At 72.4% G+C, this 55,926-nt stretch carries 53 protein-coding genes and 1 pseudogene (1 of these 54 only partly in view); 24 read left to right on the top strand and 30 right to left on the bottom strand.

Going from position 1 to position 55,926, the window contains the following annotated elements:
* Positions 1-190: the final stretch of a hypothetical protein gene (locus ACFV8H_RS07450; RefSeq protein WP_380397300.1), read on the top strand. It extends 1,403 nt beyond the left edge of the window; 190 of the gene's 1,593 nt are visible here — the last part of the coding sequence; its start codon lies off the left edge, out of view; it ends in the stop codon at positions 188-190.
* A 66-nt stretch (positions 191-256) separates the two neighbouring features.
* On the opposite strand, the gene ACFV8H_RS07445 is transcribed toward ACFV8H_RS07450, so the two are convergent.
* The 7 genes from ACFV8H_RS07445 to ACFV8H_RS07415 form a co-directional block, all read right to left on the bottom strand.
* A complete protein-coding gene (locus tag ACFV8H_RS07445; protein WP_375882257.1) occupies positions 257-1,027 on the bottom strand; it encodes a succinate dehydrogenase iron-sulfur subunit in 771 nt (256 codons plus the stop codon).
* Positions 1,027-2,769 (bottom strand): succinate dehydrogenase flavoprotein subunit, encoded by a 1,743-nt coding sequence (gene sdhA, locus ACFV8H_RS07440; RefSeq protein WP_380397298.1) that lies wholly within the window; start codon positions 2,767-2,769, stop codon positions 1,027-1,029. Before sdhA ends, ACFV8H_RS07445 begins: the two co-directional genes overlap by 1 nt.
* 51 nt (positions 2,770-2,820) lie before the next feature.
* Positions 2,821-3,312 carry a succinate dehydrogenase, hydrophobic membrane anchor protein gene (gene sdhD / locus ACFV8H_RS07435; protein WP_380397297.1) on the bottom strand — a complete coding sequence of 164 codons (492 nt, stop codon included), beginning with the start codon at positions 3,310-3,312 and terminating at the stop codon, positions 2,821-2,823.
* An 8-nt stretch (positions 3,313-3,320) separates the two neighbouring features.
* Positions 3,321-3,701: a succinate dehydrogenase, cytochrome b556 subunit gene (gene sdhC / locus ACFV8H_RS07430; RefSeq protein WP_033332398.1), complete on the bottom strand. Its 381-nt coding sequence runs from the start codon at positions 3,699-3,701 to the stop codon at positions 3,321-3,323.
* A gap of 299 nt (positions 3,702-4,000) precedes the next feature.
* Positions 4,001-4,546 carry a 2-oxo-4-hydroxy-4-carboxy-5-ureidoimidazoline decarboxylase gene (locus ACFV8H_RS07425; RefSeq protein ID WP_380397420.1) on the bottom strand — a complete coding sequence of 182 codons (546 nt, stop codon included), beginning with the start codon at positions 4,544-4,546 and terminating at the stop codon, positions 4,001-4,003.
* A 224-nt stretch (positions 4,547-4,770) separates the two neighbouring features.
* Positions 4,771-6,420 (bottom strand): alpha/beta hydrolase, encoded by a 1,650-nt coding sequence (locus ACFV8H_RS07420; RefSeq protein WP_380397295.1) that lies wholly within the window; start codon positions 6,418-6,420, stop codon positions 4,771-4,773.
* Between the two features lie 76 nt (positions 6,421-6,496).
* Entirely contained in the window at positions 6,497-7,252 is a 756-nt protein-coding gene (locus tag ACFV8H_RS07415; protein WP_380397293.1) for an SDR family oxidoreductase, read from the bottom strand.
* Positions 7,253-7,587: 335 nt separating this feature from the next.
* On the opposite strand from ACFV8H_RS07415, the gene ACFV8H_RS07410 reads away from it, so the two are divergent.
* The 7 genes from ACFV8H_RS07410 to ACFV8H_RS07380 all read left to right on the top strand — a co-directional run bounded on the left by ACFV8H_RS07410 (position 7,588) and on the right by ACFV8H_RS07380 (position 16,268).
* Complete coding sequence (locus tag ACFV8H_RS07410) at positions 7,588-8,841, top strand: amidohydrolase (protein WP_380397291.1); 1,254 nt, start codon at positions 7,588-7,590, stop codon at positions 8,839-8,841.
* Positions 8,842-9,097: 256 nt separating this feature from the next.
* Complete coding sequence (locus ACFV8H_RS07405; RefSeq protein WP_375882277.1) at positions 9,098-10,153, top strand: BMP family protein; 1,056 nt, start codon at positions 9,098-9,100, stop codon at positions 10,151-10,153.
* A gap of 357 nt (positions 10,154-10,510) precedes the next feature.
* On the top strand, positions 10,511-12,037 hold the full coding sequence (locus ACFV8H_RS07400) for an ABC transporter ATP-binding protein (RefSeq protein WP_380397418.1): 1,527 nt from the start codon (positions 10,511-10,513) through the stop codon (positions 12,035-12,037).
* 3 nt (positions 12,038-12,040) lie between these two features.
* Entirely contained in the window at positions 12,041-13,195 is a 1,155-nt protein-coding gene (locus tag ACFV8H_RS07395) for an ABC transporter permease (RefSeq protein ID WP_380397289.1), read from the top strand.
* Positions 13,192-14,457 (top strand): ABC transporter permease, encoded by a 1,266-nt coding sequence (locus tag ACFV8H_RS07390; protein ID WP_375882286.1) that lies wholly within the window; start codon positions 13,192-13,194, stop codon positions 14,455-14,457. The genes ACFV8H_RS07395 and ACFV8H_RS07390 overlap by 4 nt, the downstream gene beginning before the upstream one ends.
* Complete coding sequence (locus ACFV8H_RS07385) at positions 14,454-14,846, top strand: cytidine deaminase (RefSeq protein ID WP_380397287.1); 393 nt, start codon at positions 14,454-14,456, stop codon at positions 14,844-14,846. Before ACFV8H_RS07390 ends, ACFV8H_RS07385 begins: the two co-directional genes overlap by 4 nt.
* Before the next feature lie 144 nt (positions 14,847-14,990).
* Positions 14,991-16,268: a thymidine phosphorylase gene (locus ACFV8H_RS07380; RefSeq protein WP_380397285.1), complete on the top strand. Its 1,278-nt coding sequence runs from the start codon at positions 14,991-14,993 to the stop codon at positions 16,266-16,268.
* A 50-nt stretch (positions 16,269-16,318) separates the two neighbouring features.
* Here ACFV8H_RS07380 and ACFV8H_RS07375 read toward each other — a convergent pair whose 3' ends face one another.
* Genes ACFV8H_RS07375 through ACFV8H_RS07365 form a run of 3 tightly spaced genes read right to left on the bottom strand, consistent with a single transcriptional unit; the run spans position 16,319 to position 18,624 of the window.
* Positions 16,319-16,993 (bottom strand): alpha/beta fold hydrolase, encoded by a 675-nt coding sequence (locus ACFV8H_RS07375; protein WP_380397283.1) that lies wholly within the window; start codon positions 16,991-16,993, stop codon positions 16,319-16,321.
* 42 nt (positions 16,994-17,035) lie between these two features.
* Positions 17,036-17,320 carry a hypothetical protein gene (locus tag ACFV8H_RS07370; RefSeq protein WP_380397281.1) on the bottom strand — a complete coding sequence of 95 codons (285 nt, stop codon included), beginning with the start codon at positions 17,318-17,320 and terminating at the stop codon, positions 17,036-17,038.
* A gap of 26 nt (positions 17,321-17,346) precedes the next feature.
* Positions 17,347-18,624 carry an MFS transporter gene (locus tag ACFV8H_RS07365; RefSeq protein ID WP_380397279.1) on the bottom strand — a complete coding sequence of 426 codons (1,278 nt, stop codon included), beginning with the start codon at positions 18,622-18,624 and terminating at the stop codon, positions 17,347-17,349.
* A gap of 92 nt (positions 18,625-18,716) precedes the next feature.
* Here ACFV8H_RS07365 and ACFV8H_RS07360 point away from each other — a divergent pair, with 92 nt between their 5' ends.
* The 3 genes from ACFV8H_RS07360 (at position 18,717) to ACFV8H_RS07350 (ending at position 21,570) form a co-directional block, all read left to right on the top strand.
* Entirely contained in the window at positions 18,717-19,685 is a 969-nt protein-coding gene (locus ACFV8H_RS07360) for a LysR family transcriptional regulator (RefSeq protein ID WP_380397277.1), read from the top strand.
* A 128-nt stretch (positions 19,686-19,813) separates the two neighbouring features.
* Positions 19,814-20,971 carry an adenosine deaminase gene (locus ACFV8H_RS07355; RefSeq protein WP_380397275.1) on the top strand — a complete coding sequence of 386 codons (1,158 nt, stop codon included), beginning with the start codon at positions 19,814-19,816 and terminating at the stop codon, positions 20,969-20,971.
* A 215-nt stretch (positions 20,972-21,186) separates the two neighbouring features.
* Positions 21,187-21,570: an ATP-binding protein gene (locus tag ACFV8H_RS07350; RefSeq protein WP_375882306.1), complete on the top strand. Its 384-nt coding sequence runs from the start codon at positions 21,187-21,189 to the stop codon at positions 21,568-21,570.
* An 86-nt stretch (positions 21,571-21,656) separates the two neighbouring features.
* Here the strand turns inward: ACFV8H_RS07350 and ACFV8H_RS07345 are convergent, their stop codons facing one another.
* On the bottom strand, positions 21,657-21,842 hold the full coding sequence (locus ACFV8H_RS07345) for a PspC domain-containing protein (protein WP_207813471.1): 186 nt from the start codon (positions 21,840-21,842) through the stop codon (positions 21,657-21,659).
* A gap of 371 nt (positions 21,843-22,213) precedes the next feature.
* Here ACFV8H_RS07345 and ACFV8H_RS07340 point away from each other — a divergent pair, with 371 nt between their 5' ends.
* A complete protein-coding gene (locus ACFV8H_RS07340; RefSeq protein ID WP_380397272.1) occupies positions 22,214-23,554 on the top strand; it encodes a hypothetical protein in 1,341 nt (446 codons plus the stop codon).
* Between the two features lie 72 nt (positions 23,555-23,626).
* Here the strand turns inward: ACFV8H_RS07340 and ACFV8H_RS07335 are convergent, their stop codons facing one another.
* A complete protein-coding gene (locus ACFV8H_RS07335) occupies positions 23,627-24,166 on the bottom strand; it encodes a hypothetical protein (RefSeq protein WP_375894670.1) in 540 nt (179 codons plus the stop codon).
* A 154-nt stretch (positions 24,167-24,320) separates the two neighbouring features.
* Between ACFV8H_RS07335 and ACFV8H_RS07330 the strand changes: the two genes are divergently transcribed.
* Complete coding sequence (locus ACFV8H_RS07330; protein WP_380397270.1) at positions 24,321-24,962, top strand: PhzF family phenazine biosynthesis protein; 642 nt, start codon at positions 24,321-24,323, stop codon at positions 24,960-24,962.
* Here ACFV8H_RS07330 and ACFV8H_RS07325 read toward each other — a convergent pair.
* The 4 genes from ACFV8H_RS07325 to ACFV8H_RS07310 form a co-directional block, all read right to left on the bottom strand.
* On the bottom strand, positions 24,959-25,576 hold the full coding sequence (locus ACFV8H_RS07325; protein WP_380397268.1) for a VanZ family protein: 618 nt from the start codon (positions 25,574-25,576) through the stop codon (positions 24,959-24,961). The genes ACFV8H_RS07330 and ACFV8H_RS07325 overlap by 4 nt on opposite strands.
* A gap of 141 nt (positions 25,577-25,717) precedes the next feature.
* Positions 25,718-26,032, bottom strand: coding sequence for a hypothetical protein (locus ACFV8H_RS07320; RefSeq protein ID WP_380397265.1), 315 nt, complete (start codon positions 26,030-26,032; stop codon positions 25,718-25,720).
* Positions 26,029-27,573: an ATP-binding protein gene (locus ACFV8H_RS07315; protein ID WP_375894681.1), complete on the bottom strand. Its 1,545-nt coding sequence runs from the start codon at positions 27,571-27,573 to the stop codon at positions 26,029-26,031. The genes ACFV8H_RS07320 and ACFV8H_RS07315 overlap by 4 nt, the downstream gene beginning before the upstream one ends.
* Positions 27,574-27,617: 44 nt before the next feature.
* A complete protein-coding gene (locus ACFV8H_RS07310) occupies positions 27,618-28,295 on the bottom strand; it encodes a response regulator transcription factor (protein WP_063349065.1) in 678 nt (225 codons plus the stop codon).
* Positions 28,296-28,575: 280 nt separating this feature from the next.
* On the opposite strand from ACFV8H_RS07310, the gene ACFV8H_RS07305 reads away from it, so the two are divergent.
* Positions 28,576-29,544 carry a SigE family RNA polymerase sigma factor gene (locus ACFV8H_RS07305; RefSeq protein WP_380397416.1) on the top strand — a complete coding sequence of 323 codons (969 nt, stop codon included), beginning with the start codon at positions 28,576-28,578 and terminating at the stop codon, positions 29,542-29,544.
* 194 nt (positions 29,545-29,738) lie between these two features.
* On the opposite strand, the gene ACFV8H_RS07300 is transcribed toward ACFV8H_RS07305, so the two are convergent.
* The 5 genes from ACFV8H_RS07300 to deoC form a co-directional block, all read right to left on the bottom strand.
* The gene (locus ACFV8H_RS07300) at positions 29,739-30,377 is read right to left on the bottom strand and encodes an ATP-binding protein (protein WP_380397264.1); all 639 of its coding nucleotides are present in this window, start codon (positions 30,375-30,377) and stop codon (positions 29,739-29,741) included.
* A gap of 99 nt (positions 30,378-30,476) precedes the next feature.
* Positions 30,477-30,884 (bottom strand): hypothetical protein, encoded by a 408-nt coding sequence (locus tag ACFV8H_RS07295; RefSeq protein WP_380397262.1) that lies wholly within the window; start codon positions 30,882-30,884, stop codon positions 30,477-30,479.
* A gap of 212 nt (positions 30,885-31,096) precedes the next feature.
* The gene (locus ACFV8H_RS07290; RefSeq protein ID WP_380397260.1) at positions 31,097-32,002 is read right to left on the bottom strand and encodes an aldehyde dehydrogenase family protein; all 906 of its coding nucleotides are present in this window, start codon (positions 32,000-32,002) and stop codon (positions 31,097-31,099) included.
* On the bottom strand, positions 31,995-33,476 hold the full coding sequence (locus ACFV8H_RS07285) for an aldehyde dehydrogenase family protein (RefSeq protein ID WP_380397259.1): 1,482 nt from the start codon (positions 33,474-33,476) through the stop codon (positions 31,995-31,997). The genes ACFV8H_RS07290 and ACFV8H_RS07285 overlap by 8 nt, the downstream gene beginning before the upstream one ends.
* Before the next feature lie 5 nt (positions 33,477-33,481).
* Positions 33,482-34,468 carry a deoxyribose-phosphate aldolase gene (gene deoC / locus ACFV8H_RS07280; RefSeq protein WP_375894692.1) on the bottom strand — a complete coding sequence of 329 codons (987 nt, stop codon included), beginning with the start codon at positions 34,466-34,468 and terminating at the stop codon, positions 33,482-33,484.
* Positions 34,469-34,647: 179 nt separating this feature from the next.
* Here deoC and ACFV8H_RS07275 point away from each other — a divergent pair, with 179 nt between their 5' ends.
* The 5 genes from ACFV8H_RS07275 (at position 34,648) to solA (ending at position 39,461) form a co-directional block, all read left to right on the top strand.
* On the top strand, positions 34,648-35,328 hold the full coding sequence (locus tag ACFV8H_RS07275) for a PH domain-containing protein (protein ID WP_380397257.1): 681 nt from the start codon (positions 34,648-34,650) through the stop codon (positions 35,326-35,328).
* A 232-nt stretch (positions 35,329-35,560) separates the two neighbouring features.
* Positions 35,561-36,418 (top strand): pyrroline-5-carboxylate reductase, encoded by an 858-nt coding sequence (proC, locus tag ACFV8H_RS07270; RefSeq protein WP_380397255.1) that lies wholly within the window; start codon positions 35,561-35,563, stop codon positions 36,416-36,418.
* An 82-nt stretch (positions 36,419-36,500) separates the two neighbouring features.
* Complete coding sequence (locus tag ACFV8H_RS07265; RefSeq protein ID WP_380397254.1) at positions 36,501-37,367, top strand: methyltransferase; 867 nt, start codon at positions 36,501-36,503, stop codon at positions 37,365-37,367.
* Positions 37,360-38,304 (top strand): EamA family transporter, encoded by a 945-nt coding sequence (locus ACFV8H_RS07260; protein WP_380397252.1) that lies wholly within the window; start codon positions 37,360-37,362, stop codon positions 38,302-38,304. Before ACFV8H_RS07265 ends, ACFV8H_RS07260 begins: the two co-directional genes overlap by 8 nt.
* Entirely contained in the window at positions 38,301-39,461 is a 1,161-nt protein-coding gene (gene solA / locus ACFV8H_RS07255) for an N-methyl-L-tryptophan oxidase (RefSeq protein ID WP_380397250.1), read from the top strand. The genes ACFV8H_RS07260 and solA overlap by 4 nt, the downstream gene beginning before the upstream one ends.
* Positions 39,462-39,528: 67 nt before the next feature.
* Here the strand turns inward: solA and ACFV8H_RS07250 are convergent, their stop codons facing one another.
* The 3 genes from ACFV8H_RS07250 to ACFV8H_RS07240 all read right to left on the bottom strand — a co-directional run bounded on the left by ACFV8H_RS07250 (position 39,529) and on the right by ACFV8H_RS07240 (position 42,825).
* Positions 39,529-41,253 (bottom strand): phospho-sugar mutase, encoded by a 1,725-nt coding sequence (locus tag ACFV8H_RS07250; RefSeq protein WP_380397248.1) that lies wholly within the window; start codon positions 41,251-41,253, stop codon positions 39,529-39,531.
* A gap of 166 nt (positions 41,254-41,419) precedes the next feature.
* On the bottom strand, positions 41,420-42,241 hold the full coding sequence (locus ACFV8H_RS07245) for a purine-nucleoside phosphorylase (protein ID WP_380397246.1): 822 nt from the start codon (positions 42,239-42,241) through the stop codon (positions 41,420-41,422).
* A 146-nt stretch (positions 42,242-42,387) separates the two neighbouring features.
* Complete coding sequence (locus ACFV8H_RS07240; protein WP_380397244.1) at positions 42,388-42,825, bottom strand: gamma-glutamylcyclotransferase; 438 nt, start codon at positions 42,823-42,825, stop codon at positions 42,388-42,390.
* A 97-nt stretch (positions 42,826-42,922) separates the two neighbouring features.
* Between ACFV8H_RS07240 and ACFV8H_RS07235 the strand changes: the two genes are divergently transcribed.
* Entirely contained in the window at positions 42,923-44,374 is a 1,452-nt protein-coding gene (locus ACFV8H_RS07235) for an NAD(P)H-quinone dehydrogenase (RefSeq protein ID WP_375894713.1), read from the top strand.
* A 235-nt stretch (positions 44,375-44,609) separates the two neighbouring features.
* Positions 44,610-45,569 (top strand): DeoR/GlpR family DNA-binding transcription regulator, encoded by a 960-nt coding sequence (locus tag ACFV8H_RS07230; RefSeq protein ID WP_380397414.1) that lies wholly within the window; start codon positions 44,610-44,612, stop codon positions 45,567-45,569.
* 116 nt (positions 45,570-45,685) lie between these two features.
* Here the strand turns inward: ACFV8H_RS07230 and ACFV8H_RS07225 are convergent, their stop codons facing one another.
* From ACFV8H_RS07225 to ACFV8H_RS07200, 6 genes are all read right to left on the bottom strand, one after another.
* Positions 45,686-47,461 (bottom strand): acetyl/propionyl/methylcrotonyl-CoA carboxylase subunit alpha, encoded by a 1,776-nt coding sequence (locus ACFV8H_RS07225; protein ID WP_380397242.1) that lies wholly within the window; start codon positions 47,459-47,461, stop codon positions 45,686-45,688.
* A 235-nt stretch (positions 47,462-47,696) separates the two neighbouring features.
* Positions 47,697-48,443 carry a hypothetical protein gene (locus ACFV8H_RS07220; RefSeq protein ID WP_380397240.1) on the bottom strand — a complete coding sequence of 249 codons (747 nt, stop codon included), beginning with the start codon at positions 48,441-48,443 and terminating at the stop codon, positions 47,697-47,699.
* 66 nt (positions 48,444-48,509) lie between these two features.
* A complete protein-coding gene (locus ACFV8H_RS07215; RefSeq protein WP_375894721.1) occupies positions 48,510-49,112 on the bottom strand; it encodes a nucleoside triphosphate pyrophosphatase in 603 nt (200 codons plus the stop codon).
* Positions 49,113-49,159: 47 nt separating this feature from the next.
* Entirely contained in the window at positions 49,160-49,300 is a 141-nt protein-coding gene (gene mmpB, locus ACFV8H_RS07210; RefSeq protein WP_375894723.1) for a morphogenic membrane protein MmpB, read from the bottom strand.
* A 137-nt stretch (positions 49,301-49,437) separates the two neighbouring features.
* Complete coding sequence (locus tag ACFV8H_RS07205; protein WP_375894726.1) at positions 49,438-49,659, bottom strand: acyl-CoA carboxylase subunit epsilon; 222 nt, start codon at positions 49,657-49,659, stop codon at positions 49,438-49,440.
* 29 nt (positions 49,660-49,688) lie between these two features.
* Positions 49,689-51,299, bottom strand: a complete 1,611-nt coding sequence (locus tag ACFV8H_RS07200; protein ID WP_375894728.1) for an acyl-CoA carboxylase subunit beta — start codon at positions 51,297-51,299, stop codon at positions 49,689-49,691.
* Between the two features lie 233 nt (positions 51,300-51,532).
* Between ACFV8H_RS07200 and ACFV8H_RS07195 the strand changes: the two genes are divergently transcribed.
* From ACFV8H_RS07195 to ACFV8H_RS07185, 3 genes and pseudogenes are all read left to right on the top strand, one after another.
* Entirely contained in the window at positions 51,533-52,438 is a 906-nt protein-coding gene (locus tag ACFV8H_RS07195; RefSeq protein WP_380397237.1) for a biotin--[acetyl-CoA-carboxylase] ligase, read from the top strand.
* Between the two features lie 173 nt (positions 52,439-52,611).
* Positions 52,612-53,733 carry an adenylate/guanylate cyclase domain-containing protein gene (locus tag ACFV8H_RS07190; RefSeq protein ID WP_375894733.1) on the top strand — a complete coding sequence of 374 codons (1,122 nt, stop codon included), beginning with the start codon at positions 52,612-52,614 and terminating at the stop codon, positions 53,731-53,733.
* A gap of 314 nt (positions 53,734-54,047) precedes the next feature.
* Positions 54,048-55,295, top strand: a pseudogene (locus ACFV8H_RS07185) (diguanylate cyclase domain-containing protein); the annotation flags it as partial.
* Positions 55,296-55,926 lie beyond the last annotated feature (631 nt).

Here is a 55,926-nt window from a genome sequence, read left to right as displayed (position 1 = left end):
CTCCGCCCTCGCCGACCCGAAGGCGGACGTCGTCGCCACCGGCTTCACCGTCGACAAGTACCCGACCCTCGGCAGTTCGGGCGACGCCGACGGCGACGGCAAGCCGGACCTGTGGGCCGTCACGGCCGACCGGCACCTGGTGTACTACAGCGGCTGGAGCGACCCCTCCGGTGCCGGTGCGCTGAAGTGAGGAACACGGAGGCCCCCGTCCGATCGGATGGATCGGACGGGGGCCTCCGTGGGTGTCGGGCGGGGATCAGAAGCGGCGGGTGACCAGCGCCCGCTTCACTTCCTGGATCGCCTTGGTGACCTCGATGCCGCGCGGGCAGGCCTCGGAGCAGTTGAAGGTGGTGCGGCAACGCCACACGCCCTCACGGTCGTTGAGGATCTCCAGGCGCTGCTCGGCACCCTCGTCGCGCGAGTCGAAGATGAAGCGGTGCGCGTTGACGATGGCGGCCGGGCCGAAGTACTGGCCGTCGTTCCAGAACACCGGGCAGGACGACGTGCACGCGGCGCACAGGATGCACTTGGTGGTGTCGTCGAAGCGCTCGCGGTCCTCGGCGGACTGCAGGCGCTCGCGGGTCGGGTCGTTCCCCTTGGTGATGAGGAACGGCATGACGTCCTTGTACGCCTGGAAGAACGGGTCCATGTCCACGACCAGGTCCTTGAGGACCGTCAGGCCCTTGATGGCCTCGATCGTGATCGGCTTCTCCGGGTCGACGTCCTTGATCAGGGTCTTGCACGCCAGCCGGTTGCGGCCGTTGATCCGCATGGCGTCGGAGCCGCAGATGCCGTGCGCGCAGGAACGGCGGTAGGTGAGGGTGCCGTCCTGCTCCCACTTGATCTTGTTGAGCGCGTCCAGGACGCGCTCCTTCGGGTCCAGGGTCAGCTGGTAGTCGACCCACACCGGGTCCGGGTGCTCCTCCGGGTTGAACCGGCGGATCCGGAAGGTGACGGTGATCAGCTGTACGCCACCGGCCTCGACCGCGTCCAGAGCGGCCGAGTGCTCCACAGTCGGAGTGCTCATCAGTACTTACGCTCCATCGGCTGGTAGCGGGTCGTGACGACCGGCTTGTAGTCGAGGCGGATGGAGGTGCTGCCGTCGGCGGCGACCTCCTGGTACGCCATGGTGTGCTGCATGAACTTCACGTCGTCACGGGTCGGGAAGTCCTCGCGGTAGTGACCGCCGCGGGACTCCTCACGGGCCAGCGCGGAGACGGCCAGCACCTCGGCCAGGTCGAGCAGGTTGCCCAGCTCGATGGCCTCCAGGAGGTCCGTGTTGTACCGGAAGCCCTTGTCCTGGATGGAGACGTGCTTGTAGCGCTCCCGCAGGGCGGCGATGTCCTCGACGGCCTGCTTGAGGGTGGCGCCGGTGCGGTAGACCATCGCGTTGGCGTCCATGGTCTCCTGCAGCTCCTTGCGGATCTGCGCCACGGACTCGGTGCCGGTCGACTCGCGGAGCTTGTCGACCATGCCCTGGACCAGCGTCTCCGGGTCCTCCGGGAGCGGGACGAACTCGTTCGCGTTGGCGTAGTCGGCGGCGGCGATGCCCGCGCGACGGCCGAACACGTTGATGTCCAGCAGCGAGTTGGTGCCGAGGCGGTTGGCGCCGTGCACGGACACGCAGGCGACCTCGCCGGCCGCGTACAGGCCCGGGACGACGTCGGTGTTGTTGCGCAGGACCTCACCCTCGACGTTGGTCGGGATGCCGCCCATGGCGTAGTGCGCGGTGGGCTGGATCGGGATCGGGTCCGTGTAGGGCTCGATGCCGAGGTAGGTGCGCGCGAACTCGGTGATGTCCGGGAGCTTGGCGTCCAGCTGCTCCGGCGGCAGGTGGGTCAGGTCCAGGTAGACGTGGTCGCCGTCCGGACCGCAGCCGCGGCCTTCGCGGATCTCGGTGTAGATCGCGCGGGAGCAGACGTCACGGGACGCGAGGTCCTTCATGACGGGGGCGTAGCGCTCCATGAAGCGCTCGCCGTCCTTGTTGCGCAGGATGCCGCCCTCGCCGCGGGCGCCCTCGGTGAGCAGGATGCCCATGCGCCAGATGCCCGTCGGGTGGAACTGGAAGAACTCCATGTCCTCCAGCGGCAGGCCGCGGCGGTAGGCCACGGCCTGGCCGTCACCGGTGAGGGTGTGGGCGTTGGAGGAGACCTTGAAGAACTTGCCGGTGCCGCCGGAGGCGAACACGACCGACTTGGCCTGGAAGACGTGGATCTCGCCGGTGGCCAGCTCGTAGGCGACGACGCCGGCCGTCTTGCCCTCGTTGATCAGCAGGTCGAGGACGTAGAACTCGTTGAAGAACTCGACGCCGTGCTTGACGCAGTTCTGGAACAGCGTCTGGAGGATCATGTGGCCGGTGCGGTCGGCCGCGTAGCACGAGCGGCGGACCGGGGCCTCGCCGTGGTTGCGGGAGTGACCGCCGAAGCGGCGCTGGTCGATCCGGCCCTGCTCGGTGCGGGAGAAGGGCAGGCCCATCTTCTCCAGGTCGAGGACGGCGTCGATGGCCTCCTTGCACATGATCTCGGCGGCGTCCTGGTCGACCAGGTAGTCACCGCCCTTGACCGTGTCGAAGGTGTGCCACTCCCAGTTGTCCTCCTCGACGTTGGCCAGGGCGGCGCACATGCCGCCCTGGGCCGCGCCGGTGTGGGACCGGGTCGGGTAGAGCTTGGTCAGGACGGCGGTGCGGCTGCGCTGCGTCGACTCGATGGCCGCGCGCATGCCGGCGCCGCCGGCGCCGACGATGACGGTGTCGTACTGGTGAATCTGCATGGGGGGTTAACTCGCCTCTGGCCTCTGCCGATGGTCGATGGTGCTCGCGGCTCAGATGTTGGGGTCGAAGGTGAAGATCACCAGGGTGCCCAGCAGCACGGTGAAGACCGTGGCGGTACCCATGAGCCCCTTGAGCCAGAGCCGGGTCGAGTCCTTCTCGGCGTAGTCGTTGATGACCTGACGCATGCCGTTGGCGCCGTGCAGCATGGCGAGCCAGAGCATCAGGAGGTCCCAGCCCTGCCAGAACGGCGAGGCCCAGCGACCGGCGACGAAGGCGAACCCGATCTTGGAGACGCCACCGTCCAGGACCAGCATGATCAGCAGGTGGCCGAGGATCAGCACGACCAGGACGACACCGGACAGGCGCATGAAGAGCCAGGCCAGCATCTCGAAGTTGGTGCGGGTGCGGCGCGGGGTCTTCGGGGTCCGCTTGCGCGGAGGCTCGATGACGAAGGCGTCGGCGGGGTTGCCCGTGCCGAGGCCCTTGCCGGTGTGCGCCTGCTTGGAGGGGACGACGATCGCGTCGGAGTAGTCCGTGGACATCAGTCAGCTCACTTCCCGAACCAGGAGATCAGCGTGTGCTGCAGGATGCCGTAGAAGGAGCCGGCCATCAGGACGACCCAGACCCCGACGACGGTCCACAGCATCTGCTTCTGGTACTTCGGGCCCTTGGACCAGAAGTCCACCGCGACGACGCGCAGGCCGTTGAGCGCGTGGAACAGGATGGCGGCCACCAGGCCGTACTCCATCAGGTTCACGAGCGGAGTCTTGTACGTCTGAATGACGGTGTCGTAGGACTCCGGCGACACCCGCACGAGGGCGGTGTCCAGGACGTGGGCGAACAGGAAGAAGAAGATGAGGACGCCGGTGACTCGATGAGCCACCCAGCTCCACATGCCTTCCCGGCCGCGGTACAGCGTTCCAGCCGGCACGGAAAAACCCTCCGGAAGCGATTGGGGGCTCGGCCGGCTTCGGTGTCGGTCAGCCCGGCCGGGTACGGTCCACCGGCCGCCAGCATCCTATCGACGCCTCGTCGGGAACCGCCTCCGGGGTACCCAGGTGTGATCAATCAGGCACTTCTGGCCTAGTGCGGAGGGAACCTGGGCCGCTTCGGTCACGCTGGGTGATCGCCTCGGGGCTTCACGGTGACGGGCGGCGATCGGATTCACCCGGGGGGATGAAATCGGGTCCGGCCGCACCGCCCCCGGCGTGGCGCGCCGGGGGCGGGGGCTCAGCGCGCTCCGGCCTCGGAGTGGGTGGCGACCAGGTGCTCCAGTCGGGTGAGGGCGATCCGCCGGAGCTCGTCCGCCGCGGTCAGCCGCTCCTCGTCCGGGTCGTTGGCCAGCCGGGTGCGGATGGAGGAGAGCACGGCGTCGAGCATCTCCTCCGGGTCGACGCCGTCCAGGCAGACCACGAAGACGTGGCCGAACCGGGCCTCGTAGGCGGCGTGGGCGGCCCGCAGCGCGGTGTGCGCGGCCTGGCTGCCGGGCGCGCGCATGCCGAGCAGCGGCTGCGGCATCCAGCTCTCGTCGGCCAGGGCCTCGGCGAGGTCCGCCGGGCGCAGGTCGTAGGAGGCCTCGCTGGCGGCGGCCAGCAGGGACTCTATGTCGGGGTAGGGGCGGTGGGCGGTGAGGCGCAGGGCCCAGCGGTGGCTGCCGCAGCAGGCCAGCAGGGCCTCCTCGGCAGCGCCGGCGTCCGCCTCGTTGAAGCGGTGCAGGCCGAGGAGGGTCGGCTCGCTGCGGACGTCGGGCCGCTGTGACGGGATGTCGCTGGCCAGCGGGTCCTCCTCGTGAGGGCGGGAAGCGGCTGGTGTGGGGTGGTGGAGCAGGTGGAGTATGGGGCTGCGGAGGGGGCGCACGGCGCCGTTCTGGCAGCTCCTCAAAGGTAGTTGAGCGCTCATCAGTTGGGGAGGGCGCGCGCGGAATTCATCCGGACGAGCTATCAAGTTGTGACGTTGACACCTTTTCGTCAGCGCCCTCCCCGTACGGATCTGCTAGCGGCTCAGCCGCAGCGGGTGCCCTCGGCCGGCATGGTGCCGTCGGTCAGGTAGGCGGCCATGGCGAGGTCGGTGCAGGCGCTGCCCTTGCCGAAGGCGCCGTGGCCCTCGCCCACCCGGGTGAGCAGGGTGGCCTTGGCGAAGCCCTGGGCCAGCTTCTCGGCGGAGGAGTACGGGGTGGCCGGGTCCCCGGTGGTGCCGACCACCAGGATCGGGGCGGCGCCCTCGGCGCGGATGGTGTGCGGCTTCTCCTGGGTCTTGAACGGCCAGTAGGCGCAGCCGGGCTCGGTGTAGTCGTCCACCGTGACGCCCTTGGAGAGCAGCGGCGCCTCGGTCCGCAGCCGTTCGACGGCCTGCCGGGCGTGCTCGGGGGTCGGTGCGGGGCGGGCCGCGTCGGCGCAGCTGATCGCGCTGTTGGCCTCGTCCATCGGGCTGTAGTGGCCGTTCTCGTCGCGGCCGTTGTAGTCGTCGGCGAAGGCCAGCAGGTAGTCGCCCTTGTCTCGCTTCATCGCCCAGCCGAGGCTGGCCCGCAGGTACTTCCAGGAGGTCTTCTCGTCGCCGTACAGCAGCGAGATGACGCCGGTCCAGGCCATGTCGCGGCCGAGCTTGCGGCCGTCCTTGGTGGTCAGCGGGTGGTCGTGGAGGCCGTCCAGGAAGTCGGCGGCCTTCTTGGCGGCCTTGGTCCGGTCCGTGCCGAGCGGGCACTCGTCGGGGTGGTTGTCGACGCAGTCGGCGGCGAAGCGTTCGAAGGACTTCTCGAAGCCGACCTGCTGGTCGACGCCGTGGTCCAGGGTGTCCTGGGCCGGGTCGACGGCGCCGTCCAGGACCAGCCGGCCGGTGTTCTGCGGGAACTCCTCGGCGTACAGGGCGCCGAGGTAGGTGCCGTAGGAGATGCCGAGGTAGTTGAGCTTCCGGTCGCCGACGGCGGCGCGCAGCACGTCCAGGTCGCGGGCGGTGTTGCGGGTGCCGACGAAGGGCAGCAGCTTGCCGGACCTGGCCTGGCAGGCGGCGGCGTGGTCGGTGGACTGCTTGACGTGGGCGGCCTTGCGCTCGGCGGGGTCGTCCGGCGCGTCCTCCTGGTTGGCGGCGTCGAGCTGCTGGTCGTCGTAGCAGGCCACGGGTGCGCTGTCGCCGGTGCCGCGCGGGTCGAAGCCGATCACGTCGAAGCGGTCGTGCAGGGTGCCGTCGAAGTCCTTGGCGCCGTACTTGACCATCTCGACGCCGGAGGCGCCGGGGCCGCCGGGGTTGACCATCAGCGAGCCGACCCGCTTGCCCCGGTCGGCCGCCGTGTACTTGATCAGGGCGAGGTCGATCGCGTCGGTGGCGGGGTTCGCGTAGTCGAGCGGGACGTGCAGCTTGCCGCACTGCATGCCGGAGGTGTCGATCTTCGCCTTGTCGGCCTTGGGGTCGGCCGGGCAGTCCGCCCAGGTGATCTGCTGGCCGTAGAAGGCCTTGAGCGCCGGGTCGGCCTCGCCCTTGGGCCCGGCGGTGGGCGTCGGGGCCGCCGTCGGGCTGCCGGCGGCGGGCGCGGTGGTGCCGGAGGCCTTGTCCTGGGCCGTCGTCACGGTGTCGTTGCAGGCGGCGGTGAGCAGGAGGGTGCCTGCCGCCAAGGCGGTCAGCAGCACCCGTGGGCGGGCGGCCCGGAAGATCGTCATCGCACGTGTGTACCACTCGTGTACGACACGTGTTCGATCAGGGGGTGTCGTCGGGCCGCCCGCCGGGAGGGGCCGGTCAGCCGCGGTGGACCTTGTGGTTGGCGGCCTGCGCCCGCGGGCGGACCACCAGCAGGTCGATGTTCACGTGCGAGGGCCGGGTGACCGCCCAGGCCACGGTGTCCGCGATGTCCTCCGAGGTCAGCGGCTCGGCCACGCCCGCGTACACGGCGGCGGCCTTCTCCTCGTCACCGCGGAAGCGGGTGACGGCGAAGCCCTCGGACTTCACCATCCCGGGCGCGATCTCGATCACCCGGATCGGCTCCCCGCACAGCTCCAGCCGCAGCGTCGCCGCGATGGTGTGGGCGGCGTGCTTGGCCGCGACGTACCCGCCGCCGCCCTCGTACGCGGTCAGCGCGGCGGTCGAGGAGAGCACCAGCACGGTGCCGTCGCCGGTGGCGCGCAGGGCGGGCAGCAGCGCCTGGGTCACGTGCAGCACCCCGAGCACGTTCACCTCGTACATGGCCCGCCAGTCGGCCGGGTCGCCGTGCTCGACGGTCTCCGCGCCGATCGCGCCGCCCGCGTTGTTCACCAGGACGTCCACCCGGCCGACCTCGGCCGCGAAGGCGTCCACGGCGGCCCGGTCGGTGACGTCCAGCGTGAGCGCCCTGGCCGAGCCGCCCCGCTCGGCGATCTCCTTGGCCAGCGCCTCGATCCGCTCGGTCCGGCGTGCGGTCAGCACCACCTCGAAGCCCTCGGCGGCCAGTCGGCGGGCGGTCGCCGCGCCGATTCCGCTGCTGGCACCGGTGACCACGGCCACCTTCTGCTCGGTCATTGCCACTCCCTGGGGCTCATCCGGTCGTTCGTCCGATCATCTCAACCGGGTGTGCGGAGCGAGCGCTCCGGTCCGGCCCGTCAGCCGGGCGCCGGGCGTACTACGGGGGGACCGGCCACCGAACGGGCCCGCTGAGCGGCCGTCAGGGGGCCCGGCCGTCAAGCCGGTGGCGGCCGTGACCACCGGCCAGGGTGATCGTTGCACAGGGCAAGCAACCCGGGGAAGGCGGCTGAAACGAGATGTCATACCCACCTGTCAGGCCGGTATGCGCCCATCCGGGGACTAGTTTTCCGGAAGTCGGGCCAAATCCCCCCAACGGGCCTACTCTTGGGGAGATGAACCGTCCTGAGCCCGCTCAGCCGGGCGCCACTCTCGCCGTCGCACGCCCCGCCGCCGAACTGCGCGCCCGGGTCCGGAGGCTGGAGCCCGAGCTGATCGCCTTCCGCCGTGATCTGCACCGGCACCCGGAGCTGGGCCGCCAGGAGTTCCGCACCACCGACCTGCTGCGCGACCGGCTGGTCGCGGCGGGCCTGGAGCCGCGGGTGCTGCCCGGCGGCACCGGGCTGCTGGTCGACCTCGTCCCGGCCGGCACCGCTCCGGGCGCCGAGTTCCTGGCCTTCCGTGCCGACATCGACGCGCTGCCGATCGACGACGCCAAGACCGACGTGCCCTACCGCTCGACCGTCCCCGGCCGGGCCCACGCCTGCGGCCACGACGTGCACACCTCGGTGCTGCTCGGCACCGGCCTGGTGCTGGCCGGGGCACTGCGCTCGGGCGAGCTGCGCCGCCCGGTCCGGCTGGTGTTCCAGCCGGCCGAGGAGGTCATGCCCGGCGGGGCGCTGGACGTCATCAACGCGGGCGGGATGGACGGCGTCGGCCGGATCTTCGCGGTGCACTGCGACCCCAAGGTGGAGGTGGGCCGGATCGCCCTGCGGGTCGGCGCGATCACCTCGGCCTGCGACCGCCTGGTGCTGCACCTGGACGGCCCCGGCGGGCACACCGCCCGCCCGCACCTGACCACCGATCTGGTGACCGCGATCGCCCGGATGGCCGCGGACCTGCCGGCCGCCCTGGCCCGCCGGATGGACCCGCGCTGGGGCGTCAGCCTGGTCTGGGGCCGGATCGCCTCCGGCTCCGCGCCCAACGTCATCCCGCAGCACGCCGAACTGGAGGGCACCGTCCGCTGCCTGGAGCTGGACGGCTGGCGCGAGGCGCCGGACCTGCTGCACGAGCTGATCGCCAAGCTCGCCGAGACCTACCGGGCCAAGTGGACCCTGGACTACCACCGCGGGGTGCCGCCGGTGGTCAACGAGGCGGTCTCGGTCGCGCGGCTGGAGGAGGCGATGACCGCCCGGTTCGGCGGGGACGGCGCCGAGGTGGTGGAGGGCACCGAACAGAGCCTGGGCGGAGAGGACTTCTCCTGGTACCTGGAGCACGCCCCGGGCGCGCTGGCCCGGCTGGGCGTCCGGGCCCCCGGCGACACCACCGTCCGTGACCTGCACCAGGGCCGGTTCGACGTGGACGAGCGGGCGATCGGCGTGGGCGTGGAGCTGTTCTCGGCGCTGGCCCTGGAGGATGACCGGATCTGACCGTTTCGAGGGGGTTTGTGGGCGACGCGTGAGCACGTTGTCGAGATTCGGGGTTTCGAAACCGTTCCGTAGACTGGGCCGGACCAAGTCTCGGATTCACCGTCCGCGCACGGGAAAAGGGCTCGGGGACGGCCGTCAGACCACGGTTTGATAACAACCCGAATGCTCCGGCAGCCCGTAACCCAACCGTGTTCTACGCGCGTTACGGTGGCGTCCGACCACGCTAATCGGGTGCGTGTGAGAAGGAGAAACTCCCTTGCGCCGTTCAATGAAGCTCGCCGCGGTTGTGCTCTCGGGTTCCCTGGGCATGGCCTCGCTCGCCGCTTGCGGCGCAAAGAGCAATGACACCAACGCCTCCGCCGGGTCTTCCGACGCTCTCAAGGTCGGCATGGCCTACGACATCGGCGGCCGCGGTGACCAGTCCTTCAACGACTCCGCCGCGCGCGGTCTCGACAAGGCCAAGGCCGACCTGGGCGTCTCCGTGACCGAGGCCGAGGCCAAGTCGGGCGAGGCCGAGGCCGACAAGGAGACCCGCCTCAAGAACCTGGTCGACGCCGGCTACAAGACCATCATCGCGGTCGGCTTCGTCTACCAGCCGGCGGTCAACAAGGTCGCCAAGGACAACCCGAACGTCAAGTTCGCGATCATCGACTCGAACGACAAGGACCAGCCGTCCAACGTCACCTCGCTGCTCTTCGCCGAGCAGGAGGGTTCGTACCTCGCCGGCGTCGCCGCCGCGAGCAAGTCGAAGGCCCACCACATCGGCTTCATCGGCGGTGTGCAGTCCGAGCTGATCAAGAAGTTCGAGGCCGGTTACAAGGCGGGTGCCAAGTCCGTCGACCCGAGCATCCAGGTCGAGACCACCTACCTGACCACCCCCCCGGACTTCACCGGCTTCAACTCGCCCGACAAGGGCAAGGAGGCCGCGCAGGGCCAGCTCGACAAGGGCGCGGACGTCATCTACGCCGCCGCCGGCTCCTCCGGCAACGGCTCCATCGAGGCCGTCGCCAACGCGGGCAAGTGGGCCATCGGCGTCGACTCCGACCAGGCCAACCAGCCGGCCCTGGCGAAGTTCAAGAACAGCATCCTGACCTCGATGGTCAAGAACGTCGACAACGCGGTGTTCGCGTACATCGACTCGGTCAAGAAGGGCACGCCGTTCACCGGCATCAAGCTCTTCGACCTCAAGGCCAACGGTGTCTCGCTCGCCACCACCGGCGGCAAGATCGACGACATCCAGGACAAGCTCAAGGCCGCCAGCGACGCCATCACCAGCGGCGCGACCACCATCCCGACCGCGCCGACCTCCTGAGGCCGGCGCGTCCCGGGACGCGACCTGACGCTGCCGCCTGCCCGGCGGCGTGACGATCGACTCGATCAACGGGAGGGGCCCGGCAGGGTGCGCTCGACGCGCACCCCCGGGCCCCGTTCCGTCTCCACGTTTCCCCCTGTCCCCCCTTGGCCCTCCGAGCGCAACGACGCGCCTCCAGACCACCAGGAGACCGCCATCACCGCATCAGACCCCGTCCCCCTGCGCAAGGACGGAACCCCCAGCGCGGGGACGGCGACCCCGGCCGTCGAACTGCGCGGCATCACCAAGCGCTTCCCCGGTGTCGTGGCCAACCACGACATCAACCTCACCGTCCGCACCGGCACGGTGCACGCCCTCATGGGCGAGAACGGCGCCGGCAAGTCGACGCTGATGAAGATCCTCTACGGCATGCAGAAGCCGGACGAGGGCACCATCGCGATCAACGGCGAGCTGTGCGAGTTCAACACCCCCGGTGACGCCATCGCGCGCGGCATCGGCATGGTGCATCAGCACTTCATGCTGGCCGACAACCTCACCGTGCTGGAGAACGTCGTCCTCGGCGGCGAGAAGCTCCACGGCATCGGTGCCAAGGCGAAGGCGAAGATCAAGGAGATCTCCGACCAGTACGGCCTGGGCGTGCGCCCGGACGCCCTGGTCGAGGACCTCGGCGTCGCCGACCGCCAGCGCGTCGAGATCCTCAAGGTGCTGTACCGCGGCGCCAAGATCCTGATCCTCGACGAGCCCACGGCCGTACTCGTCCCGCAGGAGGTCGACGCGCTGTTCGACAACCTGCGCGAGCTCAAGGCCGAGGGCGTCACCGTCATCTTCATCTCGCACAAGCTGCACGAGGTGCTCGCGGTCGCCGACGCGATCAGCGTCATCCGGCGCGGCACCACGGTCGGCGACGCCGACCCGAAGGCCGTGACCGCCCGCCAGCTGGCCGAGCTGATGGTCGGCGCCGAGCTGCCCTCCCCGGAGAGCCGCGAGTCGACCGTCACCACCACCGAGATGCTCAAGGTCGAGGACCTGAGGATCGCCAAGACCGACGCCGAGGGCATCGAGCGCGTCGTCCTGGACGACATCTCGCTGCGCATCCACAAGGGCGAGATCCTCGGCATCGCGGGTGTCGAGGGCAACGGCCAGGCCGAACTGGTCGAGGCCATCATGGGCATGCTGCCGCTGGACGGCGGCACCGTCACCCTGGACGGCAAGGACCTCTCCGGCACCCAGACCCGGGCCCGCCGCGAGGCCGGCATCGGCTACATCCCCGAGGACCGCCACAAGCACGGCCTGCTGCTGGAGGCCCCGCTCTGGGAGAACCGGATCCTCGGCCACGTCACCGAGGCGCCCAACTCCAGCGGTGTGCTGCTCAAGCCGGCCGCCGCCCGCGAGGACACCGCGCGGATCGTCCAGGAGTACGACGTCCGTACCCCCGGCATCGAGGTCACCGCGGCCTCGCTCTCCGGCGGCAACCAGCAGAAGCTGATCATCGGCCGTGAGATGAGCCACCAGCCGAAGCTGCTGATCGCCGCCCACCCCACCCGCGGTGTGGACGTCGGTGCGCAGGCGCAGATCTGGGAGCACATCCGGGTCGCCCAGCGGGAGGGCCTGGCCGTCCTGCTGATCTCGGCGGACCTGGACGAGCTGATCGGCCTCTCCGACACCATCCGGGTCATCTACCGCGGCCGCCTGGTCGCCGACGCCGACCCGGCCACCGTCACCGCCGAGGACCTCGGCACCGCGATGACCGGTGCCGCCGCCGGCCACATCGAGTCCGAGCCGGAGGCCGTCGCCGAGGCGCAGGCCGTCGCCGCCGAGGGCACCGAGGCCGCGGTCGAGCACCCGCACACCGACACCGCCGACGACCCGCAGGCGGGGGAGTAACCCATGACCAGTCCCAACCCCGCCGCCAAGCGCAGCCTGGCGCAGCGGATCAGCGGTGAGCGGATCGTGCTCGCACTGGCGGCGCCGGTGCTCGCGGTCGTGCTCTCCGTCGCGATCTGTTCCGTGCTGCTGGCGACCTCGGGCAAGAACCCGTTCGACGCGTGGAACGTGATGATCACGTACGCCACCAAGTCGGACGGCCAGGTGAGCATCCTCAACCGGACCACCACCTACTACCTGGCCGCCGCGGCCGCCGCGTTCGGGTTCCGGATGAACCTGTTCAACATCGGCGTCGAGGGCCAGTACAAGGTCGCCGCGCTGTTCGCGGCCTTCGTCGGCGCCCAGGTCGACCTGCCGTCGTTCATCCAGATCCCGCTGCTGCTGGTCACCGCCATGCTGGTCGGCGGCCTGTACGCGAGCATCGCCGGTCTGCTCAAGGTCTACCGCGGCGTCAGCGAGGTCATCTCGACCATCATGCTGAACTCGATCTCGCTCGCGATCGTCGGTCTGCTGCTCGTGCCCGGCATCTTCGCCCCGAAGGTCAGCGGCACCAGCAACTCGATCCAGACCGACCCGGTCTCGCAGTCCAGCCACTTCTTCACCATCCCCACCGCCGGCGGGGACCTCTGGGGCTTCATCCTCATCGCCGCCCTGGTCGGTGTGGTCTTCCAGTTCACCCTGAGCCGCACCCGTTTCGGCTTCGACCTGCGCGCCACCGGCCGCTCGGAGTCCGCCGCGACCGCGTCCGGCGTGAACGTCAAGCGCATGGTGGTCATCTCGATGGTGGTCTCGGGCGCCATCGCCGGTCTGATCGGCCTGCCCGAACTCCTGCAGAACTCGTACTACTACGGCCAGAGCTTCCAGCCCGGCCTCGGCTTCCTGGGCATCTCGATCGCCCTGCTCGGCCGGAACAGCCCGATCGGCATCGCCTTCGCGGCCCTGCTCTTCGCCTTCCTGGACGCCACCGGCTCGCAGCTGCCGCTCAAGGGCGGGTTCCCGTTCGAGATCGTCGACGTCATGAAGGGCACCATCGTCATCTGCGTCGTCGTCGCGTACGAGCTGGTGCGCCGCTACGGCTTGAAGCGCCAGCAGCAGAAGGTCGGCGCCCAGCTCGCCGCCCAGCTCGCGGCCACTGAGAAGAAGGAGGTGTCCGCGTGAGCACGGCGACTGCCGCTCGTCCGAAGGCGCCGGGCGCGCCCGCGAAGAAGCGCAAGCTGTCCTGGCCCGTGGTGCTCCTGCTGATCGCGGGCGCCCTGGTCCTGTTCGCCGCCGTGGGCATGGCCACCGGCAACCACTCGCTGACCTCCTCCGGTCAGGTCGCCGCGGCGCTCGGCTCCGCCGTGCCGATCGGCATGGCCGGTCTGGGCGGTCTCTGGTCCGAGCGGGCCGGTGTGGTCAACATCGGCCTCGAAGGCATGATGGTCGCCGGCACCTTCTGCGGTGCCTGGGCGGGCTACCTGGTCAACCCGTGGGTCGGTCTGCTGGCCGGCATGCTCGGCGGTGCGCTCGGCGGTCTGCTGCACGCGGTCATCACGGTCACCTTCGGCGTCGACCACATCGTCTCCGGCGTCGGCATCAACCTGCTGATCCCCGGCATCTGCGCGTACGTCAACCGGATCTACTACAAGGACTACATCTCGGCCGGTGCCGGGGCGAACCAGTCCCCGCCGGCGGACCCGCTGCCGTACATCACCGTCCCGGGGCTGTCCTCCGGCTTGAAGAGCATCGAGAACCACCACTGGTTCCTGGTCTCCGACGTTGCCGGCGTGCTCGGCGGCCTGGTCACCAACCTCTCGGTGGTCGTGGTGCTGGCGGCCGTGCTGATCGTGGCCAGCTACTTCCTGCTCTGGCGCACGGTGTTCGGCCTGCGGCTGCGCTCCTGCGGTGAGAACCCGACCGCCGCCGAGTCGCTGGGCGTCAACGTCTACAAGTACAAGTACCTGGCGGTCATCGCCTCGGGCGCCTTCGCGGGCCTCGGCGGCGCGTACCTCTCGCTGGTCGCCGCGCACTTCTACAAGGACGGCCAGACCCTGGGCCGCGGCTTCATCGGCCTCGCGGCGATGATCTTCGGCAACTGGATGCCCGGCGGTCTCGCCATCGGCGCCGGCCTGTTCGGCTTCACCGACAGCCTCCAGCTGCGCGACCCGGAGTCGGTGCACGTGCTGATCCTGGTCGTCGCGATCGCGATGGCGCTGTTCGCCCTGTGGCAGCTGTACCGCCGCAAGTTCACCGCGACCGTGGTCTCCTTCGTGGTGGCCGGCGGCCTGGGCGCCTGGTACGCGCTGACCGACGAGGTGCAGCGTCCGCTGATCGTCGCCACGCCGTACCTGATCACCCTGGTGGTGCTCTCGCTGGCCTCGCAGCGTCTGCGGATGCCCAAGGCCGACGGTCAGGTCTACCGCAAGGGCCAGGGCAAGTGACGGCCCCCGCGGTCGACTGGGAGCGGCTGCGCGAGGCGGCGCGCGAGGCCATGGGCCACGCGTACGCCCCGTACAGCAAGTTCCCGGTCGGCGCGGCGGCGCTGGTCGACGACGGTCGGCTGGTCAGCGGCTGCAACGTGGAGAACGCCTCGTACGGGCTCGCGCTGTGCGCCGAGTGCGGGCTGGTGTCCGCGCTGCACGCCTCCGGCGGCGGCCGGCTGGTCGCCTTCACCTGCGTCGACGGCGCGGGCGAACTGCTGATGCCGTGCGGGCGCTGCCGCCAGCTGCTGTACGAGCACGGCGGGCCGGAACTGCTGGTCGACCTGGCCTCCGGCGTGAAGCCGATGAGCGAGGTCCTGCCCGACGCGTTCGGTCCGGAGCGGCTCTAGCCTCGGCAATTGTTACGCGCGTAGAGTGTCGCGAGTGGGCCGGAACCCGGTCATCTCGCGGCACTCTTCGCTTTCCACGCATCTTCTCGACGTATGTGCACGACGCATGTGCACGACGCATCTGAAACCCCTCTTGGAGCACGCATGGACGCCATCTCCGTCATCAGGACCAAGCGCGACCGCGGAGAGCTGAGCGACGCTCAGATCGACTGGGTCATCGACGCCTACACCCGTGGCGAGGTCGCCGACGAGCAGATGTCCGCGCTGGCCATGGCGATCCTGCTGAACGGCATGAAGCCGCACGAGATCAGCCGCTGGACCGAGGCCATGATCCGCTCCGGCGTCCGGATGGACTTCTCCTCGCTGCCGCTGCCCACCAGCGACAAGCACTCCACCGGCGGCGTCGGCGACAAGATCACCCTCCCGCTCGCCCCGCTGGTCGCCGCCTGCGGTGCCGCCGTCCCGCAGCTGTCCGGCCGCGGCCTCGGCCACACCGGCGGCACCCTGGACAAGCTGGAGTCCATCCCCGGCTGGCGCGCCCTGCTCTCCAACGACGAGATGATGGACGTGCTGCGCGACGCCGGTGCGGTCATCTGCGCGGCCGGCGACGGCCTCGCGCCCGCCGACAAGAAGTTGTACGCGCTGCGCGACGTCACCGGCACCGTCGAGGCCATCCCGCTGATCGCCTCCTCGATCATGTCGAAGAAGATCGCCGAGGGCACCGGCGCGCTCGTGCTGGACGTCAAGGTCGGCTCCGGCGCCTTCATGAAGAACCTGGACGACGCCCGCGAGCTCGCCCGCACCATGGTCGGCCTGGGCACCACCGCCGGGGTCAACACCGTCGCTCTGCTCACCGACATGTCCACCCCGCTCGGCCTCACCGCGGGCAACGCGCTGGAGGTCCGCGAGTCGATCGAGGTGCTGGCCGGCGGCGGTCCCGCCGACGTCGTCGAGCTGACCCTCGCCCTGGCCCGCGAGATGCTCGCCGCCGCCGGCGTGCACGGCAAGGACCCGGCCGACGCGCTGCGGGACGGCTCCGCGATGGACCACTGGCGCCGCATGATCGCCGCCCAGGGCGGCGACGTCGACGCCCCGCTCCCGGTCGCCCGCGAGCAGCACGTCATCCCGGCGCCCGCCTCCGGCGTGCTCACCGAGCTGGACGCCTACGCGATCGGTGTCTGCGCCTGGCGCCTGGGCGCCGGCCGCGCCCGCAAGGAGGACCCGGTGCAGGCCGGCGCCGGCGTCGAGATGCACGCCAAGCCCGGTGACACCGTGGTGGCCGGCCAGCCGCTGCTGACCCTGCACACCGACACCCCGGAGCGCTACGAGTACGCCATCGAGGCGCTGGCCGGCGGCATCGGGGTCTCCCCGGCGGGCACCGCGTTCACCCCGAACCCGATCGTCCTCGACCGCATCGCGTAGCGGTCCGCCCCCGGCCGGGGCGCGGTGCGACCGCGCCGCGCCCCGGCCGGCTACTCCGCCGCGGCGAGCAGGATCCCGAGGAACTCCTCGGGGGCCTCCTGCACCAGGTCGTGGCCGACCGGGAGGGCGTGCACCGTCCACGCCGGGTCGTCGCGGAGCCGGCCGTAGGTCTCCAGGAACGGGGTGCCCTCGAAGCGCTCGGCGTGGATGTAGACGCGGCGGGCGATCCCGTCCACCGCCCCGGTGAGGCGCACCGGCTGGAGCAGGGTCCCCATCGGGTGGACGGTCGCGCGCGGGTCGAGGGCCGGGTGGAGCCCCACCATGGTGTGCCCGTTCCCGGCGGCGGCGCCGGCCAGGTACCGCTGCTTCCAGAGGTCGTCGACGATCGCGTGGGCCGACTCGCCGTCGCGCGGGACGAAGGCGTCGGCGTGCACCAGCGCGGCCACCCGCTCCGGCACCCGGTCGGCGACCGCCGAGATCACCATGCCGCCGTAGCTGTGCCCGACCAGCACGGCGTCGGTGACCTGCTCCGCCTCCAGCAGGCCCAGCACGTCCTGGACGTGGGTGTCCAGGTTGATCGCCCCGTTGTTCAGGTGCCCGCGCTCGCTCACCCCGCTCAGCGTCACCGGGTACACCTCGTGCCCGGCCGCCCGCAGCCGCCCGGTCAACGGCCGGTACCACCAGCCGCCGTGCAGGACGCCGGGGACGAGGACGAAGGTGGCCATGGTGAATTCCTCTGCTGTTCGTACGAACTGACGAGAGGAAACTTACGGGCCTGCCGGGCGGGGTGTCAGGCGTACGTCCGCAGCACGCTGGTGTCGAGGGTCCACTAGGTCCGCACCGTGGTACGCGATATGGCTCGGGTGGGTCGTCGACAACTGCGCATTGAGCTGCCTGGCGATGTGCAGTACAGCGAGTTCGTGTCGCATGACCGGTGACGTCATCATGACGATCTCGCCCTCGGCGATCTCGACCTTCCCTATCCCCGGCACCTTCGGCAGCTGATCCGCGATCTCGAGCAGCCGGGCGAACACTGCAGGATCGACGCTCATACTCCGGAGTGTATCCGCGCCCGCTGTCAAGCGTCCGCGACCGCTCGCCTCGTGGTACGGGCCTGGTGGGTGGCGTGGAGGGTGGTGGCGGCGGCGAGGGTCATGGCGGTGAGGCCGACGGTGGCGGCGCCGGGCCAGCCGGTGGAGTGGTAGGCGTCGGCGCCGAGGGTGCCGCCGAGGCTGTTGCCGAGGTAGTAGGCGATCAGGTAGAGGGCGGAGGCCTGGGCGCGGCCCTCGGTGGCGGTGCGGCCGACGGCGGCGGAGGCGGTGGTGTGGCCGGCGAAGAAGCCGGCGGTGATCAGCACCAGGCCGAGCAAGGCGCAGACCAGGGAGTCGGCGAGCGAGAGCAGCAGCCCGGCGGCGGTCACGCCGACGGCGACGTAGAGGGTGCCGCGCCGGCCGAGCCGGGCGGAGAGGCGGCCGACTGCGGCGGAGGTGCCGGTGCCGACCAGGTAGACGACGAAGATCGAGGCGGCGATCGACTCGGGCAGGTGGAAGGGCGCGGCGATCAGCCGGTAGCCGACGGTGTTGTAGACCGCGCCGAACACCGCCATGAACAGCATGCCGAGCGCGTACAGCCGTACCAGCAGCGGGTTGCGCAGGTGTCGGCCGACGGTGCGGGCGAGAGCGCGCGGGTCCACCGGGGCCGGGGTGAAGTGCCGGGCGGCGGGGATCAGCAGCCGGAAGGCGAGCGCGGCGAGCAGGGCGAGGGCGGCGGAGGCGGCGAGGCCCCAGCGCCAGCCGAGGGCGGCGGCGGTCCAGCCGGAGATCAGCCGGCCGCCCATGCCGCCGATGCTGTTGCCGGCCACGTACAGGCCCATCGCGGAGGCCAGCGCGCTGGGGTGGACCTCCTCGGCGAGGTAGGCCATGGCGGTGGCGGGGAGCCCGGCGAGGGCGGCGCCCTGGAGGACGCGCAGCACGACCAGGGTGGTGAGGTCGGGCGCGAAGGGCAGGGCGACGGCGAGGGCGCAGGCCGCGAGGACGGAGGCCGTCATCACCGCGGTGCGGCCGTACCGGTCGGCCAGCGCACTGGCCGGGAGCAGCCCGAGGGCGAGGCCGAGGGTGGCGGCGGAGGCCGTCCAGCTGGCCTGGCCGGGGGTGAGGTCGAGGTCGGCCGAGAGGACCGGCAGCAGGCCCTGGGTGGAGTAGAGCAGGACGAAGGTCGCGACACCGGCGGCGAACAGGGCGAGGTTGGCGCGGCGGAAGCCGCGCCCGCCCGGGCGGTGGCGGTCGTCCCGGTCGAGGGTGTGCTCGGTGGAGGCATCCGGGGTGGCCGCGGATGCCCTGGTATCGGAGGGCTGCATGGCTCCGACGCTAGGCCTGGCGCGGCTGATGCGTCCAATGCATGAAGAGTGGATGATCGATGCGCCGGTGTATGAGTCGAGGTGGGACGGGGATGGCCGTGGCGGACGGGTCGGACGGAACGGAGCAGCCCTACCGGGCGGCCGAGTTGGGGCCGGAGGAGCCGGCCGTGCTGCTGGCGCCCAGGTTGGCGCGGTTCGCCGCGGTGGCCCGGCTGGAGCACGTGACCCAGGCGGCCGCGCTGCTCGGGGTGCCGCAGCCGACGCTGTCGCGCGCGGTGTCCCGGCTGGAGGCGGAGCTGGGGGTGGGCCTGCTGGCCCGGCAGGGCCGGACGGTCCGGCTGACCAGGGCGGGCCGGCTGCTGCTGGCCTCGGTGGAGCGGGCGCTGGCGGAGCTGGAGCGCGGCGCGGAGGCGGCCCGGGCGGAGGCGGACCCGGCGGTGGGGCGGGTGGCCTTCGGCTTCCTGCACACGATGGGCCCGGACGCCGTCCCGGCGCTGCTGCGGGGCTTCCGGGCGGCGCACCCGCAGGTGCGGTTCCAGCTGGTGCAGGACTACGGCACGGCGATGCTGGAGCGGTTGCGGGCGGGCGAGTTGGACCTGTGCCTGGTCGCGCCGCTGCCGGACGACCCGGCCTTCACGGCCCGCCCGCTGGACGAGCAGCGGCTGCACCTGGCCGTCCCGGCGGACCACCGGCTGGCGGGGCGGCGGCGGATCCGGCTGGCGGAGGTGGCCGAGGAGCCGTTCGTCGGGCTGGAGCAGGGGTACGGGCTGCGCATGATCACGGACGGCTTCTGCGCGCAGGCCGGCTTCGTGCCCCGGCTGGCCTTCGAGGGGGAGGAGGCCGAGACCCTGCGGGGGCTGGTGGCGGCCGGGCTGGGGGTGGCGCTGCTGCCGCCGGCGCTGGTGCCGCGGCCCGGGGTCGTGGAGCTGGAGGTGACCGCGCCGCGGACCCGGCGGGCGATCGGCCTGGCCTGGGCCGCGGGGCGGCCGCTGACGCCGCCGGTGGCGGCGTTCCGGGACTTCGTGCTGTCCCGGCGGGGGCGGCTGCTGCACCACGACTGAGGTGATCGGCGCGCCGCGCCCTGTTTGGCGGATCCTATGGACCGGGCGGTGGAATTCCGGTCCTGCTTTGGACCATCCGGTGGTGTTCCCGGTGGTGGGTCTACGCGCGTAGGGGCTATATTTCCGCAATGGAGAAGCAGATCCCCGTCACCATCGCGGGCACCGGCCCGCGCATTCCGACCCCCGACCAGATCCGCCGCGCGCCGAAGGTCCTGCTGCACGACCACCTCGACGGCGGGCTGCGCCCGGAGACCGTCGTCGAGCTCGCCGCCGCGACCGGCTACGAGGGGCTCCCCACCACCGACGCCAAGGAGCTCGGCGAGTGGTTCCGCGAGGCCGCCGACTCCGGCTCGCTGGTCCGCTACCTGGAGACCTTCGCGCACACCTGCGCCGTCATGCAGACCCGCGAGGCCCTGATCAAGGTCGCCGCCGACTGCGCCGAGGACCTGGCCGCCGACGGCGTCGTGTACGCCGAGGTCCGCTACGCCCCCGAGCAGCACCTGGAGGGCGGCCTGAGTCTGGACGAGGTCGTCGAGGCCGTCCAGGAGGGCTTCCGCCTGGGCGAGGCCAACGCCCGCGCGGCCGGCCACCGGATCCGCATCGGCACCCTGATCACCGCGATGCGGCACGCCGCCCGCTCGCAGGAGATCGCCGAACTGGCCAACCGCCACCGGGACTCGGGCGTCGTCGGCTTCGACATCGCGGGCGCGGAGGCGGGCTACCCCCCCACCCGCCACCAGGCCGCCTTCGACTACCTCAAGGGCGAGAACAACCACTTCACCATCCACGCGGGCGAGGCCTTCGGCCTGCCGTCGATCTGGGAGGCCCTGCAGTGCTGCGGCGCCGACCGGCTCGGCCACGGCGTGCGGATCGTCGACGACATCACCCTGAACGAGGACGGCAGCGTCGAGCTGGGCCGGCTGGCCGCGTACGTGCGCGACAAGCGCGTCCCGCTGGAGATGTGCCCGACCTCCAACCTCCAGACGGCGGCCGCCGCTTCGTACGCCGAGCACCCGATCGGGCTGCTCAGCCGGCTGAAGTTCCGGGTCACCGTGAACACCGACAACCGGCTGATGAGCGGTACCAGCATGAGCCAGGAGTTCGGCCACCTGGTGGAGGCCTTCGGCTACACCCTGGGCGACATGGAGTGGTTCACGCTGAACGCGATGAAGTCCGCGTTCCTGCCCTTCGACGAGCGGCTGGCGATGATCAACGACGTGATCAAGCCGGGCTACGCCGAGCTCAAGGCGGAGTGGCTGTTCAGCGCGGGCACCGCCGGCAGCTGAGCCGACGACCCGCCCCTGCGGTCGGATGAACGCGGCTTCCGGGTACGGAAGTTGGCGTTCATCCGACTACTCACTCGGGTGAGTGAACGCCCTTTGGTTCTCGCGCGACCCTGTCACTACGGTGTGCCAGTCAATGCTGACAGGCCGTGGCGGCACTCGCCCGTCCGCCGCCCCGTGCGATGTCGGCCACCGACGAGGACCCAAGGGGACGAACCATGAAGCAGGCTCTCAAGGCCGCCGGCACCGCGGCGCTCGGCATCGCCATCGCGGCGGTCGGCGCCGGCACCGCCTCCGCGGCGGCCGGCCAGGCGGCCGGCGGCCTCGGGCTGCCCACCGGCGCGGTGACGAACCCCGCGGTGACCGGTGCGGTCACCGACACCGCGGCCAAGCTGCCCGGCGGCGACAAGGTCGCCGGCACCCTCGGCACCCTGACCCCGAGCGCCGGCCAGCCCGCCGCCGCTCCGGCCGCCGAGGCCGCGCCCGCCGCCCCGGTCGCCGGCCTCACCCAGCAGCGCGTCGGCGGCCTGCCGAACGTCCCCGGCCTGGACAAGACCCCGATCGGCGGGGTTGCCGGCGCGCTGGGAGGCCTGGGCGGCTGATCCGACCACCCGTACGACGACGGGCCGCCCGCCCCCGGAACTCCTCCGGAGGTGGGCGGCCCGTCGTCGTGCCCGCCGGTACGGCCTCACGGCTCCTGGGGGAGCAGCACCCAGAGCGCGAGGTAGATCAGGAACTGCGGGCCGGGCAGCAGGCACGACAGCAGGAAGATCAGTCGGACGGTCCACGGGGTGAGGCCGAAGCGCTCGGCGATCCCGGCGCAGACGCCGGCGATGACGCGGTTGTGGCGGGGGCGGGCGAGGCGGGCGCTCATGGGAACTCCTTGGCTGGCTGGCTGCCGGTGCCGGGTGGTCCGGCGGGCGTACCTCCATACTCCGCCGCCGCCGGCCCGGAAACCTCCACCCACCAGGCGATCCTCGACCCCGGTAGGTCACCGGGAAGACGGAGACGCGGATCGGGGTCGGCCTCAGGGATGACCCGGAGGTGCGGGTACGGAAAACCCGTTCGCGAAGGTGTCGGGGCGGAGGGATATGATTCCGCGGTCGCTGATGGTGGGGGGAAATCCGGCGGCGCCGTCACGGCCTCAAGAGGCCCCTCACGCCTGCGATTTCGCACTTCTCTCGGGCTGCGCCCGAATTCTCCCGTGAGGTCCCCTTGCGCAATCAGTCCCGCAGAATCCTCGCCGTGGCCGCCGCTGCCGCGCTGGCCTCCGGCGCCGCCCTGACCTCGGCCCCGGCGGCACTGGCGGCCCCGACGGCCGGTCCGACGGCTCCTGCGCCGCAGGGCCAGGGCTCGCTCGTCACGATCACTACGAGCGGTATGCCGAAGACGGTCACGGCCGGCACCTCGGTCGAGCTCACCTCGACCCTCAAGAACACCGCCGACCACCAGGTGGACGTGACGACCGACTTCGTCGTCAACAGTTCCAACCTCAAGGAGGAGCAGCTCAAGCTGCAGGTCCAGAAGCCCGGCAGCACCCAGTGGCAGGACGCCAAGCTTCGTCCGGGCTGGAACACCGGAGCCTGGTGGGAGCTCGACCCCTTTGCCACCGAACTGCATCTGCCGGCGGGTGGATCGGTCACCTACCAGTTGCGGCTGACCTTCTCCGCGGATATCTCGGGCGGCGAGGCCGGGAGCGGTCTGAGCGCGGTGGTCTCGGACCCGACTCTGCCGCCCGAGCAGCGCGGCGCCATGGTCTGGGGCAGCACTCCGCGCTTCACCGTCGTTCCGGTGGGTGGCCCGACCACCCCGCCCCCGGTCGGGCTCCCGGACGTCAAGGTCGAGGACGTGCCCGCCTCCTTCACGGCCGGCGGGGCGGCGAAGCCCTTCAAGGCGGTCTACAGCAACCACACCGGCAAGGACCTCCGCATCGTCCCGGCGATCGTGTTCCAAGGCGAGCACCCGCTCCCCGCCGACGTCGTCAAGCTGGAGTTCCAGACCCAGCAGGGCCAGTGGCTTGCCGCCACCCCGGCGCCGCTGGGAGACATCCCCAGCCCTCAGCTGGGCGTGGAGCTGCGCACGGGCAACAAGGACGCGGACGTCATCCCGCTGCCCGCCGGCGAGACCCGTACGGTCAACCTGCGGCTGGCCTGGACCAAGGACGCACCGGTGGGCGCCGAGTCGGTGTTCGCCAACGGCTACAGCTTGGCCGGTCCGGGCGGGACCGAGCGGGGGACCTCCAGCCCCGCGGTGGACTTCGCGATTCTGCCCGCCGCGGGCCCCACCGGCACCCCGGCTCCCACCCCGACGGGCACCACCCCGGCCACCAGCGCCCCGACCACGGCCGCCGCCGTCCCGGCCGCGCAGGTCACCACCGGCGCCCCGAGCCCCGCGGTCGAGCCCGTGCAGGTGGCGGCGGCCGCCGCCCCGGCCCCGGCGGCCGTGGAGGCCACCCGGCTGGCCTCCACCGGAGGCGGGTCCTCGTCCGCCCCGATGGCGATCACCGGCGCGACCGCGATCGCCCTCGGCATCGGGACCCTGGTCGTCGCCCGCCGCCGCCAGCGCGCCCAGGGCGCCGGGAACTGACCCCGGACAGCACAAGGCCCGTCCGTCCCCGCTCGAAGGCGGGGCCGGACGGGCCTTCCGGCGTTCCGGGGCTCAGCCGGCCGGCTGCTGTGGCGGCTGCGGCTGGGCGTACGGGTTGTCCGCCACGGGCTGCGCCGGCGCGCCCGGCTGGGGCGGCACGGCGCCCTGCGGCGGCACCGGCTGGCCCGGCTGCCCGGCCGGCTGGGCGTACGGGGCGTTCGGGTTGAACGCGGCCTGCTGGGCGGCGGCGTTGGGGTCGTGCGGGGCGTTCGGGTTGTACGGCGCGTGCGGGGTGTACGGCGTGACCGGCTGGGGCGGCGCGTTCTTGGCGTTGCTGCGCTCGACGACCGCCTTCACCGTGGCGACGATCATCGCGATCGGCAGGATCAGCGCCTGGAAGAAGATCCGGTAGGTGCCGCCCTCGAAGACGAACGCCAGGTAGTAGGCGTAGCCCGCGAACCCGAGGCCAATCACGATGTTGAGGATCCGCATGCCGACCTTGAGCCCGCGCAGCGGCAGCACGCCGAGGACCAGCATGATGGCGCCGCTGAGCGCCAGCAGGACGACGTACCAGGAGAAACCGGGTTCGTTGGTGAAGTCGAGATTGTTCAAGGGGATTTCCTGTGGGAGGAGAATGACGACGGGAACCGTCCGGGGACGACAGCGCACAGTACTGGAGGGGGCCGACATTCGTCGTCGCCTTTTCATCACGGTGTCGTTGCGCCGGGTCGCAGCTGCGCCGGAGCGGTAATTGACGAGGTGGGAAATGACTGTTTATGAGGTGCTGCGGGTCTTTTGCGGGCCGGACGGGCGGCACGGCAACGCGCTCGGCGTGGTGCGGGACGGCGCCGCCGTGCCGGGGCGGGCGGCGCGGCAGGCCTTCGCCGGTGAACTCGGTTTCAGCGAGACGGTGTTCGTCGACGACGCGGAGCGCGGGGAGATCGACATCTACACCCCGAGCGTGCGACTGCCCTTCGCCGGCCACCCGTGCGTGGGCGCCGCCTGGCTGCTCGGGGTGGACCGGCTGGTGACCGCCGCCGGGGAGGTGCCGGTGCGGCGCGAGGGCGGGCTGACCCGGATCGAGGCCCGGCCGGAGTGGGCCCCCGGGCGGACCCTGCGGCAGTACGGCTCGGCTGCCGAGGTGGAGGCGCTGGAGGTGCCGCCGCCGGGGGAGTGGGTGTACGCCTGGGCCTGGCAGGACGAGGTGGCCGGTACGGTCCGGGCGCGGGCCTTCCCGGGCCGGGGTGACGGGATCGACGAGGACGAGGCGACCGGCGCGGCGGCCCTGCTGCTGGCCGGCCGGCTCGGGCGGGCGCTGACCGTCACCCAGGGCCGGGGTTCGCAGCTGCTGGCCGGTCCGCGGCCGGGCGGGCTGGTCGAGGTCGGCGGCCGGGTGGTGCGCGCCTAGCCGGCCGGCGGGGTGGGGCCCGCGTAGGCGCGCGGACGGGCCGCGGGTGCCATGGTCACCTTCGGGGTGACGGCGGCGGCCACCGGCGGGGCGGCCAGGGCGGCGGCCCGCCGGGCCCGGGCCGCGGTCCGGTGCTCCCGCAGCAGGCGGCGCAGGCCGGGGACGAGGGCGAGGTGGGCGATCATCACGCCGAGCACGGCGAACAGTATGTGGTCCACGTTGAGCACGTGCCCGGGCGTCCAGGAGGAGAGGAACTCCAGGCCGGTCGCCAGCAGGGCGGACACACCGGTGGTGCGCAGGAAGGACGGCAGCCAGGGGGCCCGGACCCGGCCGCCGGCCAGCGGCAGCAGGACGCCGAGCGGGGCGAGCAGCAGGAACTCGCCGACCACCTGCCACGGGGTGGAGGAGCGGAGCGAGGCCAGCGGCGTCAGGTTGGCGTCGTACACCCAGGCCACCGGCAGGGGTCTGAGCACCAGCCAGAGCACCAGCGTCAGGTGGAGGGCCAGGCCCGCCAGTCCGGCGTGCCGGAGGGGACGGTGGACGCCCGCCGCCGGCCTGTTCTCGGTCCGTGCGCCGGAACGCTCGTCGCGTGTCCTGGTGCCATCTCGCTGCACGGGGGGAAGGACGTGGGCCGGTGGCGCGGCGGTTCCACGCCGGGCGTGAACATTCCGGGGCGCGCCCCCGTTTCCCGTCACACGGGGTCGATACACGGATCGACGGAGTCGATGGGGGGCGCCCTCGCCCGAGGACGGGCCCTACCGGCAGGGCGCCGCCGTGGGCACCGCGCCGAACACGTTGTCGGGCGGTGGCGAGCCCGGCGCCACCGGGGTGGGCGAGGGGCTCGCGCTCGCCTTGGCCGCGCCGCGGGACGGGGTGACGGCCGGGGCGGGCGGGGTCGGGGTGGCCAGCGCGGTCGGTATGTGCGGGGCGCTCGGGCAGGCCGTCCGGCTGGCGGGCGCGCCGGCGTCGACCGGTACGGCGGTCGGCCGGATGCCGCAGCCGGAGGCCAGCGCGAGCAGGAGCAGGACGCCGGCGGTGCGGCGCAGGGCGGTGCGGGTGGGGGCGGTCACGTGGCGTCCTTGAGCTCGGCGTCGCCGGCGGGGCCGAGCTCGGTCCCGCCCGCGGACGGCGACGGCGGTTGGGTCAGCGGCAGCGTCAGGGTGAACACCGCGCCGACCTCCCCGTTCGCCGCCGTGATGGTCCCCCCGTGGATCTGGGCGTTGGCCATCGCGATGGACAGCCCCAGGCCGCTGCCCTCCGAGCGGGCCCGGCCGCGGTCGGCCTTGTAGAAGCGGTCGAAGACGTGCGGCAGCACGTCCTCGGGGATGCCGGGGCCGCTGTCGGAGACCTCGACCACGACCGAGTCCGCGGACTGCCGGACCTTGACCCGAACCGGCGAGCCGCCGTGCTTGAGCGCGTTGCCGATCAGGTTGGCGAAGACCACGTCGAGCCGGCGCGGGTCGACCACGGCCAGGATGCCGCGCGGGGCGTCCAGTTCGACCGCGTCGTACCAGGCCCGGCCGTCGATGCAGGACATGATCAGGTCGGCGACGTCGACCTCGTCGGCGACCAGCCTGGCGGTGCCGGCGTCGAAGCGGGTGACCTCCATCAGGTTCTCGACCAGGTCGGACAGCCGCCTGGTCTCGCTCACCACGAGTCGGACGGCGGGCTCGATCATCGGGTCCAGCGACTCGGCCTCGTCCTCCAGGATGTCGGTCACCGCGGTCATCGCGGTCAGCGGGGTGCGCAGCTCGTGCGACATGTCGGCGACGAACCGCCGGCTCTGCGCCTCGCGCGCGCTCAGCTCCTCGACCTGCTCGTGCAGCGACTCCGCGGCCCGGTTGAAGGTCCGGGCCAGGTCGGCGAGTTCGTCGGAGCCCTCGACCTCCAGCCGGGTGTCCAGGTGGCCCTCGCCGAGCCGCTTGGCGGCCTCCCCGAGCCGCTTGACCGGCCGCAGCACGGTCGAGGAGGCGGCCTGGGCGAGCAGGGCCGAACCGATCAGCGCGAGCAGGGTCGCGATGGCCAGTGACCAGCCCAGGGTGTTGAGGTCGGCCCGTTCGTTCTCCAGCGACTTGAACATGTACGCCGTCGGGCCGTTCGGCAGCACCTTGGTGCCGCCGATCACGAACGGGCGGCCGTCCAGGTTCTGCCGCTGCCAGTACAGGTGGTACGGGTACGGGTTGCTCTCGGTGACCTCGCGCGGCTTGGCGACGGTGGACTGCAGCGCCGCCGGGACGTCGGCCAGGGTGAAGCGCGTCGGGGCGGAGGAGACCGCCGGGCACTCGGGGTGCGCCGGGTCGACCACGACCACGTCGTAGGACAGGCCGGAGCTCGCCACGTTGGAGGCCAGCGTGGCGAGGTCCGGGCAACTGGCGTTCAGCGGCAGGTCGGAGACGTTGCGGCTGAGCGAGACCCGGAAGTCGTTCAGCGCGGTGTCCTGGGCGCGCTTGAGCACCGCGTCGCGGTTCAGCCAGTACGCGATGCCGGAGGCCGAGACGGCGGCGAGCAGCGCGACGGCCGCGAACACCGCGATCAGCCGCACCCGCAAGGAGCGCAGCCGTCGCCACGGGCCGGACGAGAACCGTCGGGCAGTCTGCTGATGGTCAGTCACAAGAGCCTGTCGTCGTACGGGAGTTCAGGAAGGGGGCGAGGGGCTCAGGCAGGCGGGTCCAGTCGGTAGCCCACCCCGCGCACGGTGCGGATCAGGGTCGGCGCGGACGGCACGTCCTCGACCTTGGCCCGCAGCCGCTGGACGCAGGCGTCCACCAGGCGGGAGTCGCCGAGGTAGTCGTGCTCCCAGACCAGCCGCAGCAGCTGTTGGCGGGAGAGCGCCTGGCCGGGGCGGCGGCTGAGCTCCAGGAGCAGCCGCAGCTCGGTCGGGGTGAGCTGGAGGTCCTGCCCGTCCTTGGTGACGGTCATCGCGGCCCGGTCGATCACCACGGTGCCGTACGCGGAGGAGTCGGAGCTCTCCCGCTCACCGCGCCGCAGCACGGCGCGGATCCTGGCGTCCAGCACGCGCGGCTGGACCGGTTTCACCACGTAGTCGTCCGCGCCGGACTCCAGACCCACGACCACGTCGATGTCGTCCGAGCGGGCGGTGAGCAGGATGATCGGCAGCTGGTCGGTGCGGCGGATCCGACGGCAGACCTCGAAGCCGTCGATTCCGGGCAGCATCACGTCCAGCACGATCAGGTCGGGCCGCTGCTCCTTGAAGAGCCTCAGACCGTCCTCGCCGGAGGCGGCGGTGGCCACACGGTGGCCCTGGCGGGTGAGAGCGAGTTCGAGGCCGGTCCGGATGGCGTCGTCGTCCTCGATCAGTAGGAGGAAAGGCACGGCCCCATTTTGGCCCACCGGGAGCGCCGAATCACCCCCCGGACCGGTCACCGCCCGTACGGGAACCGGAAGGACGGCCACCGGCGTCCGGAACGGCGGGAGGAGGAGCGGGTCGAAGGGCCCGGCCCTGTGACACCCCTGTGACAGTCGGCGGACAGCGCCATCACAACCGGCGGGCAGGATTTTCCATGTCGCCGCAGGACAGCGGGCCGAAAGGGCCGGCTGGAGGGCGGCAACAGGAACCGCTCGTACCGAACCAAGGGGGCGCACGATGAACGCCATGCTTCAGACCCGGACCAACCCGGCTGTCCGCACCGCGCGTTCCTCAGCGACCACCCACCGGACCCGGTACGAGATCAGGACCGACGAGAACTCCGGTGCCGTGACCGTACGGGGGTGCGCGCACAGCACCGGTGGAAACCCTGTCGCCCGCCGGGTGAGCGGCGGCGGCAGGACGGGGGAGCTGTACGGGATCGGCCGACTGGGGAGTGCGGCCGACTCCGGCAACACCCTCACGCTGCGGGGGATCCTCCCCGTCCGCGTCGAGGGCACGGACGCCCGGGGGGGCGACCAGAGGAAGAACGGTCTGCGGACGGTCGGCTCGGGGGAGCCGGCCGGTCGCGGGGCCGCCGGTGCGACGCTGCTGCGGCTGAACCCCGCGTCGGCCCGCACCACCGAGGCGGGACAGGGAGACGCGCAGGGGGAGCACCCGGCCGTCGCGGAGGACCACATCACGGAGTTCACCGCGTACGTGCGCGAGCGCCGCGCCTCCCTGTACGCCACGGCGTACCACCTCACCGGTGACCGCTACGAGGCCGAGGACCTGCTGCAGAGCGCGCTCTTCAGCACCTACCGGGCCTGGGGCCGGATCACCGACAAGGCCGCGGTCGGGGGCTACCTCCGCCGCACCATGACCAACCTGCACATCTCCGCCTGGCGGCGCCGCAAGGTCAACGAGTACCCGACCGAGGAGCTGCCGGAGACGGCCGGCGACACCGACGCGATGGGCGGCACCGAGCTGCGCACCGTGCTCTGGCAGGCGCTGGCGAAGCTGCCGGAGAACCAGCGGACCATGCTGGTGCTGCGGTACTACGAGGGCAAGACCGACCCGGAGATCGCCGACGTGCTGGGGATCAGCGTCGGCACGGTCAAGAGCAGCATCTGGCGCGCGCTGCGCCGGCTGCGCGAGGACGAGCACCTGAACAAGTCGGGCGACACCGTCCGGGCGTTCGGCGAGCTGGTCGCCTGACGGCGGCCAGCGGGGGAGCAGGGGACAGACTCCCGTCGGGGGACGGGTAGCGGACGGTTGCGGTTCGGGGGCGCCGGCTCGGGGGAGCGGCGCTCGTGGGGAGCCCAAGCCGTTCGGTGGGCGACGGGCCCGGTGCGGGGGAGACGCACCGGGCCCGTCGTCGTACGTCCTCGGGCGGTCCCGCCCGGCGCGGCTCAGACCGCGGACAGCTCCCGCCGCCCGGCGGCGGCGCGGACCCGCCGCTCGGCCTCCGCCCCGGCGCACGGGTGCGAGCCCAGCTCGACCTGCCGTTCGACGATGGCCCGCTCGGCCCGCATCAGTCGCAAGCCCCGGCGCAGCAGCACCGGCAGCGACTTGCGGCCCTCCCGGACGTCCCGGCGCAGTCGGCGCCAGGCCGTGGTGAGCGCGCCGTTGCGCAGGCACAGGGCGTCGCCGAGCAGGCCCTCGGCGGCGCACTCGGTGACGATCTCGGCGGCGAAGATGCCCTCGGCGATGAACGCGGTGGCGCCGTCCAGGTCCAGGGCGCGGGTGGAGATCCGGCCGTTGTCCGGGATCGAGTACACCGGCACCTCGGTGCGCCCGCGCTCGTACAGCGCGCGGATGGCGGCGACGGCCTGGTCGCGGTGCCAGGCGAGCGGGGAGTCCCAGTCCACGGCGCCGTCGGGCAGCCGGGGGAGGGTGGGGTCGTCCCCGTCCTTGTAGAAGTCGTCCAGCTGGAGCACCGGGAGGCCGCTGCGTTCGGCCAGCGAGGACTTCCCCGATCCGGAGGGCCCGGAGAGCAGGATCACCCGGGCGTGGGCCGTCGGGACGGGGTTCATGGGGGAGTCACTCACGGGACACCAGTCTGACGCATCCCGGCCGGTTGCCGAAACCGTTCTGCATCACACCTTTCGGCGGCGCCCTCCGGTCGCGCCCTCCGGCCGCGCCTTCCGTCACGCCGTCCGGAAGTCGGGGCCGGCGAGGGCGAGGTGGACCGACGGCAGGTAGCGGCTGTCGAGCTGGAGGTACACCTGGCGCCCGCCGCCGGGCGGCTGGTAGCCGGTGGCGGCCCAGTCCTGGGAGTGCCAGGTGTCGGGCTCGGGCTCGTGGAAGGTGCCCCCGGTGGGCAGTTCGAGCGGGCGGGCCCCGCGGGCGCGGAAGGTGACCGCGGCGGCACCCGGGGTGACGTCCAACCTGCCGTTGGTGTAGCGGTGTTGCCAGCCCGGCCGGTCGGACCGGGCGGAGCAGGGCAGTCGGACGGGCTTCCCGGCGGCCAGGCGGCGGCGGACCCGCGCGACGTGCCACCGGCGGACGAACCCGTCCGTCAGCAGCGGCATCAGCTCGGCGATCAACTCTCCCACGGCGCCTCCTCGGTGGTGTCGGTACCGGGGATTCTGGTCCGGACGCACACGCACGGCGAGCGCCGAAAGTCGCGCGGGCGGTGACGAAAGTCGACGGACCCGCACCAGGGGGGGAGAGGTGCGGGTCCGTCCAATGACCGTCCGGGCCCTGGGGGGGAGAGGGCACTGGGGACGGCCAGTCTGTGGAGTTGTGATGCGGAACCGACGGAAGGTCAGATCCCCATCGGGTGCCAGACCGTCTTCGTCTCCATGAAGGAGAGTAGCCGGTCGGTACCGGGCGCATCCGTCCAGTCCTGGGCGAACGGGTCCAGCTCCGGACGGACCACCCGCTTCAGGGTATCGGCGGCGGCGGCCTCCAGCGCGGTCGCCGCGCCGGGGCCGTCGGCGGCGACCGCGCCGGTGAGGTCCAGCGCGTTGACGTCCTGGTGCGAGGCCAGGGTGGGGGCGATGTCCGCGGTCCGGCCCGAGATGATGTTGACCACGCCGCCCGGGAGGTCCGAGGTGGCCAGCACCTCGCCCAGCGACAGCGCGGGCAGCGGGGCGTCCGCGGCGGCCGCGACCACGACCGTGTTGCCGGTGGCGATCGCCGGGGCGATCACCGAGACCAGGCCGAGCAGCGAGTGCCCGTACCCGGCCTGCGGGGCGACGATCCCGACCACGCCGGTCGGTTCCGGGGTGGAGAGGTTGAAGTACGGCCCGGCGACCGGGTTGGCGCCGCCCGCGATCTGGGCGACCTTGTCCGTCCAGCCCGCGTACCAGACCCAGCGGTCGATCGCGGCGTCCACCAGCGCGGCGGCCTTCTTCGGGCCGATGCCCTCGGAGACGGCCACCTCGGCGGCGAACTGCTCGCGCCGGCCCTGCAGCATCTCGGCCACCCGGTACAGCACCTGGCCGCGGTTGTACGCGGTGGTGCCGGCCCAGCCCTTGACCGCCGCGCGGGCGGCCAGGACGGCGTCGCGGGTGTCCTTGCGGGTACCCAGCGGGGCGTTGGCGAGCCACTCGCCCTTTGCGTCGGTCACCTCGTACACCCGCCCGCTCTCGGAGCGCGGGAACTTCCCGCCGACGTACAGCTTGTAGGTCTTGAGGACGTCAAGACGCGCGAAGGTCGTGTCAGACATCGAGGTAGGCCTCCAGACCGTGGCGGCCACCCTCGCGGCCGTAACCCGACTCCTTGAAACCGCCGAACGGCGAGGTCGGGTCGAACTTGTTGAAGGTGTTGGCCCAGACCACACCCGCCTTGAGCCGGTTGGCCGTCCAGAGGATGCGCGAGCCCTTCTCCGTCCAGATGCCGGCGGAGAGGCCGTACGGGGTGTTGTTGGCCTTCTGGACCGCCTCGTCGGGGGTGCGGAAGGTCAGCACCGACAGGACCGGGCCGAAGATCTCCTCCTGGGCGATCCGGTGGGCCTGGCTGACGCCGGTGAACAGGGTCGGCCTGAACCAGAAGCCGGTGCCCGGGAGCTCGCACTCCGGCGACCAGCGCTCGGCGCCCTCGGCCTCGCCGGCCGCGGTCAGCTCGGTGATCCGGGCCAGCTGGGCGGCCGAGTTGATCGCGCCGATGTCGGTGTTCTTGTCCAGCGGGTCGCCGACCCGCAGGGTGCCCATCCGACGCTTGAGGGCGTCCAGCAGCTCGTCCTGGATCGACTCCTGGACCAGCAGGCGGGAGCCGGCGCAGCAGACGTGGCCCTGGTTGAAGAAGATGCCGTTGACGATGCCCTCGACCGCCTGGTCGATCGGCGCGTCGTCGAAGACGATGTTGGCGGCCTTGCCGCCCAGCTCCAGCGACAGCTTCTTGCGGCTGCCGGCCAGCTGCTTGGCGATCGCCCGGCCGACCGGGGTGGAGCCGGTGAAGGCGACCTTGTTGACGTCCGGGTGCGCGGTGAGCGCGGCGCCGGTGCGGCCGTCGCCGGTGACGATGTTGACGACGCCCTTCGGCAGACCGGCCTGGCGGCAGATCTCGGCGAAGCGCAGCGCGGTCAGCGGGGTGGTCTCGGCCGGCTTGAGGACGACGGTGTTGCCGGTCGCCAGCGCGGGCGCGATCTTCCACGCCAGCATCATCAGCGGGAAGTTCCACGGGATGACCTGGCCGGCCACGCCCAGCGGGCGCGGGTTGGCGCCGAAGCCGGCGTAGTCGAGCTTGTCCGCCCAGCCCGCGTAGTAGAAGAACCAGGCGGCGACGGTCGGGATGTCGAAGTCGCGGGTCTCGCGGATCGGCTTGCCGTTGTCCATCGACTCCAGCACGGCCAGCTCGCGGGCGCGCTCCTGGATGATCCGGGCGATCCGGAACAGGTACTTGGCGCGCTCGCTGCCCGGCAGCGCCGACCAGTCGGCGAAGGCCTTGCGGGCGGCGGCGACGGCGCGGTCCACGTCCTCGTCGGTGCCCTGGGCGAACTCGGCGAGCACCTGCTCGGTGGCCGGGTTGACCGTCTTGAGGGCCTCGCTGCCGGAGGAGTCGACGAACTCGCCGCCGATGAAGTGGCCGTACGAGGTCGCGATGTCGCCGGCGGCGGCGGGGGACTCCGGGGCCGGGGCGTAGGTGAAGAGGCCTCCGGCCGGCTGGGCCGCGGGCTCCTCGATGTTCTTCTTCTTGGCCATGGTGATCAGTCCACCGTCACGTAGTCGGGGCCGGAGTAGCGGCCGGTGGCGAGCTTCTGGCGCTGCATCAGCAGGTCGTTGAGCAGGCTGGAGGCGCCGAAGCGGAACCAGTGCGGGCTCAGCCAGTCGTCGCCGAGGGTCTCGTTGACCATCACCAGGTACTTCATGGCGTCCTTGGTGGTCTTGATGCCACCGGCCGGCTTCACGCCGACCTGGACGCCGGTGGCGGCGCGGAAGTCGCGGACCGCCTCCAGCATCAGCAGGGTGACCGGCGGGGTCGCGTTGACGGCGACCTTGCCGGTGGAGGTCTTGATGAAGTCGGCGCCGGCCAGCATCGCCAGCCAGGAGACCCGGCGGACGTTGTCGTAGGTCTGCAGCTCGCCGGTCTCGAAGATCACCTTGAGGTGGGCGTAGCTGCCGTCGGCGCGCTTGCACGCCTCCTTGACGGCGACGATCTCGTTGAAGACGTCGAAGTAGCGGCCGGAGAGGAAGGCACCCCGGTCGATCACCATGTCGATCTCGTCGGCGCCCGCGGCCACCGCGTCGGCGGTGTCGGCGAGCTTGACCGGGAGGGCGGCGCGGCCGGCCGGGAAGGCGGTGGCCACGGAGGCGACCTGGATGTCGGTGCCCCGCAGGGCGTCCTTCGCGGTGGCGACCATGTCCGGGTAGACACAGATGGCGGCAACGCGCGGGGTGGTCGGGTCGGTCGGGTCGGGGGTCCTGCCCTTGGCGCACAGTGCGCGCACCTTGCCGACCGTGTCCGCGCCCTCGAGCGTGGTCAGGTCGATCATGGAGATCGCCAGGTCGATGGCGCGGGCCTTCGCCGTGGTCTTGATCGAGCGGGTCCCGAGGGACGCGGCGCGGGCTTCGAGGCCGACCTGGTCGACGCCGGGCAGGCCGTGCAGGAAGCGGCGGAGCGAGGCCTCGGACGCCGCAACGTCCGCGAGGCCGCTGCCCGCAACGCCGGGGGCATTGGCTGCAACAGTGGACATAGTCACCAGACCAGCATATCTACGCGCGTAGCCGACCGCTAGAGCGCCCACCTTTCCGGTGGCCTTTCGTGGCCGGACCGAGACCTCGGCCGAACGGGGCCACCCGGGCGAGGTCGGGGCGCCATTCGTGGCCGGACCGAGACCCGCTGGTGAGGGGTGCATGGGGCAGAATCGACGCCATGACCGATTCCGACGGCAAGCCCCACCAGGGCCCGGCCGCCCCCGACGGGGACCCCGAGTACGCGGACCGCGTGTACCGCTCCGTCCCCGGCGTGATCTCCGGAGTGTTCCTGCTCGCCGTCGCCGCCTGGCTGATCGGCGACGCGGCGGTGACCGGCACCGGCAGGACCCCGTACGTCGCGCTCGCGGCGCTGCCGGTGTTCGCCCTCCCGGTGATCGCCTACACGCTGCGCCCGGCGGTGTTCGCCGACAACCGGCGCCTGGTGGTCCGCAACCCCTGGCGCACCATCACCGCCCCCTGGGCCTCGGTCGACGCGCTGCGGGCCGGGTACTCGGTCGAGCTGCTGTCCGGCGAGAAGAAGTACCAGGTGTGGGCCGTTCCGGTGTCGCTGCGCCAGCGCAAGCGGGCCAACCGGGCCCTGAGCCGCGGCAACGCCGAGCACGCCTCCCGGACGGGCCTGGGGCTGGGCCTCGCCGCCCGGACCAACCCGGTCGTCCAGGGGTCCTCGGATCCGAACCGGGCCTGGTCCGACCAGGTGACCGACGTCCTCCAGGGGATGGCCGAGCGCAACGGCCGCCGGCCCGACGCCGCCGGCCCGGTGGTCGTCCGCTGGTGCTGGTGGGTGATCGCCCCGGCGCTGCTCGGCCTGGTCGCGCTGATCACGGTGATCGCGGTCTGACGACGACCGCACCACGAAGGAGCCCGCCGGAAACGGCGGGCTCCTTCGCGTTGGGGGAGATACGACGCGGTGCGGTCCGTCCGTCGGCACGGATTCCGTGCGGTCGAAAAACTGTCCGGTCCATCCGCCTTTGGTCCCTTGTCGGTCCATGATCACATAAATAGGCTGGCGCGGGTGTTGTGAAGCTTCCGAAAAGGCACATTCGTGATGACCGTCGCTTGGTGCGTCCAGAGTGACGCCCGTTGACAGTGGGGGAAATGTGACCAGTGGGGAAAGTCTGACAGCCGGCGTGGACCGGGTCGTCGTCATCGGTGCCGGGCACATGGGCACCGCCATCATTTCCGGACTCCTGAGGAGAACTCCGGACCTCCCGCTCGAAATCGTGGAGACGGCCGAATCCCGGGCGCGCCTGCTGCACGCGGAATTCGGCCTGGAACCCGTCGCCCGGTACCGCCCGCAGCCCGGCGACGCCGTGGTCCTCGCCATCCAGCCGCAGGCCTTCGAGGGGTTCGCGGCCGACCAGGAGGCGGGGGCGTTCGAGGGGGCCCTGGTCATCTCCGTGATGGCCGGGGTGAGCATCGCGGCCATGACGGCGCTGCTGCGCACCGACCGGGTCGTCCGGGCGATTCCCAACACGCCGTCCGAGGTCGCGCAGGGCATGACCGTGCTGTGCCCCGGCGCCACCGTGCCGGTGGCCGACGTGCGGACCGCCGAACGGCTGCTGTCGTCGATCGGCCGGGCCCTCACCGTGCGCGACGAGGCCCTCATCGACGACGCCACCGCGCTCTGCGGCGGTGGCCCGGCCTTCGTCGCGCACATCGCCGGGGCGTTCATCGACTTCGCCGTCACCGCCGGATTCGACCGGGCCCAGGCCCGGTCGATGACCACCCAGGTATTGCGCGGCACCGCGGAACTCCTGGATTCGACCGAGCACTCCCCCGAGGAGCTCTGCCGGCAGGTCATGACCCCGGGGGGAACGACCGAACAGGGAATCTTCCATTTCCAGGAGCTGGGGCTGCAAAGCGTGCTCGTGGGGGGTTTGACCCGCTCCGCCGACCGGTCGCGTGAACTGGGCGGAATCGGCAGGTGAATGCGCGTGCCACGGCGGCCGCCGCCGCGGTGAATGCGGTACGGCCGAGAACTCGACCGAAAACTCCATTGGAGGGGGAATCATGCTGGGCGTGATCCGGCAGCACAATCCCGGCGACAGAACCGCGGCGGTGCATTCCGAGGAGCACTACGAGGTCTACTTCGGCCTCGGGCACAGCCTCCGGCTCCAGGACCGCCAAGGCGTCTTCAAGGTCAGCCCCGCCGGGCTGAGCCTCGGCGACGTCCTGGTCCGCACCCTCGACCGGTCCGTCCTGGGCGGTTCGGTCCTCGACATGGGCACCGGCAGCGGGGCCCTGGCCCTGCTGATGCGCAGCCTGGGCGCCCGCGACATCGTGGCGACGGACGTGTCGATCCCCGCGTTGAAGACCGCCGCGGAGAACGAGCAGCTCAACTTCGGCGACCGGATCGTCCGGTACGACGCGGGCAGCCTGTTCCAGAGCCCGGCCGCGGACCGCAGGTTCGACCTCGTCGTCTTCAACCCGCCCGGCTGGCGCACCCCGTCCGCGGACTGCCGGCGCGAACTGCGGCAGCAGGGGCTCGCCGACCTCGAACTGTCGGCCATGTTCTCCGGGGAGGAGGTCCTCCTCGGCTTCCTGCGCGAACTCCCGCACCACCTGACCGACACCGGGCGCGCCGTCATCGGCCTCAACTCCATGACGGGCATCCAGGACGTGCTCCGCCGACTCGGCGGGCCGGCGGGCAGCGCCGGCCCTCTGGAGTTCCGGCTGATCGAGCGGCACAGCTTCCCGCTGTTCCTGTACACCAGGGAGTGGCACGCCTCCAGACAGGTCCTGACCAGGGAGTTCCACCACTGGAAGGAGCACCACGGCGCGGCCTTCAGCATCGCCGGCGACGGGACCCTCTACTGGTCGTACGAGATCGTCGAATGCCGCCTGGCCCGCCGGGGGGAGAGGCGGGCAGATGGGTAGCGTGCGCGGCCGGGGTGCTCCGGCGGGCCTGGCCGCGATCGCGGTCGCCAACGTCATCCTCGGCTCGTCCTCGCTGTTCTGGCGGGCCCTGGCGCACGTGCCGCCGGAGACGCTGCTCGGCTACCGCATCCTGGTGTCGCTGGTGACGCTGTGCGCCGCGCTCGCGCTGCTGGGGCGGTTCCGGGCCGCCGCCCGCACGGCCGCCACCCCGAGGCTGGTGCTGGTGCACCTGACCGCGGCGGTGCTGGTCTGCATCAACTGGCTCACGTTCATCTGGGGTTCGATCCACGGGCGGGTCATCGAGACCGGCCTCGGCTACCTCATCGCCCCGGCGGTCACCGTCGTCCTCGGGACGCTGGTGATGGGCGAACCGCTCGGACGGCTGCGCCGCGTCGCGCTCGGCCTGTGCCTGCTGGGCGTCGTGCTGCTCATCGTGCGCAGCACCGAGCTCGACTGGTGGGTGTACGTCACGATCGGCCTGACGTGGGGGGTGTACACCTTCCTCAAGAAGCTCACCACCGCCGACCCGGTCACCGGGCTGACCCTGGAGACGGCCCTGCTGGCGCTCGGCATCGGGATCGCCGTCCTCACCACGGGCTACTCGCTCGACCCGGGACCGTCCGCCGGGCACACGGACTTCGTGCTGCTCGCGGTGTGCGGCCTGGTCTCCGTCACACCGCTGTGGCTGATCGCCTTCGGCGCGAAGAAGGTCAGCCTGACCGCGACGGGGTTCATCCAGTACGTGCTGCCGACGACCCAGCTCGTCGTCGCGCTGGTCTGGTACCACCAGCGGCCGTCCGCCAACACGCTGATCTGCTTCGCCGTGGTCTGGCTGTCACTGGTCTCCATCGTCATCGAATCGGCGCTGCGCGTCCGCCGGGCGCGTCCGCAGTCCGGGCCGGTCGCGGCACCGGTCGAGAAGGGGGTACGGCTGTGAGAACGGGCGACGTACTGGTCATCGGCCTCGGGGTGTTCGGAGCGGCGGCGGCCCAGGCACTGGCCGAACGGGGCGCGCGGGTGCTCGCCGTCGACGCCCACGGCCCGACGCACCGGTTCGGCTCCTCCCACGGGGAGACCCGGATCTTCCGGCGGGCCTACTGGGAGGGGACCGACTACCTCCCGCTGCTGGAGCGCGCCCACGAGCGGTGGACGGACCTGGAGGCCGCGTACGGGGACACCCTGCTGATGCGCACCGGCGGGGTCTTCGTCGGGGCCGAGTCCAGCGGCGTGGTGGACCTCAGCCGGCAGACCGCGGAGACCGGCGGCATCGCGCACGAGGTCTGGAACGCCGAGCAGCTCAACGGGCGCTTCCCGTGGTTCGGCGTCGGCGCCGACATGAAGGCGCTGTACGAACCCGGCGCCTACACCGTCCTGGCCAACCGGGCCCGGCTGGCGATGATCGACGAGGCGGTCCGCCGGGGTGCCTCGATCCGCTTCGGCGAGGAGGTGGTGGACCTGCGGTCGGCCGCCGGCGGCGTGACCGTACGGCTGCGCTCCGGCGGGACGCTCTCCTGCGACGCCGTCGTCGTCGCGACCGGCCCCTGGATGAAGGGACCGCTCGCACCGTCCACGGCGCGGCACCTGAGCCCGATGCGGGTCCCGGTCTACTGGTTCCGGGCGGACCCGAAGCTGGGCACCGAGGGCTTCCCGGCCTTCCTGTACGAGAGCGCCGACGGACAGGTCGTCTACGGCGTGCCCGAGTGGGGCGAGGGCGGCCGCGAGGTCAAGATCGGCTTCCACAACCGCCAGCAGACGCCCGGGGACCCGACCGACCTGGCGCGCCGCGAGGTCTCGCCGCAGGAGCGGGAGGAGATGGCCCGCATGGTGGCCCGGATCTTCACCGGCGTCCAGCCGGAGGCACCCCGGGCGCGCTACTGCTACTACACCCTGACCCCGGACGGCAGCTTCATCATCGACCGCTCGCCGGCGGACCCGCGGATCGTCCACACCTCGGCCTGCTCGGGGCACGGGTTCAAGTTCGCCCCCGCCGTGGGCGAGTGTGCGGCCGCCCTGGCGCTGGGCGAGCCCGCGCCGGTCGACCTGGCGCCCTTCGCGGGCGACCGGTTCGGCGCGGGAGCGGCCGGCGACCGCTGACCTCCCCCGGACGCGCGTGTGCCTCCCCACCCCGGACCGGGGGCGGGGAGGCACACGCGCGACGGGGTCAGGCGGAGATGCCGGCGGCCGCCCCGAGGTCCCGCTTGATGTCGGCGAGCAGCCCGGCGGCCCGCTCCCGGGCGGCGGCCAGGTCGGCCGCGCTGCCGACCGGGAGGACGACCTCCAGGTAGCACTTGAGCTTGGGCTCGGTGCCGGAGGGACGGACCACGATCCGGGCCGAGCGCACGGTCTCGCCGGCCAGGTAGTAGCGCAGGCCGTCGGTGGGCGGCAGCTCGGCGGAGCCGGCCGAGAGGTCGTCGGCGCGGGTGACGGTCAGCCCGGCCAGGACGGTCGGCGGCTGCTCGCGCAGCCGGCGCATGGCGTCGGCGATCAGCGAGAGGTCCTGCACCCGGACGGACAGCTGGTCGGTGGCGTGCAGGCCGTGCTCCAGCGCCAGGTCGTCCAGCAGGTCGGTCAGCGTGCGGCCGGACCGCTTGAGCGTCGCGGCCAGCTCGGCGACCAGCAGGGCGGCGGTGATGCCGTCCTTGTCCCGGACGCCCTGCGGGTCGACGCAGTAGCCGAGCGCCTCCTCGTAGCCGTAGCGCAGGCCCTCGGCGCGGGAGATCCACTTGAAGCCGGTCAGCGTCTCGGCGTAGCCCAGGCCGGCGGCCTCGGCGATCCGGCCGAGCAGGGTGGCGGAGACGATGGTGGTGGCGAAGGTGCCCTCGGCCTTCTTCGCGACCAGCGCGGAGCCCAGCAGCGCGCCGACCTCGTCGCCGCGCAGCATCCGCCAGCCGGAGGTGCCGTTGCCGCTGCCCACGGCGTTGCCGTTGACCGGGACGGCCACCGCGCAGCGGTCGGCGTCCGGGTCGTTGGCGATCACGATGTCCGGGCCGACCGCGGCGGCGGTGCGGAAGGCGAGGTCCATCGCCCCCGGCTCCTCCGGGTTGGGGAAGGCCACGGTCGGGAAGTCCGGGTCGGGCTCGGCCTGCTCGGCGACCACGGTCGGCGCGGGGAAGCCGGCCCGGCGGAAGGCGGCGACCAGGGTGTCGCGGCCGACGCCGTGCATCGGGGTGTAGACCACGTCCAGCTCGCGCGGGCTGTGCTCGTCGACGATCGAGACGGCCCGGGTCAGGTAGGCGTCGACGACGTCCTCGCCGAGCACCTCCCAGCCCTCCTCGGCGCGCGGGACGTCGTCCAGCGAGCCGATCGCGTCGATCTCGGCGGCGATCCCGGCGTCGGCCGGCGGGACGATCTGCGAGCCGTCGCCCAGGTAGACCTTGTAGCCGTTGTCCTGCGGCGGGTTGTGGCTGGCGGTGACGGTCACGCCGGCGGCCGCGCCCAGGTGGCGGACGGCGAAGGCGAGCACCGGGGTCGGCAGCGGGCGCGGCAGCAGCGCGGCGCGCAGACCGGCCCCGACCACCACGGCGGCGGTGTCCCGGGCGAAGTCGTACGACTTGTGCCGGGCGTCGTAGCCGATCACCACGAGGTCGCCGAGGCCCTGCTGCTTCACGTACGCGACCAGGCCGGCGGCGGCCCGGATCACCACGGCGCGGTTCATCCGCATCGGGCCGGCGCCGAGCTCGCCGCGCAGGCCGGCGGTGCCGAACTGGAGGCGGTCGGAGAAGCGCTCGGCGAGCTCGGCCCAGGCGAGCGTGTTCTCCTCCTGGGCCTCCGCGCCCTCGGCCCGGGCGAGCAGGGCGGCGAGCTCCTCGCGGGTCTGCGGGTCGGGGTCCTCGGCCAGCCAGGTGCGGGCCCGGGCGAGGAGGTCGGTGGTAGGTGCCTGCGTCATGTTCTTGCCTGCTCCATCGGGAAGTGCGTCGGGTGACGGCCGGAGGGTTCCACGCAAAGGGGAGAAGAAGAGGTGTGCACATGCGGACGGGGCCCCCGGGATGGCGTGATCAGCGGATCACGCCGCCCGTGGGCCCCGTCGTTCATGATTCTGCGCCCGGCAGGCGTCAGATCCGCTCCAGGACCTTCGCCAGCAGCTCGCCCATGCGCTCGGCCGAGGCCTTGCCGGCCTCCAGGACCTCTTCGTGGTTGAGCGGCTCGCCGGTGATGCCGGCGGCCAGGTTGGTGACCAGGGAGATGCCGAGCACCTCGGAGCCGGCCTCGCGGGCGGCGATGGCCTCCAGCGTGGTGGACATGCCGACCAGCTCGCCGCCGATCACCCGGGCCATGTTGACCTCGGCCGGGGTCTCGTAGTGCGGGCCGCGGAACTGGACGTAGACGGCCTCGTCCAGGCTCGGGTCGACCTCGTGGCACAGGGCGCGCAGGCGCTTGGAGTACAGGTCGGTGAGGTCGACGAAGTTGGCGCCGACGATCGGGGAGTCCGCGGTCAGGTTGATGTGGTCGCTGATCAGGACCGGCTGACCCGGGGTCCAGCCCTGGCGCAGACCGCCACAGCCGTTGGTCAGCACGATGATCCCGCAGCCGGCCGCGGCGGCGGTGCGCACGCCGTGGACGACGGTGGCGACACCGTGGCCCTCGTAGTAGTGGTTGCGGCCCAGGAAGATCAGGGCGCGCTTGTCGCCGATCTTCACCGAGCGGATCTTGCCGGCGTGGCCGGCCACGGCGGGGGCGGGGAAGCCCGGGAGCTCGGTGACCGGGAACTCGGCCACGGTCTCGCCCAGGGCGTCGGCGGCCGGCACCCAGCCGGAGCCCATCACCAGGGCGACGTCGTGCCGCTCGGCACCGGTCAGCTCGCGCAGGCGCTCGGCGGCGGCCTGGGCGGCGGCGTAGGGGTCGGCGGAGACGACCGACTGAGGAGAAGCGTTCACGGGTCCGAGGATAGACGGCTTTCGGCTACGCGCGTAGAAATTCGCCCGCGGCATGCCGGATCGTTACCCGGTTGGCCCGAAAACACAGCTCGGTGGCGCTTTCGGGTGACCGGGTTCGTCGATTCGTACGGAAAGAGGACCGGTGGTCAGCACGGCCGCCGGCGCAGCTGCATCACGTAGTCGTGCGGGGCCCCGGCGCTCTCCGCGGCGTCGGCGATCAGACCGAGGTAGCGGGCCGCGGGCAGGCCGCCCTCGTAGTCGTTGAGCACGTACGTCCAGACCGGGATGTCGCCGTCCAGGGTCTGCGCCCGCAGCTTGATCTTGCGGTAGATGCCGAGCTGGACGCCCTCCCAGCGGTCCAGGCCCTCCTCGTCCATCGGCGCGATGTCGTAGAGGGAGACGAAGACCTGGTCCTTCTCGTCCTCCACGACGGTGGCCAGCGAGCCCTCCCAGCCGAGCTGTTCGCCGCCGAAGGTGAGCCGCCAGCCGTCCAGCCACCCCGTGCCGCGGAGCGGGGAGTGCGGGGCTCGGCGGGTCATCTGCCGGGCATCGAGGTTGGTGGCATACGCGGCGTAAAGGGGCATGGGTGCAGCGTAGCCCGGTCGGCCCACGGGGCGGGGCGAGTGGATGAAGAGATCGAGCGCGGACCCCCTTGTGGCGCCGCTCCCGGCGTGCGGGACAATGGGGTACGTGACTCGGATCGTGATCATCGGTGGCGGACCCGGCGGCTACGAGGCGGCCCTGGTGGCCTCTCAGCTCGGCGCGGAGGTGACCGTCGTCGACCGCGACGGTCTGGGCGGATCGGCGGTGCTCACGGACTGCGTGCCGTCGAAGACCCTGATCGCGACCGCGGAGGTGATGACCACCTTCGACAGCTCGTACGAGGAGCTGGGCATCACCGTCGACCAGGGCGCCGCCGAGGGGCGGGAGTCCAAGGTCATCGGCGTGGACCTGGGCAAGGTCAACCGCCGTGTGAAGCGCCTGGCGATCGCGCAGTCCCACGACATCACCCAGTCCGTCACCCGCGCCGGGGTCACCGTGCTGCGCGGGCGCGGCCGGCTCGGCGCCGGCGGGCAGGCCGTGGACGGCTCCCGCGAGGTGCTGGTGGACGGCCCCGACGGCAGCGTGCAGTCGCTGCGCGCCGACGCGGTGCTGATCGCCACCGGCGCTCACCCGCGCGAGGTGCCGGACGCCAAGCCGGACGGCGAGCGGATCCTCACCTGGACCCAGGTGTACGACCTGGAGGAGCTGCCCCGCGAGCTGATCGTGGTCGGTTCCGGTGTGACCGGCGCCGAGTTCGCCGGCGCGTACCAGGCGCTCGGCTCCAAGGTCACCCTGGTGTCCAGCCGCGACCGGGTGCTGCCGGGCGAGGACCCGGACGCCGCCGAGGTGCTGGAGGAGGTCTTCCGCCGCCGCGGCATGAACGTGATGAGCCGTTCGCGCGCCGAGAGCGCCAAGCGGATCGGCGACCGGGTCGAGGTGACGCTCTCCGACGGCAAGGTGATCGAGGGCACCCACTGCCTGATGGCGGTCGGCTCGATCCCCAACACGGCCGAGATGGGCCTGGAGGAGGCCGGGGTCAAGCTCAACGACTGGGGCCAGATCCAGGTCGACCGGGTCTCCCGCACCAGCGCCCCGGGCGTCTACGCGGCCGGCGACTGCACCGGCGTCTTCATGCTCGCCTCGGTGGCGGCCATGCAGGGCCGGATCGCGATGTACCACGCGCTGGGCGACGCGGTGCAGCCGCTGAACCTCAAGACCGTGGCCTCCAACGTCTTCACCGACCCGGAGATCGCCACCGTCGGCTACACCGCCGCCGACGTGGAGTGCGGCAAGATGGACGCCGTCGTGGTCAAGCTGCCGCTGCGCGGCAACCCGCGGGCGAAGATGCAGGGCATCCGGGACGGCTTCGTGAAGCTGTTCTGCCGCCCGGGCACCGGCATCGTGGTCGGCGGCGTCGTGGTCGCCCCGCGGGCCAGCGAGCTGATCCACCCGATCGCGCTCGCGGTGGACGCCAATCTGACGGTCGAACAGGTGGCCAGCGCCTTCACCGTCTACCCGTCGGTCTCCGGCTCGACCGCCGAGGCCGCCCGGCAGCTGCACGTCCGGAAGCGGGCCGGCGGCGAATCCTGAGCTCAAGGCGCACAGTTGGGGCGGCTGCCGGTCGGCGGCCGCCCTTCGCGCGGGCATGATCGTCACCCGGACGGCGGGCGCAGTTCCGGGTTGTTGACGGCGCGTATTGTACGGTCACGCGCCGCTCTTGCGTGAGCAATTCCCGCTACCAGCTGCAAACGCCTGAAAGCAGACGGTCACGCAGGTTACCGTCGGTTCTGTGTTTGCAGCAGAACGTCGCCAGTTGATCCTCGAAATGGTGCGCGCCAACGGAGCGGTCTCGCTCCGGGAGTTGGCCCGCGTCGTCCAGACCTCCGAAGTGACCGTGCGCCGTGACGTGCGGGCGCTGGAGGCAGAAGGGCTCCTCGACCGCCGGCACGGCGGCGCGGTGCTCCCCGGCGGCTTCAGCCGCGAACCCGGATACCCGCAGAAGACCCACCTGTCCGCGGCGGAGAAGAGCGCCATCGCGGACCTCGCCGCCGGACTGGTGGAGGAGGGCGACGCGGTGGTGGTCGGCGCCGGCACCACCACCCAGGAGCTGGCCCGCCGGCTGGCCCGGGTGCCCGGGCTGACGGTGGTCACCAACTCGCTGCTGGTCGCCCAGGCGCTGGCACACGCCAACCGGGTCGAGGTGGTGATGACCGGCGGGACCTTGCGCGGCTCCAACTACGCCCTGGTGGGCAGCGGCGCCGAGCAGTCCCTGCAGGGGCTGCGGGTCACCAAGGCCTTCATCTCCGGCAGCGGGCTGACCGCCGAGCGGGGGCTGTCGACCGCGAACATGCTGTCCGCGAGCGTGGACCGGGCCATGGTGCTGGCGGCCGCCGAGGTCATCGTCCTCGCCGACCACACCAAGCTCGGCGCGGCCGGCATGTTCCAGACCGTCTCCACCGAGACCATCACCCGGCTGGTCACCGACGAGCAGGCCACCGCCGACGACGCCTGCGCCCGCGAACTGGACGCGCTCGCCGACTGCGGGGTGCAGATCGAACTGGCGCCGCTCGGGGCCGCGCCGAGCGGCGACGCCCCCGTGCACGGCACCGGCAGCGGCCCGGTCCACCAGACCCAGCCGGGCCCGCTGGGCCGCCGTCCCGTCCCGCCGCCCGGCGGCGCCCCGCTGCCCGGTCAGCGCCGCCCCGGGGCGCACGGCGGCGGCCCGGTCGGCCCCGGCGGGCTGCCGGTCCGGCTGGCCGAGATGGGCCTGCCGCGCGGGCGCTGAGCCCGGCCGTGCCGTCGCGCGGGCCTACCCGCCCCGGAGGCGGGCGGGCGAGTAAATGAGACCGGTCCGCACCCCCGAAGGGAGTACGGACCGGTCGAAGACTGACGAACCCGTCGTCAGTCCTTGATCTCGCAGAGCGCGGCGCCGCTGCTGACGCTCGCGCCGACCTCGGCCTTGAGGCCGACCACGGTGCCCGCCTTGTGGGCGTTCAGCGGCTGCTCCATCTTCATCGCCTCCAGGACCACGATCAGCTCGCCCTCGGCGACGACCTGGCCCTCCTCGACGGCGACCTTGACGATGGTGCCCTGCATCGGCGAGGCCAGGGTGTCACCGCTGACGGCCGAGCCGGCCTTCTTGGCGCCCACCCGGCGCTTGGCCTTGGCGGCACCGGTCGCACCGGCGGCCGGGGCCGCCGCGACGCCGAGCGAGGACGGCAGCGAGACCTCGATCCGCTTGCCGCCGACCTCGACGACCACGGTCTCCCGGGTCTCCGCCTCCTCGCCCTCGCCGGCGCCGCCGGTGAAGGCCGGGATGGTGTTCTCGAACTCGGTCTCGATCCAGCGGGTGTAGATCGTGAACGGGCCCTCGCCGCCGTGCACCTCCGGCGCGAACGCCGGGTCGGTGACGACCGCCTGGTGGAACGGGATGGCGGTGGCCATGCCCTCGACCTTGAACTCGTTCAGCGCGCGCCTGGCCCGCTCCAGGGCCTGCTTGCGGTCGCGGCCGGAGACGACCAGCTTGGCCAGCAGCGAGTCCCAGGCCGGGCCGATGACCGAGCCGGACTCCACGCCGGAGTCCAGGCGCACGCCCGGGCCGGACGGCGGGGCGAACAGCGTCACGGTGCCGGGCGCGGGCAGGAAGTTGCGGCCCGGGTCCTCGCCGTTGATGCGGAACTCGAAGGAGTGACCGCGCACCTCCGGGTCGCCGTAGCCGAGCTCCTCGCCGTCGGCGATCCGGAACATCTCGCGGACCAGGTCGATCCCGGTGACCTCCTCGGTGACCGGGTGCTCCACCTGCAGACGGGTGTTGACCTCCAGGAAGGAGATTGTGCCGTCCAGCGCGACCAGGAACTCGCAGGTCCCGGCGCCCTCGTAGCCGGCCTCCTTGAGGATGGCCTTGGAGGCGCGGTACAGCTCGGCGTTCTGGGCCTCGGTCAGGAACGGCGCGGGCGCCTCCTCGACCAGCTTCTGGTGCCGGCGCTGCAGCGAGCAGTCACGGGTGGAGACGACCACCACGTTGCCGTGCTTGTCCGCGAGGCACTGGGTCTCCACGTGCCGCGGGTTGTCCAGGTAGCGCTCCACGAAGCACTCGCCGCGACCGAAGGCGGCGACCGCCTCGCGCACCGCGGACTCGTACAGCTCCGGGATCTCCTCCAGGTTGCGGGCGACCTTGAGGCCGCGGCCGCCGCCGCCGAAGGCCGCCTTGATGGCGACCGGCAGGCCGTGCTCCCGGGCGAACGCGACGACCTCGTCGGCACCCGAGACCGGGTCCGGAGTGCCGGCCACCAGCGGGGCGCCGGCGCGCTGGGCGACGTGACGGGCGGTGACCTTGTCACCGAGGTCGCGGATGGCCTGCGGCGGCGGGCCGATCCAGGTCAGGCCCGCGTCGAGGACGGCCTGGGCGAACTCGGCGTTCTCCGACAGGAACCCGTAGCCGGGGTGGACGGCGTCGGCCCCGGAGTCCTCGGCGGCCTTGAGGACCTTGGCGATGTCCAGGTAACTGGTGCCGGGGGTGTCACCGCCCAGCGCGTAAGCCTCGTCGGCCGCGCGGACGTGCAGCGCATCCCGGTCCGGCTCGGCGTAGACGGCGACGCTGGCGATACCGGCGTCCGAGCAGGCCCTGGCGACGCGGACGGCGATTTCCCCGCGGTTGGCGATGAGCACCTTGCGCACTGTGGCTCCCTTCTTGAACCTCGATGAGTTTATGGATTCCTGGGCGGTACCGGCGAGTAGCCCCGGGTTGTGAACTATCCCACACGCTCGGTGATGGGATTCCCCGCCGCCGGGACGGGGTTGAGAACGACTGCGCAGGTGGTGGCAGGTGTGCTCGCGCGGGGGTGGTCGACGGTGGGTGACCGTGGGGCGGCGTGGCGGGTCGGTGGGATGGGACACACCTTCCGCGGCCCGCTCATGCCGCGGTGCTGCCGGCCGGTGCCGCGGCGGTGGGGCGGCGGAGCGCCTCGGCCGTCACGTCGGCGACCGGCTCGACCATGTCCGGCCCGTACGCGTCCGGGTTGACCACCCGCAGGACGAGGGCGAAGGTGCCGTTCCGGCCGTGCTCACGGGCCAGTTCGCGGTGGTGCGCGACCAGGTAGCGCACGCCCGCCTGGTTGGCCGTGCCGGTCTGGCCGGAGATCAGGAACACCGGGCGGCCGTCCTCCGGGGTGGCGATCCGGGCCAGCAGGACGTGGGTCCGGTCGGGCTCGACGGTGAAGTCCCGGTCGCCGACCACGATCACGTTGCTGCCCGGGCCCGGGCCGGAGGTGACCAGCACGCCCGGCAGGCCCCAGGCCAGGTGGGCGGCCATCCGCTCGTTGCTGACCGGACCGCCCAGGCACAGCTCGGTCTTGGCGCCCAGGCCGCGGTGCGCGGCGTCGTGGGCGACCAGTTCGGGCCGGGCGCCGCACTCCTCGACCAGCCCGGCCAGCCACATCAGGGCGTAGGCGTCCCGGCGGGTCACGGTGTTGGCGTGCGAGCCCGTCCCGACGCTGCGGGGCACCACGATCAGGCAGTCGCTGCCGGCCGGGAGTCCGAAGAACTCCCGTACCCGCTCGACCTTCCGGCGCCGCCGCAGGGCCTGGGCCAGCCAGCCGAGCCCGGCGCTGATGGCACTGGCCACCAGGCCGAGCACCACGTTGAGCACGTTGTCGGTCATCGCCCGCGTTCCCCTCCCCGTTCGGACGCCGGTCAGCTTAGAGGCACAAGCAGGCGGAGCGGCAGGTCAGTTGGCCCACAGGTCGGTGATCCGGACGTCCAGGTCGGCGAGCAGCCGGCGCAGCAGCGGCAGGGACAGGCCGATGACGTTGCCCGGGTCGCCGTCGATGCCGTCGACGAACGGCGCCGAGCGGCCGTCCAGGGTGAACGCCCCGGCCACGTGCAGCGGTTCGCCGGAGGCGACGTAGGCGGCCACCTCCGCGTCGTCCGGGGTGCCGAAGCGGACGGTGGTGGAGGCGGTCGCCGAGGACTGCCGGCCGGTCGCGGTGTCGATCACGCAGTGGCCGGTGCGCAGCACCCCGGCGCGGCCGCGCATGGACTGCCAGCGGGCCAGCGCCTCGGTGGCGTCGGCCGGCTTGCCGAGGGCCAGGCCGTCCAGTTCCAGGACGGAGTCGCAGCCGATCACCAGCTCGCCGCCGGTCAGTTCGGCGGCGACGGCCTTCGCCTTGGCCTCGGCCAGGACGAGGGCGAGCTCGCCGGGGGTGGCGGCGGTGATCGCGTCCTCGTCGACGCCGCTGACCACCACGCGCGGGTCGAGCCCCGCCTGGCGCAGCAGCCCGAGGCGGGCGGGGGAGGCGGAAGCGAGGACGAGGGAGCGCTGGTCGGTCATGCCCACCAGGGTAGGGGGTGGGTGGTTGAGCCGTTCTGGTGAACGACTCAGGTGAAGTACCGGCTGACCATGATCAGGACGGCACCCACCAGCACGATCGCGGCGAGCACCTTGCCGGCCCGCTGCATCCGCTCCTGCATGCGACGGGCCTCGGGCGAGGGCCCGTCCTCGGGGTCTGACCAGAGCACCCGTCCAGAGTGCGGTGCGGGTGGGCCCGGCCGCCTGAGTATCCGTACTCAGGTTTCGGGCAAAGCGGGCGACGGCGGGGCGGGGCGAGAGCGGGGTGAGGCGGGGCGGGGCGGCCGGGTGGCCGCCCCGCCCGGGGCTAGTGCGCCCAGCCCGAGGTCCGCCAGGCGTTGACGCCCGGGTGGACGGCGGGGCGGAGCAGCCGGGAGCGGTCGTTCCAGGGGGAGGCCGGGCCGACACCGGCCAGGCGCGCCGCCTCCGCGGCGGCCTGCGCGGCGGCGGCCCGGGCCTGGACCACCGCCAGGACGGTGGCGAGCTCCTCGGGGGTCGGCTGCCCGTGCAGCACGTGGATCGGGGACATGGCTGGTTCTCTCCCGAGAGGGGTGGTGCCTACAGGGGGATGTTGCCGTGCTTCTTGGGCGGCAGCACCTCGCGCTTGCCGCGCAGCGCCCGCAGGCCCCGGACGATGTGCCGGCGGGTCTCGCTCGGGGCGATCACCGCGTCGACGTAGCCGCGCTCGGCGGCCAGGTACGGGTTCAGCAGGGTGTCCTCGTACGAGGCGATCAGCTCGGCCCGCTTCTCCTCGACGGTGCCGGTGGCCGCGGCCTCGGCGATCTCCCGGCGGTGCAGGATGTTGACCGCGCCCTGGGCGCCCATCACCGCGATCTGCGCGGTCGGCCAGGCCAGGTTGAGGTCGGCGCCCAGGTGCTTGGAGCCCATGACGTCGTACGCGCCGCCGAAGGCCTTGCGGGTGATCACGGTGATCAGCGGGACGGTCGCCTCGGCGTAGGCGTAGATCAGCTTGGCGCCGCGGCGGATGATGCCGTCCCACTCCTGCTCGGTGCCGGGCAGGAAGCCGGGCACGTCCACGAAGGTCAGCACCGGGATGTTGAAGGAGTCGCAGGTGCGGATGAACCGCGCGGCCTTCTCGCTGGCGTTGATGTCCAGGCAGCCGGCCAGGTCCATCGGCTGGTTGCCGACGATGCCGACCGGGTGGCCCTCGACCCGGCCGAAGCCGGTGATGATGTTGCCCGCGTACAGCGGCTGGGTCTCCAGGAACTCGCCGTCGTCGACGACGTGCTCGATCACCTTGCGCATGTCGTACGGCTGGTTCGCCGAGTCCGGCACGATGGCGTCGAGTTCGAGGTCCTCGTCGGTGACCGTGAGGTCGGCCTGCTCCGGGTAGGACGGCGGGTCGCTCAGGTTGTTGGAGGGCAGGTACGACAGCAGGTTCTTGACGTACTCGATCGCCTCCTTCTCGTCCGAGGCCAGGTAGTGGGCGTTGCCGGACTTGGTGTTGTGGGTGCGGGCGCCGCCCAGCTCCTCCATGCCGACGTCCTCGCCGGTCACCGTCTTGATGACGTCCGGGCCGGTGATGAACATGTGCGAGGTCTGGTCGGCCATCACCACGAAGTCGGTGATCGCGGGGGAGTAGACCGCGCCGCCGGCGCAGGGGCCCATGATCAGCGAGATCTGCGGGATGACGCCGGAGGCGTGCACGTTGCGGCGGAAGATCTCGCCGTACAGGCCGAGCGAGACCACGCCCTCCTGGATCCGGGCGCCGCCGGAGTCGTTGATGCCGATGACCGGGCAGCCGGTCTTCAGCGCGAAGTCCATCACCTTGACGATCTTCTCGCCGAAGACCTCGCCGAGCGAACCGCCGAAGACGGTGAAGTCCTGGGCGAAGACGGCGACCTGGCGGCCGTCGACGGTGCCGTAGCCGGTCACCACGCCGTCGCCGTACGGGCGGTTCTTCTCCTGGCCGAAGTTGGTCGAGCGGTGCCGGGCGAACTCGTCGAACTCGACGAAGGAGTCCTCGTCGAGCAGCTCCAGGACCCGCTCCCGGGCCGTCTGCTTGCCCTTGGCGTGCTGCTTCTCCACGGCCTTGGACGAGCCGGAGTGCACCGCCTCGTCCAGCCTGCGCCGCAGGTCGGCCAGTTTCCCGGCGGTGGTGTGGGGGTCGTACGGCGCCTCGGTCATCCGGTGGCTCTCCCTGATCATGGGCCGCGACCTGTTCGATCGCGCGGGCCGGGATCGGGGGCTCGCGCACGAGGGCAGGGCGGCGCTGCGAACTACCGCTGCGTAGCGTAACCAGCGCGCAGGGCGATGCGGCACGTCCTGGCGTTATGGCCATCGACACAGTGTGTCAACGAGCGTTCTGCGGGACGATGGGGCGGACTGCGCCTCTGCGGCCCGTCCTGCCGCGGGCCGGTGCACGTCCTAGGGTGGCCACCATGACCGCACCCGAGACCCCCCGCCGCAGCGGACTGCGCGGCTTCGGCCGCACCGGACCGTCCCCCTGGACCGACCTGGACCGGCCGCCGCTGGACCAGGAGGTGCTGCGCCGCGACCTGGTCGTCCCGGGTGGGCTCTGGACCTCGCTGGACGTCGTCACCGAGACCGGCTCGACCAACAGCGACCTCGCCGAGCGGGCCCGCGCCGGCGCCCCGCAGGGCGCGGTGCTGGTCGCCGAGGCGCAGAGCGCCGCGCGCGGGCGCCTGGACCGGCAGTGGACCGCCCCGGCCCGCTCCGGACTGTTCCTGTCCTTCCTGCTGCGCCCGGAGGAGGTGCCGGTCGAGCGGTACGGCTGGCTGCCGATCCTGGTCGGGGTGGCCGCCGCCAGCGCCCTCGACCGGGTGGCCGGGGTCGAGGTCGGGTTGAAGTGGCCCAACGACCTCCAGACCGGGATCGACGGCGCGGAGCGCAAGCTCGGCGGCATCCTCACCGAGCTGAGCGGCGGCGCGGTGGTGGTCGGGATGGGCCTCAACGTCTCGCTGCGCACCGCGGAACTGCCCGTCCCCACCGCCGCCTCGCTCGCGCTGGCCGGAGCCGCCACCACCGACCGCTCGGTCCTGCTGCGCGCCCTGCTGCGCGAGTTCGCCGGGCTCTACCGGGAGTGGACGGCCGCCGCCGGGGACCCGCACGCCAGCGACCTGCTGCGGGCGTACGCGGACCGCTGCAGCACCCTCGGCCGGCAGGTCAAGGTGCACCTGCCGGGCGACCACGAGCTGGTCGGCGAGGCGGTCGCGATCGACGGGGACGGGCGCCTGGTGGTCCGCACCGCGGACGGCGCACGCCGGGCGGTCGGCGCGGGGGACGTGGTCCACGTCCGCCCCGAACCGCGCCCCGAGCCGCGCTGAGCGGCAGTCTTCACCTCTCCTTGACTCGGGCGGATGCCCCGGATCACGTGATTCCGTGCGAACATTCCACCTGGCAGCGGTGTGAGGCGCGCCACTGTCCGCCCGGGTGGCGGACGGCGTGCCCGGACGGGTAGGACACGAGGCGAGTGCGGCGACCGCACGGGGACGGACCGGTGGCAGAGGACGGCAACGGCGGGACGGCGGGCAGCCACGACCCCACGGTCGCGCTCGAACTGGAACGCCTGATCCTGGACGCACCACGCCGCTACACCCCGTACCAGGCCGCGCGTGCCGCCGACGTCCCGATGGAGCTGGCCACCCGCTTCTGGCGGGCCATGGGCTTCCCCGACATCGGCCAGTCCCGGGCCCTCACCGACGGCGACGTGATCGCGCTGCGGCGCCTCGCCGGACTGGTCGAGTCCGGGCTGCTCAGCGAGTCGATGGCGATCCAGGTGGCCCGCTCCACCGGCCAGACCACGGCCCGGCTGGCCGGCTGGCAGATGGACACCTTCCTGGAGAACCTCACCCAGGCCGTCGAGCCCGGACTGACCCGCGCCGACGTCGCGTACCCGCTGGTCGAACTGCTGCTGCCGGAACTGGAGCAGTTCCTGGTGTACGTCTGGCGGCGCCAACTGGCCGCCGTCACCGGCCGGGTGGTGCAGGCCGCCGAGGACAACGAGATCACCAGCGGCCGGCTCGCGGTGGGCTTCGCGGACCTGGTCGGCTTCACCCGGCTGTCCCGGCGGCTGGAGGAGGAGGAACTCGGCGAACTCGTCGAGACCTTCGAGAACACCTGCTCCGACCTGATCGCCGGGCAGGGCGGCCGGGTGATCAAGACCCTGGGCGACGAGATCCTCTACGTCTCCGAGGACCCGGCCACCGCCGCCGAGATCGCGCTCAGCCTGATCGACGCCCTCGCCGAGGACGAGACCATCCCGGCGCTGCGGGTCGGCATGGCCTTCGGGACGGTCACCCAGCGGATGGGCGACGTCTTCGGCACCACCGTGAACCTGGCCAGCCGGCTCACCTCCATCGCCCCCAAGGACGCGGTGCTCATCGACGGCGAGTTCGCCGCCGCCCTGGAGCAGAACGGCAGCGTCGCCCCCGCCGACTCGGAGGGGCCGGGCCTGGCCGAGGCGCTGTCGGTGGCGGCCGGGATGCCCGCCTCCGGGCTGCCGGTGCCGGGGCCGGACGCGGGGGCGCGGTTCCACCTCCAGCCGATGTGGCGGCGGCCGGTGCGGGGGCTGGGGCTGGTGGAGCCGTGGCTGCTGTCGCGGCGGATGAAGGCGGAGTAGCCGGCGGGCCTCTGTGCGGGGGCCCTCCTCGGGCCCTGCTGCGGGCCCTGGCGCGGGTGCTGCTGTGGGCCCTGGCGCGGGTGCTGTTGCGGGCTCCGACGCGGGTGCTGCTGCGGGCCCTGGCGCGGGTGCTTCGGGTGGCCGAACGGTTGAAGGTCGTACGGCCTGCTGCGGTTCCATCCGGGCAAACGGGGCAAAACCGAGCGAAATCGCCCTAGTCTTGGTGCAAGCGGCCGATGGGTGCGGCCGACCGGTGGGGGTCCGGGAGGACCGAGCACAGGGAGCGAGGCGAGCCGGTGAGCAGTGAGGCGATCATGACGGACCGCGGCTGCGACTGCGAGGGCCCGCACCGCGCCGACCCGCTGCCCGACCTGCGGCTCCAGTCGGTGGTCGAACTCGCCCAGGACATGGCCGGGGCGCTCACCCCGCTGGAGGCCGTCCGGGCCGCCGCCGCCCGGGCCACCGAGGCGCTCGGCGCCACCATGGCCGCCGTCTCGGTCTGGGACCGCGAGTCCGGCCGGCTGCGCGTGCTGGTCAACCACGGCCGACTCGCGCCCGGCGAGGAGGAGCTGCCGCAGGACGAGTCCTACCCGGTCGCGGACTTCCCGGAGATCGTCACCTACCTGGAGGAACGCTGGACCACCGGGCGGCTGCCGCGCGCCTGGCTGCAGACCGCCGAGAACGACGAGCCGCACGCCGGGCACGCACACCCGACCGCCGGCGCGTACTGCCAGGAGCGCGCCGCCGCGCTGCGCCGGCGCGGCCGGGCCTGCTGCGTGGTCGCGCCGATCGTGCTGCACGGGCAGGCCTGGGGCGAGCTCTACCTCGCCCGGTCCGTCGGCCTGCCGGTCTTCACCGAGGCCGACGCCGACTACGCGACCCTGCTCGCCGCCCAGATCTCGGCCGGCCTCGCCCAGACCGAACGCCTCGCCGACCTGCGCAGACTCGCCTTCTCCGACCCGCTCACCGGCCTCGCCAACCGGCGGGCCGTCGACGCCCGGCTGGAGAGCGCGCTGGAGGCCCACAACCGGGACAACACCGTGGTCTCGCTGGTGGTCTGCGACGTCAACGGACTCAAACGGGTCAACGACCAGCTCGGCCACGAGATGGGCGACCGGCTGCTCGAACGCTTCGCCCACCAGCTCTCGTTGGCCGCCGCCAAACTGCCCGGCAGCCTGGCCGCCCGGCTCGGCGGGGACGAGTTCTGCCTGCTCGCCGAAGGACAGAAGGCCGACGAGGTGGTCGCCGTCGCCGAGGAACTCTGCGCCCGGGCCCTCGCCCTCGCCGAGGGCGAGGGGGTCGCCTGCGGAGTCGCCTCCACCGGGGACTCCATCGGACCGGTCACCACCCCCGACCGGCTCTTCCGGCTCGCCGACGCCGCCCAGTACCGGGCCAAGGCCGCCCGCGCCGCCCACCCCGTCGTCGCCGGACGCAGCCACGGCCCCGGCTTCTCGCCCGACCCCACCGTGCTGCTCGCCGACGCCGCCGACCCCCACCACCGCGCCGACGGACGCCGCGGGCCCGGCGGCCGGGCCGGCGCCGCCGACCGGCGGCGGTTCCGCGGCGCCGCCCACAGCGCCGACCCCGGGCAGCTGCTCACCGCCGTCCTCTCCGCCCTCGACCAGGCCGCGGCCGCCCGGGCCGTCCACCCGGCCGACACCCTCGGCAAGCTGGCCGTCGTCGCCGAGACCTCCGCCCGGCTGCTCGACGCGGTCGGCTGGTGGGTCTCGTACGTGCCGCCCGGCTCCCAGCTGATGCGCACCGCCCAGCACGCCGTCTACCGGATGACCAGCGGGCCCAGCAGCACCCGGGCCGAGACCCAGCGGGCCCAGATCGAGGCGCCCGACGCGGTGTTCGACCTCCGCCACTACCCGATGACCCGGCGGGCCGTCCGCGGCGGGGCGTTCGCGCTCCGCGCGGGGGCCGCGGGGAACGATCCGGCGGAGGAGGCGATGCTCGTCGTCTCCGGGTACCGCGGGATGGTCGCGGCAGGGGGGCAGAACGCGGCGGGGGGCTGGTTGGTCGAGCTCTTCGCGGACGATGCGACGCTGCCGTTGGGGCAGGTGGCTTGTGCGTTGCGGGCTTTGGCGGCGGTGGCGTTGGCGGGGGGTGCGTCGCCGCCGGTGGTGTGAGGGGGCCGCTGCGCGGGGCTGGGGTGTGGGGGTGGGCTTTCGGGAGGGTGGGTGGGTCCGG

The sequence above is a fragment of the Kitasatospora sp. NPDC059827 genome, from assembly GCF_042731675.1.
In the GTDB taxonomy this organism is placed as follows: domain Bacteria; phylum Actinomycetota; class Actinomycetes; order Streptomycetales; family Streptomycetaceae; genus Kitasatospora.
This window is presented reverse-complemented; position numbering and strand designations above follow the sequence as displayed.

Bases quoted from the DNA above. Each gene is read 5' to 3' on its own strand.
- ACFV8H_RS07445 (WP_375882257.1), bottom strand. From the start codon at position 1,027: ATGAGCACTCCGACTGTGGAGCACTCGGCCGCTCTGGACGCGGTCGAG.
- sdhA (WP_380397298.1), bottom strand. From the start codon at position 2,769: ATGCAGATTCACCAGTACGACACCGTCATCGTCGGCGCCGGCGGCGCC.
- sdhD (WP_380397297.1), bottom strand. From the start codon at position 3,312: ATGTCCACGGACTACTCCGACGCGATCGTCGTCCCCTCCAAGCAGGCG.
- ACFV8H_RS07420 (WP_380397295.1), bottom strand. From the start codon at position 6,420: ATGACGATCTTCCGGGCCGCCCGCCCACGGGTGCTGCTGACCGCCTTG.
- ACFV8H_RS07415 (WP_380397293.1), bottom strand. From the start codon at position 7,252: ATGACCGAGCAGAAGGTGGCCGTGGTCACCGGTGCCAGCAGCGGAATC.
- ACFV8H_RS07410 (WP_380397291.1), top strand. From the start codon at position 7,588: ATGAACCGTCCTGAGCCCGCTCAGCCGGGCGCCACTCTCGCCGTCGCA.
- ACFV8H_RS07400 (WP_380397418.1), top strand. From the start codon at position 10,511: ATGGGCGAGAACGGCGCCGGCAAGTCGACGCTGATGAAGATCCTCTAC.
- ACFV8H_RS07395 (WP_380397289.1), top strand. From the start codon at position 12,041: ATGACCAGTCCCAACCCCGCCGCCAAGCGCAGCCTGGCGCAGCGGATC.
- ACFV8H_RS07380 (WP_380397285.1), top strand. From the start codon at position 14,991: ATGGACGCCATCTCCGTCATCAGGACCAAGCGCGACCGCGGAGAGCTG.
- ACFV8H_RS07375 (WP_380397283.1), bottom strand. From the start codon at position 16,993: ATGGCCACCTTCGTCCTCGTCCCCGGCGTCCTGCACGGCGGCTGGTGG.
- ACFV8H_RS07370 (WP_380397281.1), bottom strand. From the start codon at position 17,320: ATGAGCGTCGATCCTGCAGTGTTCGCCCGGCTGCTCGAGATCGCGGAT.
- ACFV8H_RS07365 (WP_380397279.1), bottom strand. From the start codon at position 18,624: ATGCAGCCCTCCGATACCAGGGCATCCGCGGCCACCCCGGATGCCTCC.
- ACFV8H_RS07360 (WP_380397277.1), top strand. From the start codon at position 18,717: ATGGCCGTGGCGGACGGGTCGGACGGAACGGAGCAGCCCTACCGGGCG.
- ACFV8H_RS07355 (WP_380397275.1), top strand. From the start codon at position 19,814: ATGGAGAAGCAGATCCCCGTCACCATCGCGGGCACCGGCCCGCGCATT.
- ACFV8H_RS07350 (WP_375882306.1), top strand. From the start codon at position 21,187: ATGAAGCAGGCTCTCAAGGCCGCCGGCACCGCGGCGCTCGGCATCGCC.
- ACFV8H_RS07345 (WP_207813471.1), bottom strand. From the start codon at position 21,842: ATGAGCGCCCGCCTCGCCCGCCCCCGCCACAACCGCGTCATCGCCGGC.
- ACFV8H_RS07330 (WP_380397270.1), top strand. From the start codon at position 24,321: ATGACTGTTTATGAGGTGCTGCGGGTCTTTTGCGGGCCGGACGGGCGG.
- ACFV8H_RS07305 (WP_380397416.1), top strand. From the start codon at position 28,576: ATGCTTCAGACCCGGACCAACCCGGCTGTCCGCACCGCGCGTTCCTCA.
- ACFV8H_RS07290 (WP_380397260.1), bottom strand. From the start codon at position 32,002: ATGTCTGACACGACCTTCGCGCGTCTTGACGTCCTCAAGACCTACAAG.
- ACFV8H_RS07285 (WP_380397259.1), bottom strand. From the start codon at position 33,476: ATGGCCAAGAAGAAGAACATCGAGGAGCCCGCGGCCCAGCCGGCCGGA.
- deoC (WP_375894692.1), bottom strand. From the start codon at position 34,468: ATGTCCACTGTTGCAGCCAATGCCCCCGGCGTTGCGGGCAGCGGCCTC.
- ACFV8H_RS07275 (WP_380397257.1), top strand. From the start codon at position 34,648: ATGACCGATTCCGACGGCAAGCCCCACCAGGGCCCGGCCGCCCCCGAC.
- ACFV8H_RS07265 (WP_380397254.1), top strand. From the start codon at position 36,501: ATGCTGGGCGTGATCCGGCAGCACAATCCCGGCGACAGAACCGCGGCG.
- ACFV8H_RS07260 (WP_380397252.1), top strand. From the start codon at position 37,360: ATGGGTAGCGTGCGCGGCCGGGGTGCTCCGGCGGGCCTGGCCGCGATC.
- ACFV8H_RS07250 (WP_380397248.1), bottom strand. From the start codon at position 41,253: ATGACGCAGGCACCTACCACCGACCTCCTCGCCCGGGCCCGCACCTGG.
- ACFV8H_RS07240 (WP_380397244.1), bottom strand. From the start codon at position 42,825: ATGCCCCTTTACGCCGCGTATGCCACCAACCTCGATGCCCGGCAGATG.
- ACFV8H_RS07235 (WP_375894713.1), top strand. From the start codon at position 42,923: ATGGGGTACGTGACTCGGATCGTGATCATCGGTGGCGGACCCGGCGGC.
- ACFV8H_RS07230 (WP_380397414.1), top strand. From the start codon at position 44,610: ATGGTGCGCGCCAACGGAGCGGTCTCGCTCCGGGAGTTGGCCCGCGTC.
- ACFV8H_RS07220 (WP_380397240.1), bottom strand. From the start codon at position 48,443: ATGACCGACAACGTGCTCAACGTGGTGCTCGGCCTGGTGGCCAGTGCC.
- ACFV8H_RS07215 (WP_375894721.1), bottom strand. From the start codon at position 49,112: ATGACCGACCAGCGCTCCCTCGTCCTCGCTTCCGCCTCCCCCGCCCGC.
- ACFV8H_RS07205 (WP_375894726.1), bottom strand. From the start codon at position 49,659: ATGTCCCCGATCCACGTGCTGCACGGGCAGCCGACCCCCGAGGAGCTC.
- ACFV8H_RS07200 (WP_375894728.1), bottom strand. From the start codon at position 51,299: ATGATCAGGGAGAGCCACCGGATGACCGAGGCGCCGTACGACCCCCAC.
- ACFV8H_RS07195 (WP_380397237.1), top strand. From the start codon at position 51,533: ATGACCGCACCCGAGACCCCCCGCCGCAGCGGACTGCGCGGCTTCGGC.